We start from the raw sequence: 57,671 nt of genomic DNA on the forward strand, positions 1-57,671 counted from the left end.
TTCAAGATTTAGAAGGTGATTCAAATACCCTTCAAAGTTCCTATAAAACGCTATCTCGTTTGTTTCAGGAAGTTATTGGTATTAGTCCAAAGGAATACGTCCAAATTAAGAGAATCAATCAATCCCTCGCCTTATTTGCGTCATCGAAAGATATAAAAAGCCAAGACTTGGCTGATCAGCTAGGCTACTATGATTCTGCTCATTTTATCAATGAGTTTAAAAAATATACGGGTAAAACACCAAAAAATTTAAAAAATAGTCTGTTTGATATGAAGGAATCTGAATTCATTGATGAGTTCAAACAGTACATTTCTCCTGAGCATTTGCTTCATTATACATCGATTTTTCATAAGAATTCATAATTGTCCTTTTTTTACAATTTATATCCCATAAAATTTTCTAAATTTTGTGTGGAACAAATATCACTATGAATAAACATGTTATTTTCTGGTCTATTACGGTAGGTTTAGGCGGTCTTCTTTTTGGAATGGACGTTGCTGTTATTTCTGGCGCGGAACTTGCCATTCAACAGTTGTGGCAGTTAGACTCATTCACACACGGCTTAGCTATTGCAGCTGCTTTGTATGGTACGGTTATTGGAGCTGCGTTGGGTGGAATTCCTGCGGATTTATTTGGAAGAAAAAAGACGTTATTTTGGATAGGTCTTAGCTTTTTTATCTCTTCTATAGGTGCAGCAATAGCGCCAGACGTTAATTTATTTATGTTATTCCGTTTCTTAGGTGGCCTTGGTATTGGTGCTTCATCTGTAGTAGCCCCTATTTATATTTCAGAAATTGCCCCAGCGAAGCACAGAGGAAAATTAGTTATTTCATTTCAACTCAATATCGTATTAGGTATTTTGATTGCCTATGTGTCTAATTACTTTATCCAGGGAATGGAGAATGATTGGCGCATTATGTTAGGTGTTGTATCACTTCCTTCCCTTTTATTCTCTATTTTAATTTTATTGACTCCTGAAACACCTCAGTTTTTATTATTAAAGCGGAATGATTTAGCAGGTGCTCGTAAGGTTTTAGAATTAGCGGATCCAAACCCAGAAGAAACAATTCAACGTATTCAAAATAATGCCAAACAAAGCACTGATAAAGAACGTTTGTTCTCTGGTAAGTTTTTATGGCCTTTAACGCTAGCTTTTTTGTTTGCGTTCTTCAATCAAATGTCTGGAATTAACGCTATTATCTATTATGCGCCTAGAATCTATGAATTAACGGGTTTAGGAAAAGAAAGTGCCTTATTATCAACTGCAGGAATCGGTATTGCGAATTTGTTATTTACGTTGTTAGGTTGGTATTTAATAGATCGCGTGGGCCGACGAATTTTAATGTTCATAGGTTCTGTAGGCTATATTATAACCCTTAGTTTAATTGCGTACGCCTTTTATACTGAAGTGTATACGTTCGTCCCTATTTATATATTTGCCTTTATTGCCTCTCACGCAATAGGTCAAGGATCTGTTATTTGGGTATTTATTTCTGAGATATTTCCAAATTCAGTTAGAGCTTCAGGTATGGCTTGGGGATCATTAACCCACTGGGTATTTGCAGCATTAGTTGCTAATTTCTTTCCGTTGTTTACGGAAAGTTATGGTGGGACATTAATCTTTGGCTTTTTTGCGGTGATGATGGTGGCACAGTTAGCCTATGTGGCTTTCATGATGCCAGAAACCAAAGGCGCTAATTTAGAAGATATTGAAAAGCAAGTAATTATGCATTAATTGTATTCTTATGATATATTTCGATCCCAACAGTAGCAAACCGAAGTACCAGCAATTAATTGACGGTATCATCGATGGAATTAATTCCGGCTTATTAGAGCATGGTAAGCAATTGCCATCTATTAACAAAGTGGCTAGTGAATTCAACATGGCTCGTATGACCGTGACGAAGGCTTATGATGATTTGCGTGAAAAAGGATTGATTAGTTCCCATCATGGAAAGGGATTTTATGTGTCCAGTACAAACACAAAAAATGCTTTACGCGTTTTTATTCTCATGGATGCTTTGACGCCATACAAAGAGATCTTGTATGAAAGTATTATTCAAAATTTAGGTGAAGATGTTAGTCACAACTTATTTTTCCACTACCACGATATGGAATTATTTGAGGAGCTAATCACCAATAATTTGGGAAAATACAATCATTACATTATTCTCCCCCATTTTAATAAAAGCGTAGCAAGAATTGTTTCTAAAATACCAAAAGACAAATTATTAGTCTTAGATATTAATGTGAAGGAGTTTAGTGATGATTACTCAATTCTCTACCAAAATTTCGAATCCAATATCTATCAGGGGCTTACTACCTCCCTAGAGAAAGTAAAGAAATACCAACAAATCAATCTTGTATTAAGCTCTAAAAGCTTCCAATATACACCTGATGGGATTATCCAGGGTTTTACTCAATTCTGCACGGAGAATGATCTAGAATTTGATATAATTCCGGATTTAGATGATGACTATGAATTGCAGGTCAACCAAGCCTATATCGTCTTTAGAGAGTATGATTTGATCAAGATGATTAACTGGACGACTAAGAACAAACTGAAGGTCGGTAAAGACATTGGTATTATCTCTTACGACGATACACCCTTAAAGGAGATCATTGCGGAAGGCATTTCCGTTATCTCGAATGACTTCAAGAAAATGGGTGAACGCGCAGCCGAAATGATTATTAAAAGAGAAAAAGGCCGCGAATCGAATGAGTTCTATTTTATCGACAGAGGTTCCTTATAGATCTAAATGCACATTTAACCAGCCTGCATCCATCTTAACACCTAAGGTATTGTAGAAATCAATGGCTGGTTGATTCCAATCTAACACTTGCCACATCATTCCGGTGCATTTTGTGCGTTTTGCTTCTTCAATCGCTTCCAAAATTAAGCGCTTGCCTAATCCTTTGCCACGGTAACTCTCCTTAATGTATAAATCCTCTAAGTAGAAGCGTCTCCCCTTCCAAGTAGAGAAACGGTAATACCACAAAGAAAATCCACCTAATTCTCCATTTAGATAAATGAGATTAGCGGAAAATAAAGGATTATCTGAAAAACCTTCACCCACATAATCATCTATGGTGGAACTAACTTCTTCTGGAGCCTTTTCAAAGATGGCTAACTCCATCACTAAATCTCGGACTAAGCCGATATCTTCTTTTGTGGCTCTGCGAATTTCTATCTTATCCATTGATGGCTCTAAGTTTAGTTAAAAGGCTTAAAAAATCTTCGGGAAATTCCTGTTCAAATTGCATAATTTCATTAGTTGTAGGATGAATAAATCCTAATGAATAGGCATGTAGGGCTTGTCTTGGACATATTTTAAATGCATTGTCAATAAAGGCTTTATATCCAGCCATCGATGACATATAGCGTATTTTGTCTCCTCCATAAGTCGAATCTGAAAACAAAGGATGGCCAATCGATTGAAAATGCGCTCTGATTTGATGGGTTCTTCCCGTTTCTAGTTTAAACTTCACAAAAGAGGCAAAACCAAAAGTTTCCATCACCTCATAGTGAGTAATCGCAATTCTGCCATACTCAGAATCCTCTGGAAAAATGGCTTGAATCTTACGGTCCTTTGGACTTCTACCTATCTTACTGCGTATGGTTCCTTTTAATTCCTTAGGAACGCCCCAGCAAATCGCATAATAGGTTCTTTCGATACTATGTTCGAAGAACTGTTGGCCTAGAAAATTAAGGGCAAATTCCGTTTTTCCAATAACCAAAATACCTGATGTATCCTTATCGATTCGGTGTACTAAGCCGGGACGTATGTCTTTTTGTCCGGGGAGATTTTGGCAATGAAATAATAAACCATTCACCAATGTACCGGACCAATTACCTTGTGCAGGATGCACCACCATTCCTGGAGACTTATTGACCAAAATCAATTGTTCGTCTTCGTAAATAATATCGATAGGGATATCTTCTGGATATACTTCTTTATCACGTGGAGGAGTTGCAAATGATACTGAAATCGTATCTAAGGGCTTAACGCGGTAATTCGACTTGATTAATCCTCCATTGACTTTTACTGAACCAGCATCGATACCTACTTGGATCTTATTGCGACTAGTTCCCGCAATTTTAATCATCAAATATTTGTCGATTCTGAGTAATTGCTGACCTTTGTCAACGGTGAAATTAAAATGCTCAAATAAATCATCTTCCTCTTCAGAGTCAGGAGCATTCATTTCTGGATCGATGGACATAGCAAATTTCGAATTTAACGCGTTACACTTACCGTCTCCGATAGAAGAGATTTTTGATGAATGCTGGAATTCAAAAGGAATTCAGGTGTTTGTCAAAAGAGACGACCTCATCCATCCCATCATATCGGGAAATAAGTGGCGCAAATTAAAAAATTATCTCCAAACCTTTTCATTTAGCACCCATTCTGGCCTATTAAGTTTTGGTGGAGCCTATTCGAATCACTTGTATGCGCTCGCCTTTGCTGGTCATTCTCTAGGAATTCCTACGGTGGGTATTATCCGTGGAGAAGAGCTAACAATCAATAGTAATACCTATTTAAGTCAAATGAATGCTTGGGGAATGCAATTGCATTTTATCTCGAGAACGGACTATCGTTCTAAACCCATTCCATCTGCTTATGAAAATTACGCTGTCATTGCGGAGGGTGGATTTGGCGAATTAGCGATACAAGGGATGGAAGACCTAGTGAGTGAGTTACCTGTTTGTGATATGATATATACGGCAATAGGAACGGGAGCTACGGCAATTGGAATAGCCAAGAATATAGATAAGCCCGTAGTGGGTATTTTAACATTAAATAACGGTTCAGAGATAGAGGCTCATTCATTGCCTACCAATATATGTATCGAAGATGCCTATGTATTTGGTAAATATGCTAAACAGAATGATGAATTAGATCTTTTTTGTGCCGAATTTCATCTCAAACACGGTATTTCCATTGAACCAATTTACACAGGTCGTATGTTTTATGCTTTATCGGAACACATAAAAAATGGCCACATAGTTCCGAATACGAAACTAGTGGCCATCCATACAGGAGGAGTTAAATAACACTATCCTACTGAACCTTCTAATGAAATAGCTAACAGCTTTTGCGCTTCCACGGCAAATTCCATCGGTAATTGATTCAATACTTCTTTAGCATATCCATTAACGATTAAAGCAATCGCAGTTTCAGTACTTAAACCACGCTGGTTGCAATAAAAGATTTGATCCTCCCCAATTTTGGAAGTAGTCGCCTCGTGTTCAACAGATGCTGTATTATTCTTTACTTCAAGATAAGGGAATGTATGTGCACCGCACTTATCTCCAAGCAATAATGAATCGCATTGTGAGAAATTCTTAGATCCATCTGCTTTTCTAGCCACTTGAACTAAACCGCGATACGAATTCTGGGAGAATCCGGCTGATATACCTTTGGAAACAATACGAGATTTTGAATGCTTACCTAAGTGAATCATTTTAGTACCAGTATCAGCTTGTTGGTAATTATTCGTAACGGCTACAGAATAGAACTCCCCTATTGAATAATCCCCTTTCAAGATGACAGATGGGTACTTCCATGTTACAGCTGAACCCGTTTCTACCTGAGTCCAAGATAATTTAGAATGAGCACCATCACAAATCCCACGTTTTGTTACGAAATTATAGATACCTCCTTTTCCTTCTTTATCACCTGGATACCAGTTTTGAACCGTTGAATACTTCACTTCGGCACCTGCATGAACATATATTTCTACTACAGCTGCATGCAATTGATTTTCATCACGCATCGGCGCAGTACAACCCTCTAGGTAAGAAACATAGGATTCATCTTCCGCTACGATCAAGGTACGCTCAAATTGACCTGTTCCTGATGCATTGATACGGAAATAGGTTGATAATTCCATCGGGCAACGAACGCCTTTAGGAATATAACAGAACGATCCATCTGAAAATACCGCACTGTTTAACGCAGCAAAGTAATTATCCTTTACAGGGACAACAGACCCTAAGTATTTCTTAATCAATTCTGGGTGCTCTCTAACAGCCTCAGAAATGGAACAAAAGATGACTCCTTTTTCTGCCAAAGTCTCCTTGAACGTTGTAGCTACTGAAACAGAGTCAATGACAGCATCAACAGCCACATTCGAAAGACGCTTTTGTTCATCTAACGAAATTCCTAATTTCTCAAAAGTTCTACGTAATTCGGGATCGATTTCATCCAAAGAATTCAATTGCTTCTTTTGAACAGGAGCTGAATAGTACTTCAACTCATCATATTTTGCGGGAGTATACAGCAAATTAGCCCAATCTGGTTCAGCTAACGTTCTCCAGTAACGGTAGGCGGATAATCGCCATTCCAACATCCAATCTGGTTCATTCTTTTTCTCTGAAATAAAATGAATGATTGATTCACTTAAACCAATAGGCGCTTCGTCTGTCTCGAAATAAGACTCAAAACCATATTTGTAATCGGTTGAAGTTACTTCTTGTAAAATATCGTCTACTTTCTCTGCCATCATTTTGCATTTAAAATACAAAATTACAAAAGGATTTTGGAGAAAAATAGACTTAGTTTAGAATAAATCTAAACAACTAAAATAAAGGCGTATTTCTGATTAAACTTTCTTCTAAAGAAATAAAAGTTTCTGTCCGTTGAATCCCCGTAACACGTTGAATCTTATCATGTAAGACTTCACGTAAATGTTGCGTATCTCGGCAGATTATTTTGGCGAAAATGGAATATATACCGGTCGTATAATGAATATTAACTACTTCAGGGATCTGTTCTAACTGTTTGGCCACATCTTCATATAAACTACTCTTATCTAAATAGATGCCTAAAAATGCGGTAATGTCCCACCCTATTTTCGAATAATCAATGAGCAGTTGAGCTCCTTTTACGATACCCAAAGATTCCATTTTTTTCATCCGTACGTGAACCGTACCACCAGAAACATCTAAGCGAGAACCAATTTCCGTATAAGGTAAATTCGCATCTTTTACTAAAATTTCCAGTATTTTATAATCTAGAGGATCAAGCTCAAACTTCTTTTCCATTGAATTTTCGTAATTATTTCAGGTTCGAATTAAAAATTATGCAAAAAAAGACATTTATTTTTGAAAATTTTTGAAAAATTAAAAATCTCCTTCTATATTTGTCCTACTAATTATTGCAAAGGTAATAATTTTCACTGTAGGGTGATGAAATTGGCAGACGTGCCCTCCTGTCTCGGGGGTGGTGAGTTCAGGATAAACACGGCATAATGGGTTGACCACTAAATCAGTTCTGTGTCGAGGCTAACTGCACCTTGGAGGTTCGAATCCTTCTCCTACAGCATTTTAATTAATTTGGTTTTTAGTTTGTTGATGAAGTGTAATGTTAAAAGCAATCTTATTTTAGGATTGCTTTTTTTATTGTTTATTAATCTATATATTTGGTAGACAAACTAGTTTTTTTAATAAACTTAACCCCTATTATTATGTCATTAAGATTAGGAGATATTGCACCAGACTTTAGTGCAGATACTACATTAGGCCACATTAATTTTCATGAATTCATTGGTGATTCTTGGGTATTATTATTCAGCCACCCAGCAGATTTTACTCCCGTATGTACCACAGAATTAGGCAAAACGGCTCTTTTAGATGGTGAATTCCAAAAACGTCACGTGAAGCCTATCGCTATTTCAGTGGATAGCTTAGATTCACACAATAAATGGGTACCAGATATCGAAGAAGTAAATTCAGTGAAAATGAATTTCCCCATTATCGCAGATCCTGAGAAAAAGGTGGCTTTATTGTACGACATGATTCACCCGAATGCTTCCGAGAAAGCAACGGTACGTTCCGTATTTGTCATTGGACCCGATAAGAAAATCAAATTGACGTTGACCTACCCTGCTTCAACAGGACGCAACTTTACTGAGATTTTGCGTGTCATTGATTCTTTACAATTAACAGCGAATTATCAAGTGGCAACGCCAGCTGATTGGGTTAATGGTGATGATGTAATTATCGTTCCTGCAGTCTCTAATGAAGATGCCGTAGCTAAATTCCCTAAAGGTTTCACTTCGGTTAAACCGTATTTACGTAAAACGCCTCAACCGAATTTATAGTAGGTTGAAACACATCTTAAATGCCAAAATTCATTACAGGTGGATTTTGGCATTTTTTATTTTTAAAACGTATTTTTGTAGCTCATTAATATAATCCGCATGTTATCAACGATTAATTTTACTTCAACTGCTGCCTATAAAGCACTCCTAACTGATCAAACTCGTTTAGCTTCAACCACTATCGCACAGTTATTTGCAGGCGATTCTAATAGACAAGCTAGCTATAGCCAAACATTTAACGGCATTTTCTTCGACTATTCGAAAAATCTAATTGATGAAAAGAGCTTTCAATCTTTACTAAACTTAGCAAAGGAATGTGGCTTAGAAGAGGCAATCAAAGCACAATTTTCAGGGTCTAAGATTAATCAGACAGAAGGCCGTTCGGTTTTACATACGGCATTGAGAGCTAAATCTTCTACTTCCGTATTTGTAGATGGAGAAAATATTATTCCTAAGATTCAAGCTGTAAAAGCTCAAATGAAAGAATTTTCGGAGAAAGTAATTTCAGGAGCTTGGAAGGGATTTTCAGGCAAGGAAATTACAGATGTCGTAAACATCGGTATTGGAGGATCAGATTTAGGTCCCGTGATGGTGACTGAAGCATTGAAACCATACAAAACACGATTAAACGTTCATTTCGTGAGTAATGTTGATGGGACTCACATCGCAGAAACGTTGAAAAAAGTGAATCCAGAAACAACCTTGTTTTTAATTGCTTCTAAAACATTCACTACGCAAGAAACAATGGCAAATGCATTCTCGGCTAGGGATTGGTTCTTATCTGCAGCTAAAGATAATGCAGCAGTTGCTAAGCATTTTGTGGCATTATCTACGAATACAAAGGCAGTTGCTGAATTTGGCATTGATACAGCGAATATGTTTGTGTTTTGGGATTGGGTAGGTGGACGATATTCTTTATGGTCTGCGATTGGATTATCCATCTGTTTATCTGTAGGATATACACACTTCGAAGCCCTTTTAGCGGGAGCAGAAGCAATGGACAGTCATTTTGCCTCGGCATCATTTGAAAGCAATATTCCGGTTATTTTAGGATTGTTAGGTATTTGGTATGTTAATTTCTTTAATGCACCTACACATGCTATTTTGCCATATGACCAATATATGCATCGTTTTGCTGCCTATTTCCAACAAGGAGATATGGAATCAAATGGAAAGACGATTGATCGTACAGGTAAACGAGTGAATTACGCTACGGGTCCTGTTATTTGGGGAGAGCCAGGTACAAATGGCCAACATGCCTTTTATCAATTAATTCACCAAGGAACACAATTAATTCCAGCTGACTTTATCGCACCTGCGGTAACTCACAATAAAATAGGTAACCACCACACTTTGTTAATGTCTAATTTCTTTGCTCAGACAGAGGCATTAATGAATGGTAAGTCGAAAGAAGTGGTAGTGGCGGAATTAAAGAAAGCTGGATTAAATGAGGCTGAGATCGAGAAATTAGCACCATTTAAGGTGTTTGAAGGAAATAAGCCTACAAATTCATTCCTAGTAAAACAGATTGATCCTTCTACTTTAGGTTCATTAATCGCGATGTATGAACACAAAATTTTTGTTCAAGGCGTTATTTGGAACATCTTTAGCTACGATCAGTGGGGTGTAGAATTAGGAAAGCAATTAGCTAATTCGATCTTACCAGAATTAGAGAATGACGAGAAAATTAATTCCCACGATTCTTCTACGAATGGATTGATAAATCAATTCAAGGCTTGGAGGTAATTAGGCTTTCAACAAAGCAATCATTTCAGAGATGGAGAGCAGATTCTGTTCTCCATTTTTCATATCCTTTACATTCGCTTTTCCTTCTTTCAATTCAGACTCCCCTATCACAGCGACATAAGCGATTTTTTTCTTGTCTGCGAATTCGAAAGATTTCTTGATTTTGGCAATATCTGGATAAACTTCCGCTGGAATTCCGGCTTTACGTAATTCATTGGCCATTCCTAAACTGGCTTTTCGTCCAGTCTCATCGAAATAGGTAAATAGAATGGCACTAGCACTAGTTGCCATTTCAGGGAAAAGCGTTAATTCTTCCATGACATCCAAAATACGTTCGATACCAAAAGAGATTCCCACGCCTGACATATTAGGCAATCCAAAAGAACTCGTTAAATCATCGTAACGTCCACCTCCCACAATGGAGCCAAAAGGAAGGTCTACTGCTTTTCCTTCATAAATCAACCCAGTATAATAGCTTAAGCCGCGGGCTAATTTATAATCGAAAACAAGATTATCGGAAGAAAAACCATTGGTATCAGATAAAGACAAAACCTCTTTAATCTCTGCTAAACCTTGTAAACCTATGGTATTCGTATTAAAAAATGCGGATAATTTGGCAATTTTCTCTTCATTAGAACCATCAAATAAAACAAGATCCTTTATGGCTTCTGTTTTATCTTCTGTAAATCCATTCTGAACTAATTCCTTAGCCACATTTTCCCAACCTATCTTATCTAACTTATCCAATGCTACGGCAAAGGCAACAAAACGAGCACTTTCACCTAGGCTATCCACAATTCCTGCTAATATTTTACGGGAATTCAGGTAAAGGTTAACTCTAAGTTTTAAGGAATTGAAAATTGATTGAAATAAGGCTATAAGCTCTGCCTCATTGACTAATGAATCTGAACCAATAATATCAGCATCACATTGATAGAACTCGCGGTAACGACCTCTTTGCGGACGATCTGCTCTCCAAACCGGCTGAATTTGGTAGCGACGGAATGGAAAAGCCAACTCATTACGATTCATGGCAACGAATCGTGCAAAAGGTACTGTTAAATCGTAGCGAAGACCTTTTTCAGAGATTTTAGAAGTCAATGATTTAGAACCAGCATCCATGTCAGAAGGTGAAACCTTGGATAAATAATCACCGCTATTCAAAATTTTAAATAGCAATTGATCGCCTTCCTCACCATATTTTCCCGTCAAGGTAGACAAATTCTCAATAGCTGGAGTTTCAATTGTTTGAAAGCCAAATCCTTGAAAATGAGTCTTTATGATGTCAAATACGTAATTACGTTTTGCCATTTCTGTAGGACCAAAATCCCTTGTACCTCGTGCGTTTGCTGGTTTCTGCATATTTCTAAAAAAACAAATTTAATTAATTATGCTATAATATTTTTGATAATAGTCGATTTTAGCTATTTTTGCAAACCAAATTATCAAAGACATGGCAGTAACTAGACTAAAACGTAAAGACAGAAGAAATAAAGCAGTAGCTAACAACAAGGTTGCAGCTATCAAAATTTTAAAAGCAAGACCTACCATCAAGTTAGTTGATGTAGAAGCTATTAAAGCTAGCTTTGCTAAATAAGAATTATATTCTTTATATTTAAACCGGTTTATGCCGGTTTTTTTATGCTCAATCCAATCCTATTCAACAATGAAAAAGACATTATTTGCAATCTCAGCCCTACTTTTGGGTTCAGCAACGTTAACACTTGCACAAGATCATCGTCACGTAAAAGTGAATCCAACAAACCCAAATGACACGGAATATTGGGAGCCTAGCATTCCTGTGGTTACACCAGGAGCTATTCCATCCGATGCAATCGTCTTATTTGATGGCAAGAATTTAGATAATTGGGAATCAGCAAAAGATGGCTCACCTGCAGCTTGGAAAGTAGCTGATGGAAAGATGACCGTCGTAGGTGGCAAGGGAAATATCTCTACTAAAGAGAAATTCACGAACTATCAATTGCACATCGAATGGCAATCCCCTATCGAGCCAGAAACTTTGAAAAGCCAAGGAAAAGGCAATAGCGGTGTATTTATGCAAGGCATGTATGAAGTTCAAGTGATGAACTCCTATCAAAACCCAACTTACCGCAATGGACAAGCTGGCGCTATTTATAAGCAAACCCCTCCTTTAGTAAATGCAACTTCTAAAATGGGAGATTGGAATACCTACGATATTATTTATACCGCTCCCGTATTTACTACGAATGGCGGAATCGAAACACCAGCTTATGTTACGGTGCTTCACAATGGCATTGTAGTGCAAAACCACACTAAGATTCAAGGGACGACTGAATATATTGGACAGCCTTTAAATCCAGTTCATGGACCTGGCCCTATTAGCTTACAAGACCACGGAAACGCGGTAAGCTTCCGTAATATTTGGTTAAGAAAAATGTAATTAATTTCTTAATTTTGAAGGGAAGGTTTTCAACATAAAAGCCTTCCCTTTTTTTGTTTCTATGAAATACATCATTAGCTGGGTTTTACGATTTATCCCGAGAAAATTCATTCAATTATTTGCCCACAGACTCATCAAAATATACAGTATTTTCTTAACCGGGAATAAGGTTTATTGCCCTGTTTGTGATCATTCTTTTCGTCATTTCTTGCCTTATGGCCGGTTAACGCCGCGTGAAAATGCCCTTTGCCCATCCTGCTTAAGTTTAGAGCGTCATCGTTTAATGTATTTATATCTAAAGAACGAGACGACCTTTTTTACAGATAAGCCTAAATTATTGCATATCGCACCAGAATATTGTTTTATCGAGCGTTTTGAGAAGCATTTAGGTGATCAATACATTACAGCTGACATCGAAAGCCCTTTAGCTAAAGTGAAAATGGATTTACACGATATTCCTTTTGAAGACAATACCTTTGATGCTGTATTTTGTAATCACGTTTTAGAACACGTTAAAGACGATGTTCGTTGTATGCAAGAAATTAGACGTGTATTAAAACCGTCAGGATTTGCTTTATGCCAAAGTCCGCAACGCTACGATCTAGCAACCACTTATGAAGATGCTAGCATCACAGATCCACGGGAACGTGAAATTCATTTCTTGCAAGATGATCACTTACGTATATATGGTCGTGATTACGGGACTCAATTAGAAAAATCTGGATTTACCGTGGAACCAGTCAATTTAATTGAGAAATTAGGTTTGGAAGAAAGCCAACGAATGGCATTACCATTAGAAGAAATTATTTACGTTTGTCGCAAATAAGATGAGATATACTCCATTTTCAGCTGAATTATTCAAGAAGAATAGAGCGAAGTTGTATGAACAATTGCCGCCAAAATCCATTGTCGTTATCAGTTCAAATGACATCATGCCCACGAATGCCGATGGGACGATGGGATTCAGACAAAACAGCGATTTATTTTATCTCTCAGGTTTAGATCAAGAAGAGACCTTTTTAATCCTATATCCAGATGCTCCGGAAGCACAATGGAGAGAAATTGCTTTTGTTCGCGAGACATCTGAATTAATTGAAATTTGGGAAGGACATAAATATACCAAAGAAGAGGCGACTCAAACTTCCGGGATTAAGAACATCCAATGGTCTTCTAATTTTGAATCACTTCTTAAAACCTTGGTTTATTCTGCAAATCATATCTATTTAACGGATAACGAACATTTACGTAAGGCTTCAGTGGTTCAGACGCAGAATGCTCGCTTAGGTATAAACATCAGAAATACGTATCCTAATCACGCCATAGGTCGCCTCGCTCCTATTTTGAGTGATTTAAGAATGCAAAAAGAACCGGAAGAATTACAGGCACTGCAAGTGGCATGTGATATTACGGATAAAGGATTTAGACGCGTTTTGAATTTTACCAAACCGGGTGTAACTGAATACGAAATCGAGGCAGAATTCATTCACGAATTCACACGTAATCGTTCCGAGGGTTTTGCTTACACGCCTATTATTGCTTCTGGCGCTAATGCTTGTGTGCTTCATTACATCGACAATGCACTACCTTGCAAGGATGGAGATCTACTTTTATTAGACGTAGGAGCCTCCTATGCTAATTACAATGCAGATATGACGCGTACGATTCCGGTGAATGGTCGGTTTACAACTCGTCAAAAACAGGTATATCAAGCAGTACATTCCGTATTAAAATATGCAAGCGAAATTATGCAGCCGGGTGTGTTTTGGGTAGATTACCAAAAAGAAGTCGAACGATTCATGGAAGGTCAATTAATCGATCTAGGTTTATTCTCCCGTGCTGATGTAGAAAAACAAAATCCAGCAAGCCCCTTGTTTAAAAAATACTTTATGCACGGAGTTGCGCATCATTTAGGGCTAGATGTACACGATGTTTGGGATAAATACAAACCTTTTCAAGAGGGAATGGTTCTTACCTGTGAGCCTGGTATATATATACAGGAGGAAGGATTAGGGATTAGATTAGAGAACAACCTAGTCATCCAATCAGGTACGAATATCAATCTGATGAAGAATATTCCGTTAGATTGTGAGGAAATTGAAGATTTAATGAATCAATAAAACGGGTTAAATGCCTTGTTTTGGCTATATTTGTAGCTTAGTTTAAGGGGAAGCCCTAAGGAGAAACAATTCTATATGAAACACCTGCGTAATTTTTGCATTATTGCCCATATCGACCACGGTAAAAGTACACTAGCCGATCGATTAATTGAATTCACCAATACCGTTCAAAAGCGCGATATGATGAATCAATTGCTCGATGATATGGATTTAGAGCGTGAACGCGGTATTACCATTAAGTCTCACGCGATTCAAATGCAATACCCTAAAGATGGGGAGTTGTATACGTTTAATTTGATTGACACGCCAGGGCACGTCGATTTCTCTTATGAGGTGTCTCGTTCCATTGCGGCATGCGAAGGTGCTTTGCTAATTGTAGATGCATCCCAAGGTATAGAGGCGCAGACTATTTCCAATTTATACTTGGCTATCAGCCACGATTTAGAAATTATTCCTGTCTTAAATAAAATCGATTTACCAGGAGCAATGCCTGAAGAGGTGTCAGACCAAATTATCGATCTTATTGGATGCAAAAAAGAAGATATTATTCATGCTTCTGGCAAGGAAGGGATCGGTATTCAAGACATTCTTGATGCGGTAGTAGAACGTATTCCTGCCCCCAAAGGTGAACAAGCAGCGCCATTACAAGCCTTAATCTTTGATTCTACCTTTAATTCCTACCGTGGTATCGAAGTAATTTTCCGTGTGTACAATGGGGAAATCAGAAAAGGAGATAAAGTAAAGTTCATCAATACAGGTAAAGAATATTACGCAGATGAAATTGGTACGCTTGGGTTAGAACAAGAACCTAAACAAATCATCAAAACCGGTGACGTAGGTTATCTAATTTCAGGTATTAAAGAGGCTAAAGAAGTAAAAGTGGGTGATACTATCACGCACGTAGCTAATCCTACCCTATCAGCCATCCAAGGTTTCGAAGAAGTAAAGCCGATGGTTTTCGCCGGAATTTATCCCGTAGAAACTTCGGAATTCGAGGATTTACGCGATGCAATGGAGAAGCTACAGTTAAATGATGCTTCTTTAGTGTGGGAACCTGAAACTTCGGCTGCCTTAGGTTTCGGATTCCGTTGTGGTTTCTTAGGCATGTTGCACATGGAAATTGTGCAAGAACGTTTAGAACGTGAGTTTGATATGACGGTAATCACTACGGTACCATCCGTTAAATTCAAGGTGATTACGACCGCAAATGAAGAATTATGGGTATCTGCACCTGCTGATTTACCAGAACCCAATTTGATAAACATCATTGAAGAACCTTATATTAAGGCACAAATTATTACCAAATCCGAGTATACAGGGGTGATTATGAGCCTTTGTATGGATAAGCGTGGTATTTTAGTGAATCAAATCTACCTAACGACAGATCGCGTTGAATTAACGTTTGATATGCCTTTGTCTGAGGTGGTATTTGACTTTTTTGATCGTTTAAAGACGATTTCGAGAGGTTATGCCTCACTAGATTACGAATACAAAGATTACGAGCCAGGTGAAATGGTGAAGCTGGACATCATGTTAAATGGTGATAAAGTGGATGCCTTATCAGCTATTGTACACCGTGACAAGGCGTATGACTGGGGCAAACGCTTGTGTGAAAAATTACGTGAATTGATTCCAAGACAGCAATTTGAAATTGCGATTCAGGCAGCGATTGGACAGAAAATCATTGCACGTGAGACGGTGAAGGCGTTGCGTAAGGATGTTTTGGCCAAATGTTATGGTGGTGACATCTCGCGTAAACGTAAATTATTAGAGAAGCAGAAAAAAGGGAAGAAACGTATGCGCCAAGTGGGTAACGTAGAAATTCCACAAGAGGCATTTATGGCGGTTCTTAAACTAGATTAATAGAGAATAATTATCACATAAAATTTTTAAAAACAGGGTTTAAAGCGTAATTTTAAACTTTCAAACAAAATAAGATGGCTGAAATTATTAGAATGCCCAAGATGAGCGACACGATGTTAGAAGGTGTGATCGCTAATTGGCTTAAAAAAGAAGGTGACGTTATTAAATCTGGTGACATTATTGCGGAAGTCGAGACTGACAAAGCGACAATGGAACTGGAGAATTACGAAGACGGTACTTTATTATATATCGGTGTAAAAGTAGGAGAAGCGGTTCCAGTAGATGGAATTATTGCAATCGTTGGTACACCTGGTGAAGATTATTCAGCTCTTTTAGCTGCACCTGCAGCCGCTACATCTCAAGCTCCAGTAGCAGCTGCTCCTGTATCGCAAGCGCCGGCTGCAACTCCTGCCATTGATTTAAGTGGTGTAAAAGCAGTGGCAGTTCGTATGCCTAAAATGAGTGATACCATGATCGAGGGTGTCATTGCTAAATGGTTAAAAGCCGTAGGCGATGTAATCAAGAATGGAGATATCATTGCGGAAGTAGAAACAGATAAAGCAACGATGGAATTAGAGAACTATGAAGATGGTACTCTATTGTATATTGGTGCAAAAGAAGGACAAGGCGTTATTGTAGATGGTATTATTGCCATTGTAGGTGAACCAGGTACTAATTATCAATTAATTCTGGATGCAGAGGCGACTCCTAAAGCATCCTCTCCTGCACCAGCGCCAGCGGCTCCTGTAGCTGCACCGGTAGCGAGTGCTCCGGCACCTGTAGTAACTAAAGCTCCTGTGGCGGAAGAAAAAACGGCTTCTAAGCCAGGTGCAGAATTGAAGGCTAGTCCTTTAGCTCGTGCTTTGGCAAAAGAAAAAGGATATAACTTAAACTGGATCACAGGAACGGGAGAAGGTGGTCGTATCACGAAAGCTGACGTGGAAGAGTACAATCCTAATTCAGGAGGAGCAAACGCAAACTTCACAGGCGGTGTGGAAAGCTTCGAAGACATTCCGAACAGCCAAATGCGCAAAACCATTGCGCGCCGTTTATCTGAATCTAAATTCAGCGCTCCTGAATTCTATCTTACGATGGAAATCAATATGGACAAAGCGATGGAGGCTCGTGTTAGCATGAATGAAGTTTTACCTGTTAAGATATCATTCAATGACATGGTGATTAAGGCTACTGCCCTATCCTTAGCAAAACATCCTAAAGTGAATTCTTACTGGATGGAAGATCGTATCCGTGTTAACAAACACGTACACATCGGTATGGCGGTTGCGGTTGAAGACGGCTTACTAGTGCCAGTTATCCGTTTTGCTTCAGAAAAATCCATTGCTCAAATCTCTGCTGAGGCAAAAGATTTAGGTGCTAAAGCGAAAGGTAAATTATTGCAACCGAAAGATTGGGAAGGAAACACGTTTACTGTTTCTAACTTAGGTATGTTCGGTATTGATCAGTTTACCTCTATCATTAACTCACCCGAATCTTGTATTCTAGCGGTGGGTGGAATTAAAGAAACGGTAGGTGTTAAGAATGGTCAATTCTATGCAACGAACATTATGAAATTAACGTTGACTTGTGATCATCGCGTGGTAGATGGTGCAACAGGAGCTGCATTCCTGTTAACCCTAAAACAATACCTAGAGGACCCAATCAAAATGTTTTTATAAAATTGATTCTGCAAGCCTCGAATAACCTCGAGGCTTGCTTTTTTTAGATTAAATACGATGAGCACAAACAATATCAGAATTGCGGTACAGAAGTCAGGACGTTTAAGCGATGATTCCTTGAAATTATTCAAGGAGTGTGGCATTAAGTTTGAGTCTGGCGGTTCTAAACTTCGTTCCATTTCAAGCAACTTCCCTATTGAATTTCTTTTCTTACGTGACGACGATATTCCGGGTTATGTAGAAGATGGTGTGGCTGATTTAGGCGTAGTAGGTTTAAATGTTTTAATGGAACACACTCGCAAAGTGGATATCGTTAAAGAATTAGGCTTTTCTAAATGCCGTCTTTCATTAGCTATCCCTCGTGGTGAGAATTATACCGATCTGAAACAGTTTGAAGGGAAAAGTATTGCTACGTCCTATCCTAACTTAACAAGTCAGTTTCTTTTAAAGAATGGAGTTAAGGCAGAAATGCACGAGATTTCGGGATCAGTAGAAATTGCTCCTAGTATTGGTTTAGCTGAAGGTATTTGCGATATCGTATCAACTGGTGGTACCTTGCTGAGCAATGGACTAAAAGAAGTGGCTATAGTTTTCCAAAGCCAAGCGGTTATGATCTCTAACAAAGAGTTATCATCCGAAAAACAAGCAATTCTAGCTAAATTGTTATTTAGAATAGATTCAGTTCAAAGAGGTCAAAATGCCAAATACGTTGTCTTAAACGTTCAAGAGCAAAATATCGAAAAAGTGACAGCCTTATTACCAGGCATGAAATCACCTTCGGTTTTACCATTGGCAACAAAAGGTTGGTTTTCGTTACATTCTGTGATTGAAGAAAATGATTTTTGGAATATCATCGAAAACTTACGTGATGCTGGTGCCGAAGGAATTTTAGTTTTACCTATAGAAAAAATGATTCTTTAATCATGTTTAATCAGATCAATTATCCTTCTCGATCAGAATATGCGGCTATTTGTCAGCGTCCAGCTTTGGAACAAGGACAATTAGATGCCTTGATTTCTGACGTATTTAGCCAGGTTAAATCACACGGTGATCAAGCCCTACGTGAATTAACGGCCACTTACGAAAAGAGAGAGATTATAGATATACTATATTCGGCAGCAGAAATTGAGGATTTAGCCTCAAAAACGGATAAAGAATTACAAAAGGCGATCGACCACGCCTACGCTAATATTTATGCCTTTCATGCTGCACAAATGTTAGTGCCCAATAAAATTGAGGTTAATCCGGGTGTTGTTTGTTGGCAAAAAGCCACTGGAATTGATAAAGTAGGAATATACATTCCTGGTGGTACAGCTCCCCTATTTTCAACGGTATTGATGTTAGCTATTCCAGCTCGAATCGCAGAATGTCAAGAAGTGGTACTATGTACACCAGCAGTTCACCCAGCGATATTTTATGCTGCTAAATTATGTGGTGTTACTAAGATGGCTAAAGTAGGCGGATCTCAAGCTATTGCCGCTTTGAGTTTGGGAACGGAGAGTGTTCCTGCTGTTTATAAGATTTTTGGCCCAGGAAATCAATATGTTACTGCTGCCAAGATGTATGCTAACCGGTTAGGAACATCCATCGATATGCCAGCTGGTCCATCAGAAGTAGCTGTATATGCAGACCAAACAGCTAATCCAGCTTACATTGCCTCAGATTTGCTATCACAAGCTGAACACGGTTCAGATTCACAAGTAATTTTAGTAAGTACATCTTCCTTCATCGTGGAAGAAACGATCGCTGAAATCAATCTTCAGCTAGCCGAATTACCTAGAAAAGAGTTAGCTGAAAAAGCGTTGTCTAATTCAAAATTTGTTTTAGTAAATACTTCAGCAGAGGCCATTGACTTATTAAATGAATACGCAGCAGAACACTTGATTTTAGCTTGTGACAATGCCGAAGGATTTGCAAACCACATTCGCAATGCAGGATCTATCTTTTTAGGACATTATACACCTGAGTCTGCTGGTGATTATGCTTCAGGTACCAATCACACGTTACCAACAAACGGATTTGCGAGAGCTTATTCAGGTGTTAATTTGGATTCATTTACGAAGAAAATTACTTTACAGTCGATCTCTAAGCAAGGGTTGGAGCAATTAGGTAAAACTATTATTGATATGGCTGAGGCTGAATCACTTCAGGCTCACGCAAATGCCGTTAAAATTAGATTAAGTTAAATATGAATTTCGAAAACTTCATATTGCCCCATATTTGGAACCTAAAACCTTATTCATCCGCTAGAGATGAATTTAAGGGAAAAGAAGGCGTGTTTCTGGATGCAAATGAAAATCCGTTAGGTTCAGGAGTATCTGAAAACTGGAATCGCTACCCTGATCCTTTACAGTTATCCATCAAGGATCAATTAGCAGTCATTAAATCCTGCTCGACGGATCAAATATTCCTAGGAAATGGATCGGATGAAGCAATAGATTTAATCATGCGCATGACATGTCAATCAGGTGTCCACAATATTATACTGTGCCCACCTACCTATGGCATGTATGAGGTGAGCGCATCGATTAATCATATCGAACAACGCAAGGTTAGTTTAACTCAGCATTATCAATTAGATGTGGAGGGAATATTACGTACGGTAGATCAAAATACACGTTTGCTATTCCTTTGTTCACCTAATAATCCGACCGGAAATAAATTGAATCGCTCGGATATTTATACCCTAATAGAATCATTTAAATCAGGTTTTATCATTATTGATGAAGCCTATATTGACTTTTCTGATGAACCTAGTTTCATTTTAGAATTAGCTAAATATCCACAGGTTATTGTGATGCAGACACTTTCCAAAGCCTATGGATTAGCTTCGTTACGTTTAGGCATGGCTTTTGCTCATCCGACCATTATTAGCTTGTTGAATAAAATAAAGCCACCCTATAATATTGGCGGTGCAACACAGGAGATTGTTTACAAGGCATTATCTAATACAAGCTTTAAAGAAGAATCCGTTAAAACGATCCTATCAGAACGGATTCGGTTAATTAGTTCTTTACAAAATATCCCAGAAGTAATTCAAATTTATCCTTCTGATGCTAATTTCATATTAGTTCACTTTAAACGAGCGAATGACCTTTTTGCGTTTTTGATAGAGTCCAAATTAATTACTAGAAATCGTAGTTCAGTCACTTTATGTGAAGATTCTATTCGAATTACGATTGGGTTATCAGAAGAAAACGATAAATTAGTTGATCTAATCGCCCAATTCTATTCAGTTTAATATGTTAAAACGCTTAATTTTCATCTTGATTCTACTTTTTAGCCTAACTTCGGTTAAGGCGCAGATGAAAGATTGGGCAGCAGGTTTTAGAGTAGGTGAGCCGGGAGGATTTATGGTGAAACGCTATTTGCCAAATGGTAGAAACGCGGTTGAATTTAATTTTGGGAGTTATGGCGGTTTATGGGGGACTAATCGGTCCTATCAAGATGGAGAATTCAGAAATATCGGTTTTTCGTTAAATGCCTTGTATTTATGGCATCGCCCTACCCTTGTCAATTCAGATTTACATTATTATTACGGTGCTGGGCCTCAATTTGTATCTAGAAGTTTATTTACATCTACTTCACAATTTGCTGAAACTAAAAGAGGTTTAGGTGCTGCAGGTATTGCTGGAATGGAATATTTTCCAATAGATGCGCCAAATTTATCCTTTTTTGCTGAATTAGGCTTGTATTCAGAATTATTACCTAATCCGTTTTTTCTACACATTCAGGGTGGTGTAGGTGTAAAAGTCAATTTTTAATGGGGATGTAGCTCAGTTGGCTAGAGCGCTTGCATGGCATGCAAGAGGTCGTCGGTTCGAGACCGATCTTCTCCACACTTACAAACGGTCTTTGAAGGACTCGTATCCAAACGTTTTCAATAAGTGGAATTGCTCCTTTTTATCTAATTTGCCGATACTAGGTAAGTTAACTCCATTAAAGGTAGTTGTTTTCACCATCGTATAGTGAATCATATCTTCTAAAACGATTTCATCCCCTATTTGCAATTCTTTTTCGAACGAATAATCGCCATAAAAATCGCCAGCAAGGCAAGTCATACCGCCAAAACGATACGTAGGCTTCCCTGTTTCAGGTTCTGAATTCGCTCCTCTTATCCGAGGTTTATATGGCATCTCTAAAGTATCCGGCATATGAGCCGCGAAAGACACATCTAAAATGGCCACCGTTATTCCAGCAGATTCGACAATATCCAACACCGTTGATTTTAAAAAACCTGTCTGCCATCCTACCGCAGATCCCGGTTCGAGGATAATCTGAAGGTTAGGGTATTTTTGACGAAATGCTTTTAACAATCCAATTAAATGCGCTACATCATAATCCGCTCTTGTGATTAAATGGCCACCGCCTAAATTCAACCATTTTAAGCTAGGCAACAAATCGCCAAATTTTTCCTCGATAACTTTTAATGTGCGTTCCAACACAAAAGAATCATTTTCACACAAGGTATGTGAATGTAATCCTTCAATACCTGCCGGCAAATCTCCTAAATCAGCGCGACGAATGCCTAAGCGTGAACCAGCCACACAGGGATTATACATATCAGTCTCCACTTCTGCATATTCAGGATTAATACGTAATCCACAAGATATCCCTGCAGCGTGAGCCCGATCTTTATATTGATTGTATTGATTCAGTGAATTAAACGTGATATGACCCGCATACGAAGCTAACTCTTCCCATTCCGACTCTAAATAGGCAGGAGAATACACATGAGGCCTCACGCCCATTTCCTCAAAAGCTAAACGCGCCTCGTGTAAGGAACTAGCGGTGGCTCCAGCTAAATATTGCTTAACTAATGGGAATTCATGGTAAAATGAAAATCCTTTTAACGCACAAATAATCTCTATACCTGCTTCTTGCTGAACTCGTTTTAACAGTTCAAGATTAGCAATCAGTAAATTTTCCTCCAATACATAACAAGGAGATGGAATCGAAGGATAATACGACATCTTAATATTCGTGAGGTAAAGTGATATTGTGTTGTTCTTCCCAAGGTAAACCGTGAATATTCAACAACTCCATAAAAGGATCTGGATTAAATTCTTCCACGTTAAATACGCCTGGAGCAAACCAAGAACCATCAATCATTAAGGAAGCACCAATCATGGCAGGAACACCTGTGGTATAACTAACCCCTTGTGCCTGCACTTCTTGGTAACAATCTGCATGATGGCAGTTGTTCCAAACATAGTAGGTAGCATCCTTGCCATCTTTCATTCCTTTGATTTGGCATCCTATCGAGGTTTGGCCAGAATAATTTTCTCCTAAAGTTCCAGGCTCTGGTAAAACAGCCTTTAAAAACTCTAGAGGAACGATATCCATTCCATTGAACTTAATCGGTGCAATTGAAGTCATACCTACGTTTTGAAGTACTTCTAAGTGCGTTAAATAGGCTTGTCCAAAGGTCATCCAGAAACGGGCGCGCTTCAAGGTGGGGAAGTTCTTCGTAAGTGACTCTAATTCTTCGTGATAAAGAACATAGGATTCCTTCGGTCCAATGTTAGGATAATCAATCGGCTTGTGAATCGACATCGGCTCGATCTCTATCCATTCGCCATTTTCCCAATATTTACCTTTTTGCGTAATCTCGCGGATATTAATCTCTGGATTAAAGTTTGTTGCAAACGCTTTTCCATGATCACCAGCGTTACAATCGATGATATCTAAATAATGCATCTCATCGAAAAAATGCTTGTTCGCATAAGCCGTATAAACACCTGTTACACCTGGGTCAAAGCCACAGCCTAATAAAGCCATTAAACCGGCTTTCTTAAACTTCTCTTGGTAAGCCCACTGCCACGAATATTCAAACTTAGCTACATCCTTAGGCTCATAATTCGCTGTATCTAAATAGTGGACACCCGCCTCAAGACAAGCATCCATGATCGTTAAATCTTGATAAGGCAATGCTACATTGATAACTAAGAAGGGCTTTTCTTCTTTGAACAAAGCCACTAATTCAGGTACATTATCTGCATCTACCTGGCGTGTTTTCACGGCAGTAGGTAAACCGATAGCAGCACATTCAGCGGCAATGGCATCACATTTAGATAAAGTACGAGAAGCTAGAACGATTTCAGAAAAGGAAGCAGGATTCATCGCGCATTTCTTTACGACTACATTTCCAACGCCCCCAGCACCAATAATTACGATTTTTTTAGACATAGCATTTTAAAAAGAAATGCAAAAATAGAACATCAAAGGCTAAAAACCATATTAATTTTTATACGGACGTATAATTTTGACAATTCGATCTAGCCAAAACTTTTGATACAACAAATCCTCCCGAACACCATACGTAGTACTGGCGTGAATGAAGCTAATGGCTGGACGATCTTTGGTCACTAAACCTACGTGATTAATGAGCCCTACCTTTCCAGTAGCAAAAAATACCCAATCCCCTAGTTGAACATCTTTCAACCTGATTTCCTCTCCAAATTTCGCTTGATCAGACGACACTCTTGGAATCGAAAAATCATTGGAGGCATAAGCTGTAAAAAGCAGGCCGGAGCAATCCATCCCTTTTTTATCCATTCCTCCCGTTTTGTAGGGGACTCCTTTGTATTTTTTAGCCTCCTTGATAATATCCTTCAGCTCTGATGCACTGTAATACGATGATCCCGTGCGGTGAAAAATCCGTTTGACAAAAGTACAGGAGTCTAACAAAACCACTAACAAAGCAAAAAAAAGTAAACGCTTACACATAGACTAATTCTTTGGTTTCTAGATAGATTAAAACTCCCTTCGTCACTTGATGGCCCATATCCACTAAGGTTTGCTTATAGCGATTAATTTGATCGTGGTGTTCTGGCTTTTGTTTACCTGTTTTAAAATCAATGACTTGCAAGGCCTCTCCAATTTTATTCACTCGATCCGGACGAATAATTTTTCCATCTGGACATAATAAATCCACTTCCTTAAAGGCCAATATATCTTTAGCAAAAAAAGCACACACCTCAGCTGATTCAAAAAGAGCATCTAAAGAAGAGACATCTAAGTTAGTTTTGGTCTTTACATGAGACCAAGCATCCATATCAGGCAATTGAGCTAGCAAATCGTGTAATTGATTCCCAATTTCACGCTTCTTGGAAGCCGCAGTATACAAATCAGCTTTGGCAGAATTCACGCGAAGTGATACGGGTGATACCTGGTTTCCTAACGAAATTTGTACGTTTTTCTCTAAATTAGGTAGGTCTGAGTGCTCTAAGGATGGAATAACGAGTGTATTGGAAAAGGCAAAATAAGACGCGTTCCAAGCTGTTGTGGTTTGCAAATAGGCTGGTATTTCAGCTGACTCAGACTTTTCATGAGCATAATCGTACACTAGGCGACCTACTGAATTAGTATAGGTTGAAATCGTCTTAGTATGTAAATCTGGATCGGGAACGCTCAATAATAGATGCAAGGATTGCTTAGGACGCGTTGTGGCTACATATAACATATTGAGTGCATCTAGGAAAATAGCTTCTTGCTCTTTTTGAGTTTGCTCAGCTAAACCGGGGAAAGAAAGTATTTCCGCTGAATTAACCCTCCCATAAATATGTTTCAAATGGGAAGTTTCACTCAATTGCAAATCAGCCGACTCCTCCTCACCTAATTCATACCAAATCTTTTCTGAATCCGCCTGAAAAGTCCAATTAACGAATGGTAGAATCACCACCGGATATTCTAAACCTTTGGACTTATGAATACTCGAAATCGTAACTGCATCTTCTTGATTCGAACTAGAAATACAATACGAGTTTCGGTTCTGGTCAAAATGCTGCAAGAAACCTGCCACTAATTTATCCTTCAAAAGCACATATTCATTTAATACATCTAAGAACTTCCAAAGATATTCTTGCCCACTTACATCATTCAATAAATCAAAAGCTGAAACTAGATCATATACCCAACGCAATAAATCTGAAAAGAGAGGAACTTGGATCTCTTTTGATTGAAAGTAAAGCGCTGCCTTTTCAAAAGCATCACCAGTTAATTGCTCGACAAAGACTAAATCATAGGCAGAAACAACCTGACCCTTTATTTCTGCATATTGATAGATCAATTCATATAAGTAAAGGGATTCTTTGGGATGCTCAGACAAAGCTAAATAGGACAAAATAAATCCAACGACTGGGGAATAATGCACTAATAAGGAATCCGACGAAATAACGGGAATTCCTTCTTCTTTCAATCGCAAGGCCAAATAACGAGAATGTTTATTCTTCCGCGTCAGAATAGCCAAATCTTGGTACCTAAAACCGATACTCCGATTATGCCGAATCAGATTCATTACCTGTTCAAACATAAATTCATTTTCAGGTTCCGTAAAACCATAGGTCTCTTTAGATTTATGGTAGACCAATAAATCAACCTTTCCATTGAAGTCCGAAGAAGTCACCTTTGGATTTTGCTTTAAATTAGTCCCATAAAGTGGCTTTATTAATGGACATAAAGCAAGAAGCGTCTCATTTTCAACTAAGGAATGGTAGAATTGGTTATTAAATTCAACGATTTCCGTCGCACTTCGGTAATTATTATTCAAAGCTTTGGGGCCTATTTGATGCAATAAATAATCAAAGCGCTGTTCATCTAGTGATTCTTCGGCAAAATGATCCGCCACTAAAGAAGGATCCTGAGTGGCTAAAGAAGCAATCAGACTAACTTCCCCTCCCCTAAATTTATAGATCGATTGTTTCGCATCCCCTACTAATAAACTCCGTTTCCCTACTGATGTGGCATTCTCCACCAAAGGCATAAAGTTCTTCCATTGCAAAATGGAGGTATCCTGGAACTCATCGATGAATATGTGGAAATAGCGATCACCCAATTTCTCATAAATAAAGGGTATAGGATCTTGGGAAATCACTTCATAGACTCTTTTGGAAAACTCTGAAATAGGAATCGCTGAATTTTCTTGTTGATATGAACGCATTTCGCGTTGAATCAAATTCAACAAAGCTAACTTTTTCAAATCCTTCAATACCCAATGCAAGAACCGATAGCGCTTCCAATAAAGGGATTGCAATTCGATGAATTGGTTACCTAGCTCACCTAATTCCGCTGCATGTTGCTCAATTATCGCTTTATCCGCTCCAATGGCTTTAGCTGAAGTCCACGTATTGCCACCTATCGCTTTTTTAAAATTTGTATAGGCTTTATCAGCTATTTCCGGATTACGTAAAAAGGAACGAATATTACCCACAGGACCAGTTGCGCCATAATAATAAAAAGCATCTGGTAAACCGAGAGAATCTATTATTTGAATAAAGGAATCAGCCACCGCTTTAACTTCTTGCAACATCTGATTCAGTATGCCGCGTAATTGATCCTCTAAACGGAGAAAATCATTCACTTGAAATAAGGCTAAATGCGGTTCGATTGCTAAAAATTTCTCTTCTAGGGAAATCTTCAAATATCCATGCAAGCTATCTCGCATTCGATTCCAATTCCGTCCTTCGGACACTTCTTGATTCGCAAAAGATAAAATCAACTCGCTTAGTTCGGCATCTCCCGTACGATTTACTTGATCTAACAGTCGATTAATCAGTTCGTGAATCAGTCCATTCGAGTCTAATAACACCTCATATTGACTAGGTAGATTTAATTCATCGACGAAAGAAGCACTCAGTCTTTGGACAAAAGAATCAATCGTCATCACGGAGAACAATCCATAATCTTGAAGAATTTGTTGCAAGGTGTTACCCGCCCGAATGGCTAATTCTTCTTTCGTTACTGAAATGCCTTCTTCCTCTAATTCGCATTGTACCTTATCAATAATGGCTAAGACTTTGGATTGTTCAGGAGGAGATGTATAAGCGAACGAGGGATAATCTGCCATACCCGCTAAAAAATGTAAAATTCTTTGGCGCATTTCTTCCGCCGCTTTGATCGTAAAGGTAACGGCCAAAATACGTCGGAAATATCCCTTCGATTCCAGCTCTGAGAGCGCCATCTTAATATACTCAATGGTCAAGGTATAGGTTTTACCTGATCCGGCTGAGGCTGAAAAGAGGGTGATTTGTTGAGGTTTCATCGAAATTCTATTAAGAATGCAAGATAAAATAAAAATAGGATTAATTCGGTATGCTTTTATTTCCCTATCTTTGTTTCCCGTAACCAAATCAACAATTCTATCAATGTCTGGTAAAGGGAATCCCAAGAAATCCAAGTTCATTTTTGTTACGGGTGGTGTAACAAGCTCGTTAGGAAAAGGCATCATAGCCTCGTCTTTAGCTAAGCTATTGCAAGCACGCGGTCTAACCTGTACAATCCAAAAGTTTGACCCTTACATCAACATCGATCCAGGCACCCTTAATCCATACGAGCACGGCGAATGCTATGTGACAAATGATGGAGCAGAAACGGATCTTGACTTAGGCCATTACGAGCGTTTTTTAAATACCCCTACTAGCCAAGCAAATAACATCACCACAGGTCGTATTTACCATAATGTCATTACCAAAGAGCGTCGTGGCGATTATTTAGGTAAAACGGTACAAGTGGTACCTCACATTACCGATGAAATCAAGCGCAACATTATGCTCTTAGGCGAATCAGGTAAATTTGATATTGTCATAACAGAGATTGGTGGTTGCGTAGGTGACATCGAATCATTGCCTTTCATCGAGGCAGCTCGTCAATTGAAATGGGATTTAGGCGAGAAGAACACCTTGTTTATTCACTTGACTTTAATACCTTATTTAGCGTCTGCTGGAGAATTAAAAACAAAGCCAACCCAACATAGCGTAAAACAACTATCTGAGTCAGGAATTCAACCAGATATCTTAGTTTGCCGTACAGAACATCCACTTCCTCAGGAAATGAAGAAGAAAATTGGTCTATTCTGTAACGTTTCAGAGGCGGATGTAATCGAGGCGCGTGATGCTTCTACGATTTACGAAGTTCCTTTGTTAATGAAGGAAGAGCGTTTAGATAGCCGCGTTTTATACAAGTTGGATATCTATAACGACAAGGAATCTAATTTAAAGAACTGGACTAGTTTCCTTTCCAAACTTCAAAATCCGAAATTCGAGATCAATATCGGCTTAATTGGTAAATACGTTGAATTGAAAGATTCGTATAAATCCATCGCGGAAGCCTTTATTCACGCGGGAGCAGCCAATGATATCAAAGTAAACTTGAATTGGATTTCTTCTGAAACAATGGATACGGAAGATGTATCAGAAACTTTAACTGGACTAGATGGTATTTTAGTTGCCCCAGGTTTTGGAGAACGTGGAATCCAAGGAAAGATTAATGCCGTGAAATATGCACGTGAAAACAAAATACCTTTCCTAGGTATTTGTTTAGGTATGCAATGTGCCGTTATTGAATTTGCACGTAACGTAATGGGTTTATCGGAGGCTCACTCCTTTGAAATGAATCCCGAAAGTCCCGATCCGGTGATTAACTTAATGTTAGAACAAAAGGATATTTCAGAAAAAGGCGGCACAATGCGTTTAGGTGCTTATCCTTGCAAGATTGAAAAAGGGACTTTGGCCTATAAAATCTATGGCAAAACCTCTATTCAAGAACGTCACAGACACCGTTACGAATTCAATAACGACTACTTAGATCAATTCCATAAGGCTGGATTAGTTACTTCCGGTATTAACCCAGATTCGAATTTGGTAGAGATCGTAGAAATTGAAAACCATCCTTTCTTTGTGGGGGTTCAATTTCACCCAGAATATAAATCGACGGTTGAAAGTCCGTCTCCCCTCTTTGTACAATTTGTTAAGGCTGCGCATCAACACGCTGTTCCTTTCATCAAAAATTCTAAATAATTATGGATAGAAATTCCATCACGGGTATTGTATTAATTATGGGTATGCTATTAGGCTACCAATATTTCTTTGCACCTAAAGAGATTCCTGCAGTAAAAGCAAAAGCGGTTACTCAAAAAACCGTAGCTGTAGCACCTACAGATTCAGCTAAAGTTGTAGCCATCGACTCTGCAGCTAAAAAGGAACAAATTTTCACCTTAGAGAATAAGGATATTATCGTTAAGGTATCTTCCAAAGGCGCTAAGCTAGTTTCAGTTCAATTAAAGAACTACAAAAGCTACGCTAACTTTAAAGAGGGTAAAACAGAAGGATTGTATTTGTACAACGCCACTTCAGACGAGTTTAGCATTGAATTACCTACGGCTGCAGGAAAAGTACAGGTTGCTAAACTCGATTTTGCTGGTGTTCAATTAGGTAACAAAGTAAGCTTTACTGGAGCAATAGCGAATGGTCAAGCCATCTCGTCTAGCTATGTATTACCGGAGACGGGTTTTCTTGTAGACTACCAATTAGATGCCAAATCCGTTGCATTAACTGGGGGTGATTATTTCATTCATTGGAAAGAGCAAGTACACCAAACGGAGAAAGACATTACCGAAGAACGCAAAGCAACGATTAACTATTTGCTTTCGGAAGATGATGAATTTGATTATTTATCAGAGAATCCTAGCTCAGTAACAAATGAGAATTTAGACCAAAGCACGAAATGGATTAGCTTTAAAAAGAAGTATTTCTTATCTGGCTTAATCCCTCAAGGCTTTGCTTTCAAATCTGCCTCTTTAACTGCGACACCTAATTTGACAGATTCCGTCAACATTAAAACCTTAGATGCGCAGATCATTGCTTCAGCTCAAGATTTATCGGCAGGAAAATCAAACTTCACCTTCTATTTTGGACCAAACGATTATGCCATCGTTAACAAAGTGGAAGCGCCTAATTTTGGCAAGAACGTTAAGTTGAGTTATGATTTCTTGTTACCCATCACGAAATACATTTTCGTTCCATTATTCGGTTTCTTAGAAAGCTTGTTCACGAATTACGGTTTATTAATCATTGTGTTGGTGTTAATCATTAAGACTGCATTATTGCCATTAACGTATAAATCATACGTTTCCATGGCTAAGACGCGTATTTTGGCACCTGAGATTGCTGCGATTAAAGAAAAAATCGGTGATGATGCAGTGCGCGTTCAACAAGAAACAATGAAGTTATATGGTGAGGTGGGTGTGAATCCATTAAGCGGTTGCATTCCCGTGTTAGCCACTATGCCTGTCCTAATGGCGGTATTTATGTTATTTCCGAACTTGATTAATCTTCGCCAAGAATCATTCTTATGGGCCAACGATTTATCTACGTATGATTCATTTTTAAATCTACCATTCAACATTCCGTTCTATGGTTCACATGTTAGTTTATTCTGTTTGTTAATGACAGTCTCACAACTAGCATACGGTTATTATAACAACCAAATTACACCAGATCAACCAGGTCAACCGATCAACATGAAAATGATGGCTTATGTAACGCCAGTTATCTTCATGTTTGTGATGAACTCCTTCCCTGCCGGTTTAAGTTTTTACTATTTCGTATCTAACTTAGTGACCATTGGTCAGCAACTAGCGATTCGTAAATTTGTGAATGAGGATAAGATCAAAGCCTTGTTAGATGAGAATCGCAAGAAAATTGCTGCGGGTGGTGGTCCTAAAAAATCAAAGTTCTCTCAATACCTTCAAACCCAATTGAAGACGATGGAAGAACAACAAAAAGCAACAACAAAGAATCCGAAGAAGAAATAAGATGAATACCCTAAGCACAGCCTATTTTGAGAAAGCGAAAGAATTAATTCCAGGTGGGGTTAACTCTCCTGTTCGTGCCTTCAAATCAGTAGGTGGAAATCCTGTTTTTATAAAATCGGCTAAAGGTGCTTATTTACACGATGTAGACGGTAATTCGTATATTGATTTAATCGGATCATGGGGTCCTATGCTCTTTGGGCAAGCGCATCCTGTGATTGAAGATGCGGTTCGGGGTGCGTTGAGTAATGGATTTTCCTTTGGCGCTCCTACCTATAATGAGGTATTAATCGCAGAGAAAATCATTTCGATGATTCCTTCCGTAGAAAAGGTTCGTTTAGTGAATTCTGGAACGGAAGCTACCATGGCTGCCATCCGATTAGCTAGAGCCTATACTAAACGCGATAAGATCATTAAAATGGAAGGCTGTTACCACGGTCATGGGGATTCTTTCTTGATTGCGGCTGGGTCTGGCGTTGCTACCTTAGGCACTCCAGATAGTCCAGGAGTAACCGTTTCCACGGCAAGAGATACCTTAACGGCCGTTTACAATGATTTAGAAAGCTTAGAGACTCTTTTCAAAGCAAATTCAACAGAAGTAGCTGCTATCATCATAGAACCCGTTGTAGGCAATATGGGATTAGTTATTCCCAAAGAAGGTTACCTAGAAGGAGTTCAAAAATTGTGTAAACAATACGGCGCCTTACTTATATTCGATGAAGTCATGACGGGATTCCGTCTATCCGCTGCTGGATACCAAGGATTAGCTGGTATACAACCTGACTTAACTACCTTAGGAAAAATTATCGGAGGAGGACTTCCGGTAGGTGCATACGGTGGAAAATCGGAAATTATGGATATGATCGCACCAGCCGGTCCTGTTTACCAGGCTGGAACACTTTCTGGAAATCCATTAGCAACTGCGGCAGGTTTAGCGATGTTAAATCTGATTACTGATAATCCTGGAGTTTATGCTTCCCTAGAACAGAAAGGCTTAGCACTCAAAGAAGCATTAAGCGCGGACTTAAAGTCTTTGGGTCTCAACTATACCATTAACCAAATCGGCTCCATGTTTACTTTGTTCTTCACAGACAAAGCCGTAAACAATTTTAGCGACGCTAAAACATCAGATACAGCTTTATTTGGGAAATATTTCAAAGGAATGCTAGATAAAGGTATTTATTTACCTCCTTCTCAATATGAATCTTGGTTCTTATCAACTGCTCTAGGCGATTCAGAATACGATCAAATCATTTCAGCCAGCAAAGCAACGCTTCGTTCCTTATAAGATGAAAACGCCGGCCTACAGCCTGATTATTCCTGTTTATAACCGTCCACAAGAGTTAGACGAATTGTTAGCTTGTATTCAAACACAGGAATTCAAAGATTTTGAAGTGGTCGTTATTGAAGATGGATCAACAGATGATGCTTCGGCCATCATTGATCAATATAAAGATGCATTCTCCTTAGCCTATTATGTCAAAGAAAATGGAGGTCAAGGTTTCGCCCGAAATTATGCATTTGAACGTGCCAAAGGAGATTATTTCATCATTCTCGATTCAGACGCACTTTTAGAGCACAACTATTTAACGGAAGTAGACAAAGCGGTGAAAGCAGAAGGATTAGATCTTTTTGGAGGACCTGACCAGGATCATCCTAGCTTCACTCCTATCCAAAAAGCGATCAGCTATTCCATGACCTCTTTTTTTACTACAGGAGGAATACGTGGAAAAGAGAAAAATATCGGTGGCCAATTCCATCCTCGCAGTTTCAATATGGGAATCTCCCGGAAAGTTTACGAAGCTACAGGAGGTTTTAAAATCACCCGAATGGGCGAAGATATTGAATTCAGTATTCGGTGTATCTCACTCGGATTTAAGTCCGGCTTAATACCTAAAGCCTACATCTATCACAAACGTAGAACTGACTTCAGACAATTCTATAAACAATTACATTTCTTTGGAAGAGCGCGTATCAACATTAGTCGATTCTTTCCAAAAGAGCTAAAAGCGGTACATTTCTTTCCTTTTCTATTCTTTAGTTATTACATACTAACTGGAATTGCACTATTAGCAATGCCCGTATATGGATTGATCCTATTAGCAGGGATAGTTGCGTACAGTCTTTTGATCTTTATCGCTGCATTAATGAGTACGAAAAGCATCAGAATTGCGACTCTTTCTATTTTTGCGGCGAATATTCAACTATTCGCGTATGGTAAAGGATTCGCGGAAGAAGGGTTGAAGAAAATGTTTAATAGTACAGCTGCTTAGCTAAGTAGTTTTGTACGTAATCCTTCACACCTGCTTCTAGGCTCGTAAATTCCTTCGTATATCCGATTGAACGCAGCTTAGCCATACTAGCTTCCGTAAAATATTGGTATTTATCCCGAATATCAGCTGGTGTATCAATGTATTCAATGGAAGGCTCTAATCCCAAAGCTGCAAAAGTCGCTTTCCCTAAATCATTAAATGACCTAGCTTTACCTGTTCCTAAATTATAGATTCCTGAGTTTTTTCGATGTTCCATTAAGAAAACACAAACATCAATTAGGTCCTTCACATAAATAAAATCGCGCATCTGTTCTCCATCTTTAAAATCACCCCGATGCGATTTAAATAATTTAAGAGATCCATTCGCTTGAATTTGACGATACGCATGCCAAATAACCGAAGCCATACGTCCTTTATGAAATTCATTAGGTCCGTACACATTAAAAAACTTTAAACCAGCAAAGAAGAAAGGCTTCTTCTCTTGTTGAAGAGCCCAAATATCAAAGTCGTTCTTTGAATCACCGTATGGATTCAAAGGTTTCAACGATGGAATCAACGACTCATTATCTTCATACCCTAATTCACCTAAACCATAGGTAGCAGCAGAACTAGCATAAACTAAAGGGATTTGATAGGCAACACAAGCCTGCCAAACCTTCTTAGAATAATCTAAATTTAACTCATCAAAAATAGTTGTATCAAATTCTGTCGTATCTGTTCGTGCACCAATATGGAAAAAGAACTCAACTTCTCGATTATTTTTCTCTAACCAAACGAAAAAATCCTTGCGATCTACTCGCTCCATAATGGCTTTTCCCGCCAAATTTTGGTTTTTTTCTGCGTTTGAGAAATCGTCCACCGCAATAATGTATCGAAATTTCAATTCATTCAGTTTTTGAATCAAACAACTTCCAATAAAGCCTGCGGCACCAGTAACAATGATCATAAGGGTAGGATTTTAAATGCAAATTTACACAGATTCCCGGAAGGTTTATTAACTTTGTACAATTATTGGAACTCTGCTATTGTTTTCCCAGAGTCCCTCCACAAAAACTGAAAACAATGGTACACGTCATCCGAAAGGAACATTTTAACGCAGCGCATCGCTTATTCAATCCAGCTTGGACAGAAGAAAAAAATCACGAAGTATTTGGACCTTGTGCCAATAATAATTGGCATGGACATAACTTTGAACTAATCGTCACAGTGAAAGGAATGCCCGATCCCGATACCGGATTTGTTTATGATCTAAAGCAATTAGGCGATCTCATTAAAGCGGAAATTATCGATAAAGTAGATCATAAAAACCTTAATTTAGATGTAGATTTTATGTTTGGAAAACTGGCTAGTTGTGAAATACTAGTGATGGAATTTTGGAAAATCTTAGCTCCTAAAATAGCAGCTACCTCTTCTTCCGCTAAATTACATAAAATACACTTAATCGAAACGAATAAAAATTCGGTCGAATACTTCGGAGAATAAGTATGAAATACTTTATCCTAGCAGGAGAAAAATCAGGGGATCTTCATGGATCAAATCTTATTCAGGAAATCAAAAAACTGGATAATGATGCTCTAATTCAAGCCTGGGGTGGAGATTCAATGGAAAGCCAAGGAGCTGAAATACTGATACACCATAATCAACTAGCGATTATGGGCATTTTAGGGGTTATACAAAATATTCAACGTCTAAAAGGGCTATTCAAAACCTTTGGCGAACAAATAGAAGCCTTTCAACCGGATGCTGTCATCTTTATTGATTACGGTGGATTCAATTTAAAGGCAGCTAAAATTGCGAAGAAGAAAGGTTTTCAAACCCATTTTTATATTGCCCCTAAAGTCTGGGCTTGGAATAAAGGTCGAGTGGGAGAACTTAAGAAATGGATTGATCATCTTTATGTGATTTTTCCATTTGAATTAAAGTTGTTTAGAGAAGCAGGAATAGCTACTGAATATGTTGGAAATCCGCTACAAGATGCCATTCAAGCCTTTGCCCCCAATGAACAATTCAGCTTAAAGGGTCAAAAATATATTGCCTTGCTAGCCGGAAGCCGAAAGCAAGAAATCAAAACAGCCTTACCCCTATTTGAACAATTAGCTAAAGCTAATCCTGATTTATCATTTGTGATTGCTGGCATATCGGATTGGAAAGAATTATACCAGACTAAGATTCCGGTTTTATTTGATCAGACCTATGATATTGTTCAACAAGCAGAAATGGCTATTGTTACCTCTGGAACGGCAACCTTAGAAACAGCCTTATTAAATACACCCCAAATTGTGGTTTATAAAACGGATTGGGTCTTTTATTCTTTGGCAAAAATCGTCATCCAGATAAAATACATCTCCCTGGTCAACATAATTCTTGATAAAGTAGCTGTACCTGAATTAATCCAAGCTAAATTTTCTGTAGAACATATGACGGCCTGGATGCGTGACCTATTAACAAAGGGAAAAACCTATCAACAACAAAAGGAAGATTATAAAATCTTGCAAGAGCTAGTAGGAAATGCGGGTGCATCGAAAAAAACAGCCGAATTACTCTATTCAGCAGCTTCCGCTAAATAATTCTTAATCCAAGATTTCTGTACACCTGGAATCGTTTGATAATAGCGTGCAATATCCAATTTATCTTTTTGAAAATCACCGGTTGTATAATAGGGTTCTCTGATTTTTATCTCCTTATTCACAAAGTCAAAACCAATCATAATCAATGGAACTTTAGCTCCATCAGCAATATAATAAAACCCTGTTTTTAACTCTTGGACATCTTTACGTGTTCCTTCCGGTGCTAATACCGCATAAAAGGATTCCTTGGAATTGTAAATGTCTACTATCGCGTCTACTAAATTAGATTTTGTACCCCGATTAACTGGATAACCTCCTAACCACGAAAATATTCCTCCAAAAGGTCCTTCAAAAAGCTCCTTCTTTCCCCAGAACAAAATAGGGATTTTAAGCAAAGAACGAGCTCCTAAACCTATAGGAAAATCCTTCCATGTAGCATGAGGACAAACAATCACCAATGCTTTCTTTAAATCACGCGGTACCTCGCCCACTAATTTCCATCCAGCTAACTTAAATAATACATCAAAAATGGGACTACTAACTAACATAAGTATCTAAAATTTCTTGAATTTGATTGTAGGAACGGCTTGGATCAATTAAATAGGACTGAATCCCCATTGATTTAGCGGAATTAATATTAGCGACATTATCATCAAAAAACAATACCTCTTCCGGAACAAATCCTTGTTCGTTCAAAACCTGTTGATAAATAGCTGTATCAGGCTTCACTAAACCCATTTCGAAAGAATAATATACCTGATCAAATAGACTGAAAAGATTTTGCCCTTCAGGCCCTAAAGCGACTTTTGTAAATCGTTCAGCATGTATAGAACTAGTATTGCTTAAAAGAATTAGGTAAAACTGAGATTTAAGTGAAGCTATCCACTCGTATACTCCCGCATGAAAGTCTAATAATAGCGCAGAAAAGGAATTATCAAAGTCAGTATCAGATATCGTTAAATCAAGACGTTCACGCAGAAAATCTCGAAATTCTGCATCATTTTGCTTACCTGCTTCGTAGGGAACCCATAACTGATGTTCCATGATGACAGAAGCTATTTCTGACGAACTTAAAGAAGAATAAGTTGAAAATGCCTCATATGTCAAAGATAAATCGATGGTTAATAAAACATTACCTAAATCAAAAAGGATCGCTTTGGGAGCAGCCATCTTATTCAATCACCTCTCCCATCGCTCCAAACTTATCGATACGCTGTGAAATACGCGTAGCAGGGTCTAAAGCTGATAGAATAGCTAATTCCTTTTTAAGCACTTCTTTCAAGGTCATAGCAGCTTCTTCTGGATTAAGATGTGCCCCACCTAAAGGCTCAGGAATGATACCATCAATTAATTTATTCGCTAACATATCGTTAGCTGTTAATTTCAAGGCTTCAGCCGCTTGTTCTTTATAATTCCAACTTCTCCATAAAATCGAAGAACAAGATTCTGGAGAAATAACCGAATACCACGTATTTTCCATCATTAAGACGCGATCACCTACAGCAATACCTAAAGCACCACCAGAGGCTCCTTCACCAATAATCACGCAAATAACAGGTACCTTAAGCATAAACATATCGCGAATATTACGTGCGATAGCCTCTCCTTGACCTCTTTCCTCCGCTTCTAAACCAGGAAATGCTCCCGGAGTATCAATTAGGCATACAATAGGCTTATTAAACTTCTCCGCCATTTTCATTAAGCGAAGCGCTTTTCTATATCCTTCTGGATTAGGCATTCCAAAATTACGGAACTGACGTTCCTTCGTATTACGCCCTTTTTGTTGTCCAATAAACATGACAGACATTTCTCCATCAATAGTACCAAAACCACCTACCATGGCTTTATCATCACCTACATTACGATCACCGTGGATTTCAATAAATTCCTCACACAAATGTTCAATGTAATCAAAAGTATATGGACGATCTGGATGACGGGAAAGTTGAACACGCTGCCAGCGCGTCAAATTCGAAAATGTTTCCTTTTTCAATTCTAAAATCTTATCAGTCAAAGAGGCTACTGCAGCTGTCACATCGACATTATTCTCTAAAGCAAGCTTACGCATTTCAATCAGTTTATCTTCTAATTCAGCAATTGGCTTTTCAAATTCCAATAATGTTTTCATAAGGCGTAAATTTTAATACAAAAATAAAATTAAAGCTCGAAAGTCTCTTCCTTTTGAGGCAAAATAACGTCACTAAATCCTAATCCATTTAATATGGAAGAAAACTCTAGCATACTTTCTTCTTCCCCATGGGACAGGAATATCTTTTTTAATTTACTAGGCTTCTGCTGTTTAACAAAATTTAAGAGCCCGGTCTGATCTGCATGTCCAGAGAATACGTCAATCTTGCGAATTTGCGCATTCACTTTATACTCGCGATCCTTTACCACTATCCTATCAGTCCCCGCTAAAAGTTGACGTCCTAGAGTTCCTTCAGCTGTATAACCAATCAATAGAATCGTAGCGTAGGTATTTGAAATATTATCAGCGATATGCTGCTCTACACGCCCCCCAGAAATCATACCTGAAGATGAAATAATAATACAAGGCTCTCGGTAATCTTTAATAGCCTTACTCTCTTTCTCTGTTTGAAGGAATATCAAATTATCTACATCAAACAGTTCGTCATTCTCTTTATGGAACTCACGAGCTTCCGGATTTAAATAGGATAAATATTTAGAATAAATCTTTGTGGAACTTCTACCCATCGGGCTATCCGTAAATACCCGAACCGCTGGAAAATTACGTTCTTCTATCAATTTATTAAGCGTATACAAAACCGCTTGCGTTCTACCTACAGAAAAAGCTGGAATAACTAAACGGCCTGGACGATCAATGCAGGTTTCTTGAATGACTTTTCCCAAAGCATCCATCGGACTATCCTTGTCAGCATGGATACGATTGCCATAGGTTGTCTCACAAACTAAGTAATCCACCTCTGGAAAAGGTTGAGGATCGATATGTAAAGGATAATTAGTTCTTCCTATATCACCGCTAAAACCAATGGTTTTCGTCTCCCCATTCTCTTTAACTGATATCAATACATGAGCAGCACCTAATAAATGACCAGCTGGCACAAACGTAATCTCTAAACCAGGAAAAACAACGAACTTCCGATTAAATTGCAAAGTCACAAAGTTATCCATCGCATTCTCCACATCTTTCTGAAGATAAAGATCCCCTTTTCGAAGTAATCGATCCATTTGCTTGTGTTTCTTCCGACTCTCGCCTTGTGCTGCTTTCAATCGACGTAAATGTAAACTAGCAGAATCCATCAATAACAACTCTGCTAAATCAGCCGTTGGAGGTGTACAAAGGATTTGGCCCTCATATCCTTCTCGGTATAACATAGGAATGTTACCAGAGTGATCTATGTGAGCATGCGTAAGAATAACTAAATTAATGAGAGAAGCATCGAAAGGAAAAAAAGACTTTTGCTCTACCGGCTCTTCGAAGTCGATTTTTCGCTCCATGTCCGTTCCACAATCGATTAATATTTGATAGCCGTCTCCTAATTGTAACAAGAACATACTGCCTGTCACTTGTCTAGCGGCTCCTAAAAAGGATAATTGCATAGAATAAAGAAAATAGGGGCTACAAGAGCCCCCTTTACCTTACAAAAATAAGAGTATTTTCTTAAAAATTACTTCACTGAAGCGAATTCCGCTTGAATTTTGTCTAATTCCTCTTTCGAATTAAATCGATCAGAAATCAAAGTACGGTATCTAAACGTAACAGATTCTCCTTTTTTTAAAGTCAAATTACGTTCATCCTTGCCATTACTAAATACTTTGGCGCCTAAGGGGTTAACCGCAAATAACCCATAACCACGTGCATGCCAATAACTTGGATAAGACACATTAGTTGGATGGTCAAAAATAGTGACTGAGATAGCATGATTGTCCATCTCCCCATGCAAATTCATCCATTTAGCACGAGTGCTCCAAACTGCCTCCCCTTTCACTCCCTCAGAGCTCCAATAGTCACCATTTACACCCGCATTATCCATGACAGGCACTTTAGTTTCAACGCCATGTGCATCTGTAAATACATCCGGTTTATTCGATGGAATTTCTAACTGACGTGCCACACGGATAGCAAACATACCATCTTTCACATCTCTAAATAGGACTTTGTCTGCTACAGCGGTTAATGTTGTAATACGATCTACTGTTCTTGAATCAGCCGTACCAGAAAAAACATACGTTGTCTTTTCTTCCAATACCTTTTGACCTTTACCATCATTGTCTATCCAATCAGCTGAGACTACTAACAAGCCTTTCTTTGCATCTTGTTTTACAACCGATGTATGAACAATTGTTCCCATTTTATGATTCTGCAAAGAAGAAATTATGTTAGTGGAGTTGTTCCAATAGTCAAAACCATTGACATCCTCATAATTCAACCACATACCTACGTGATGTGGATGATCTACCCGCTCTCCTGCACGAGGTGCCATCGGATAACCACGAGTAATCGTTGTTCCTTGAGCGGAAATTAACGGAAACAAAACTGCTTTCTTTAAAACATCCTGACCTGGAAAGAAATAGGAAGTAAATGGTTTCCCTCCTACCAAAACATCAATGGAAGTCTTTCCATTCTTGAAAGAAACAGGCAGGTTTTGTGCAAGGGTTGCAAAACTGCAAAGACCTAAAAACAAAGTGAATAACTTTTTCATAGTGCTTATTAAATAAAATTCCGAAGGCCAGAAGACCTTCGGAATCTAAAGTAAGAAATCAAATCAATCTTAGTAACCTGAATTTTGAGGGAAACCTCCATTTTCAGATAAGTCAACTTGCTTTTGTGGAATAGGACGTACATAGTGAATATCCTTAACACCTACAGCACCGTCTGTGTTGTAAAGCTTAACGCGCTCTACTAAGTTATTCCAACGCTTTAAGTCCATCCAACGTGTTTGCTCACCAGCAAGTTCACGAGCACGCTCTTCCATGATTAAGTTCATATCTACAGAAGTAACTTTCATCGCGTCTTCTTTACCCTTAGCTGCTGCACGAACACGTACCATATTAATAGCTGCTACCGACTCAGCTTGCTTGCCTAATTTGAATTGAGCTTCCGCTAACATCAAATAAGTATCCGCTAAACGATGTACAAAATAATCACGAGAACCATTTTCATACGTCATATCAGGACGAAGTGGATCAAAGAATTTCTGTAAGGTAGGAAACAAAGCAAAATTGTACAAACTAGGAACCAATACTTGGTATTTCTTAGTAGCACGCTCAGCTAATGACATTTCATACCCTGGAATAAAGATAGCCGTATCACCTGCCTTATAAGTTAATGTCGCTTTAGAAGCATCGAAACTTGTATTGATAGGTGTAGCAGATGGCTTGTTTGAATACCATGTATCTTTAAATGTTTTCTTGTAACGAGTATCGTTTACACGATCAGCAAATACCGTATTTAACAAATAAGGTGTTGGTTTCAAACGTTTGAATGGACGACCATTCACAACGTCACGTTGCATACCAGGTTGTGTATCATATTGCATACCGAAATACAAGTGAAGCTTGTTACCTTGGTTATCCACAAAACCATTTGTTAATGGATCTTGAGTATACTGTACTGCAAAAATAACCTCATCATTAATTTGATTCGATTGATCAAATACAGAAGCAAAATCAGGTAATAATTTAAAGCCATAGTTAGCAATTACATTATTACATAAAGTAGCCGCATTTGCGTAATCAGTAGATTCCGCAAATTTCGATGAAGCACGTGTTAAATACACTTTTGCTAACAAATTCTCAGCAGCAGCCTTAGTAGCACGACCATAATCTCCTGCTGCTTTCGTTGCAGGTAAAACCGGAATTGCTGCTAATAAATCTGTTTCTATTTGCTTATAAACTGCTTGCTCAGACGCACGAACAGCTGTTTTAGTAGGACCAGTCGTTTCCTTTAAACGTAAATCTAATGGACCAAACTGCTGAACTAAAATAAAGTAATAATGCGCACGCAAGTACTTCATTTCAGCCACACGCGTATTCTTAACTGCATCTGTAATACCAGTTACAGCTGGAGCACGATCAATTACCGCGTTAATGGTGTTGATACCTTTGTAGGTCTCATCCCACAATTGAGCTAAGATATCTACAGAAGAAGTTAATTGAGAATCATAAAAGTGAAAACCTTTGTATGATCCATCAGCACCTGCGCTGTAAATATCCGTACCATACTCTGACATGGTTAAACCACGTTCTGTTGCATAGAACGAACGAAGTGGAGTATAAGCTGCATTTGTTGCAGCTACGAATCCTGGAGTCGTAGCAATATAATCGTTACTGATCTGAGAAACTACTGTCTCTTTCAGTAGATCACTACATGAGGCAGTACCCAACATAATCGCTGAAGCAATACCTAATGATTTTAATGAATTTTTGATATATAAACTTTTCATTATTTCAGGGATTAAAATTTAATATTTAAACCGAACGTAGAAACAGATGTAGCCGGAGTTACGCTGTTTTCTACGTTTCCATTAGATGTTTCTGGATCCACACCATTTTCTTTAGAACGGTAGTTCGAGAAGATAAATGGTTGTTGAATACTAGCATATAAACGTAAAGAAGACAATCCTAATTTCTGAGCTGTTTTAGCTGGGAAAGTATATCCTACGTTAATATTACGCACCTTGATAAATGAACCATCATAGTACATAATTGCTGTATTGTATGCAGGGAACTCTTGGTTAAAGTTCGGACGCGGATATCTAGCACCTGGATTATTTGGAGTCCAGTAATCCACCTTGATTTGGTTGTAACGACCTTGAAGGTAGTTAGAATTTTGGTGGAATTTAGATACAATCATCTGACCTTGACGTGTAAAGATGAAGAATGACAAATCGAATCCTTTATAAGAAAAACGGTTAGTAATACCACCGGTCCAAGATGGAACATCAGAGCCTAATAACACACGGTCATCAGCCGTAATTTTACCATCTCCATTTGCATCTTTTACTTTAATTTGACCTACGGTAAATCCTTTCGCTTTTGCTTCTGCAGCTTCAGCTGTTTGCCAGATACCAGCATATTCATAATCAAAATACGAGTTCAATGGTTTACCAATAAACCAACGGTTACCTACGTCATCTTTTGCTCCATTATAAAGTGAAACAATCTCCTCTTGATTTTTGTAAAATACGAAATCCGTGCTCCATTTAAAACCATTGGCTGCATCGATGTTATTCGTCGTTAATGAAAGTTCAATACCACGGTTCATCGTCTCCCCTACGTTACGAGTAACGGAAGCGAAACCAGTTGAAGTAGGCAATTGATCAGACAATAACAAATCCGTTGTATTTGTTTGGTAGTATTCAGCAGAACCAGAAACGCGACCTCTCCAGATTGAGAAATCCACCCCTACGTTCTGTGACGTTGAAGTTTCCCACTTCAAATCGGCATTACCAATTGTATTTGGACGATACCCGTAAGCAGCTGTGTTATTCCAAGCATAAGAAGTACGACCCTCTAAACCTACTGTTTGGTAAGGAGAAAGACCCTGGTTACCTACTTGCGCATAAGATGCACGAACCTTTAATTCATCTAACCAAGTCAAATCCTTCATGAAGTTTTCTTGATGTAAATTCCAACCTAGAGCCACACCTGGGAAGTTACCCCATTTCGAGTTTTCCCCAAAACGAGATGAGCCATCACGACGCGCAGTAACTGTTAATAAGTACTTTCCTTTGTAATCGTAGTTAATACGAGCCATGTAGGAAGCAATCGTCCATTGGATTAAGTTAGAACCTACCCCTTGAATAGAAGATGCATTACCCACATTGTAAAACTGCTGAGTCTCTACTGGAACACCCAATACACTTTGTGTATATTGCTCAAAGTTATCACGTTGCATTGATTGCAATAAAGTAACCCCTAAATTGTGATCCTTAAATTGCTTATTATACGTTAAGATATTTTCAATCGTATAGTTAAATCCTTGACGGTTATCGGTTGTAGCCGTTGGGTTACCACCTTTAATGTTATTCGTCAAAGCCCCATAAAAACGACCATTACGAGAAATCGTAAAGTCAGGACCAAAATTCACACGGTATTTCAAGCCTTTTGCTAATTCCAATTCAGCATAGATACTATTGAACATACGGTATTTCTTTGTCTCATCGATTACAGCACCTGGAACAATCTCATTCAAAGGATTCGTCAATAAGGCATCATCCGTTTGTTGGAAAATTAAGTTACCACTGTCATCATACGCTCTTGCTAATGGGTTTTGTGATAATAAGAAACCATAAGGGTTAATATTAGCTCCATTAGTTACCGCATACATCAAATAAGAGGATGCACCCACTTTTAAACGCTTGTTCACTTGGTGATCCACACTAGCTCTAAAAGAATAGCGCGTAAAATCTAAACCTTGAATAATACCGTTATCTTGGAAATAACCCGCGTTAATTGAGAACTGAGTCTTATCATTACCACCTTGAACACCAATTGCATGGTTTTGCTGTACGCCTTTTCTGACCATCATATCTTGGTAATCAAGTGAACGTCCTTTAGCGATACCATCTAGTTCAATAGGAGTAAATAACTTAGAATCAGCGAAAGCATCAATAACTCCCGTAGGAACTATATTACCATTCGCATCTTTATAAGTACCAATCGTACGACGAGACTCACGCTTCATTTCTGCATATTCAGCACCTGAGAACAATTGAATCTTATCTAAGGATTGTGTAGAACCTACATATGAATCATAAGAGATAACTGTTTTACCATCCTTAGATCCACGCTTCGTAGTAATCAAAACAACACCATTCGCTCCACGAGCACCGTAGATAGCTGTTGCAGTTGCATCTTTAAGGATTTCCATTGAAGCCACATCATTCGGGTTCATATCTTCATAACCTCCTGAAAGAGGAATACCATCTACTACGTATAATGGATCATTACCCGCATTAAATGAACGACGACCACGAATTAAAACACGTGGCACCGTACCTGGCTTAGAACCAGATTGCGCTACGTCTACCCCAGCTACACGACCTTGCATCGCTTGACCTAAGTTCGTAATAGGCATCTCTGTGATTTGCTTAGCCGTTACAGAAGAAATGGCACCCGTTAATTGGCTTTTCTTTTGAGTACCATAACCTACTACCACTACTTCTTGCAATGATTTAGTATCAGCACTTAAAGCCACATTAATTTGGGTTTTAGAACCTACTGAAACTTCTTGTGAGTTTGTTCCAACAGCTGAAAACACTAAAACTGCTGAATTACCAACAGTAATTTTATAATTTCCATCCATATCTGTCGAAGTTCCTTTAGAGGTACCTTTAACAGCAACACTAGCTCCAGGAATACCAGAACCATCATCAGATGAAGTTACTTTACCTGAGACCGTCCGATCTTGGGCAAAAATTTGAATACTCAATAACAGCATTATACCGCTAAGGAGCACCTTGGAAAGTAATTTTTTTCTCATAGGTTAATTGAAATTAAGTTGTTTGCAAAGTCATTTGGATCCTTTCCCACAAGGCTTTGCATTCTTGTTGGGATAGTCTTAAGGGTTTAATTGGGTACTTATTTACTATTTTTAATCTCTTTATCCAGCTCATTCTTTTCGATAACATGTCAATCTTATTAAGATTTCTTATCCCGAAAAGCACAAAAACTATACGATATACTCAAATATATCTTATAATTATTCAATATTAACAAGCATAGGCTTTCATTGTCATCTGTTCTTTCATCACACGTAAAGCACCAAATAATAAATTATATACAGATTGAGGATTGATATTCATCTGTTCTGAAATTTGATCCGTATCCATATTCTCAAAATACTTTAAGGTAATTGCCTCCCTTTGGCGCTTACTTAACTTATTAAGGCTCTGATACATAGAAATATGAGATATCTTTTCTTCTTCCACCATGACTAATTGTCTTTCAGGGGACGGCATATCCTCCATAAACTGGTATTGATAGGCATCGTGGTGATTCAAATTCTTCAATTGCGTTTCTAAAGAGCGTACAATTTTACGTTTGATCGAAGCCATCAAATAAAATTTTACACTAGTTGTAGGGCCTAGACTAGCATGATTCTTCCAAATTTCAACGAATAGATCATGTAGACAATCTTTGATTAAGTCCTTATCACTTGTAATACCCATACAATAAGTATATAGTGGTTGAACAAAATGCGAATACAACACGGAAAACGCCTGTTGATCCCCTGCTCTGAACTGATCCCAAACTTCAACTTCATTAATGGACTTCTTCATAAATCGATCTAAAATTGTACAATAGTGATATGTATTATCATTTGACATATACTACACAGGGAATATAGAAGATAATTGTATAAAAAATCAAAGAAAATATTTAATTTTTTTCCGTAAACGTTTACGGAAACGTTTACAATCAAAAAAAGTTCATTTGACATCCTTCAAATCAGAAATTTTAATCGTTTCTTTGAATTTCTGATGTAAATCAGGAATTGTATTTAATCAATAAACACCTCTATGAATAAAAAATTAAACACCCTGGATGCCTCGATGTTAGTCATGGGATCGATGATAGGATCAGGTATCTTCCTCGTAAGTTCAGAAGTGGCTAGATCGGTGGGCTCCCCTATTTATTGGATTGGAACCTGGTTATTAACTGCATTTTTAACCATAACTGGTGCTTTTGCTTACGGTAAATTAAGTTCTGTCTTTCCTAAAACGGGTGGACAATACATCTATCTAAAAGAATCCTATAATTCATTAATTGGTTTTCTCTTTGGCTGGACTACCTTCTTAGTGATTCAAACAGGTACTATCGCAGCGGTGGCTGTTGCCTTTGCAAGGTATGCCGGCTTTATCTTCCCTGGAATTCTGAATGATACACCATTAGTAGGTGATTATATTACAACACAACAAATTTTAGCGGCAACACTCATCGCGTTTCTAACCTTTATAAATAGCCGAGGCGTACAATTTGCCTCTTTAGTTCAAAATATCTTTACCATTACCAAAATCGGGGCCATCGTCATCCTTATCATTATTGGTTTGTATGTAGGGGTTCAAAATGATTGGATTCACTTTGAAGGATTCTTTGCGGAGCCATTCACCATTGATACGACGACTAATTCCTCTCATTCCATCGGGGGATGGGAATTAGCTTCATTGTTCGGAGTAGCCATGATTGGGCCCTTATTCTCATCTTCAGCTTGGAATAATGTCACTTTTGCGAGTGCTGATTTTGAAGACCCTAAGAAGACCATTGCGAAAGGTTTAGTCTATGGATCTGCGCTCGTATGTCTATTGTATTTACTAACAAATATGGCCTACCTGAGCATTTTACCTTTACAAGGAGAATCAGATGGTATCAATAGTTATGCACGCGGGATTATGTTTGCTACACAGGATCGTCTTGGAGCAGCCGCTTTAGAGACCGTTTTAGGCGGTATCGGTGCTTTAGTGATGGCGGTGTTTATTATGATCTCTACGTTTGGATGTAACAATGGAATCATCTTAGCAGGAGGACGTTTATTCCAAGCAATGGCAAACGACCGTTTATTCTTTAAGAAAGCGGCAGAAACAAACGATAAAGATGTACCTGTGTATTCTTTAGGAATTCAAGGGATTTGGGCCATCTTGCTATGCTTCTCAGGATCTTATGGGGCGCTATTAGACTTTACGGTATTTGCTATCTTACTATTCTACTTTCTTACGGTAGCGTCTGTTTTCAAAACAAGAATCATGCAGAAAGAACTGCCCCTTTTGCAAAAATTGCTTTTCAGTGGCTACTTACTATTATTAGTAGGAATCGCTGGAAACCTATTGTGGGTGAAAACACTCTCCTCTTCCATTGGTTTAGGAATTGTGCTTTTAGGTATTCCGTTTTACTTTGTGATGAAGAAAACTCAGAGCAATTGATTAGCTTTCAACCAGGTAGTTAAACGATCGAACCACAAGTCCCCACTTGTGGTTTTATTGTTTAGTCCAAAGCCGTGACCACCTTTCGCATATATATGTAAATCGACAGGTACTTTATTAGCAGTTAATTTCTCAGCGTATAGTAATGAGTTTTTCAAAGGAACGGCATTATCGTCTGCAGCATGCACCATAAAGGCTTTAGGCGTTTGTGCTGTTACTTGTTCTTCGTTTGAGAAAAGTGCTAAATCCGCTTCGCTAGGATTCTTTCCTAGGAGATTTTGAGAAGACCCACCGTGTCCAAAGGAACGAACAGAGATGACTGGATATACTAAAATCGAAAAATCAGGTCTAAGATTAGCACCAGCAAGTACACCTGTATAGTCTTTAGTAAAGTGCGTTGATGCCGTAGCGGCTAAATGCCCTCCTGCGGAGAAACCCATGATACCAACTTTGGCAGGATCCACATTCCATTTTACGGCATTCGAACGAACTAAAGCAATAGCTGATTGAGCATCTTGTAAAGGTGCGTATTTTTTCTCTACTTGTGCAGAATCAGTAGGTAAACGATAATACAACACCAAAGCAGAAACCCCTATCTCATTGAATTTAGCGGCAATGTCATATCCCTCGTGAGATGAGGCTAATATTCGATAACCTCCACCTGGGCAAATAACCACGCAACTTGTCGGTTTAGTAGAACCAGGTGCAGGAAAAAAACGATAACTAGGAACAGTCACATCTGAAATTCGCTCGATACCATCTGCGCCTTTTGTTGCTTTTTCTTTATTTGCTACAGGCTTTGAATTAGGAATACTAGCAGGATATAGAGGAAGGAAATCTTGTGCCATAATCGGTGAGGCAAAAAGAAGAAAGAGGACTAACTTTTTCATTTGGATGAGGTCTTTTCAGTAGTAATTAACAAGACAGCTGATAAAATCAAACTACTTGCGAATAACAATATACTACTTAAAGACTCACCAAGAATAATATTACCCAAAAACAACGCAATAATTGGATTTACATAGGTATAAGTGGAGACCAACGTGGCATCAAGGGCTTTGGACAAATAACCAAATAATCCAAAACCTACCATCGAACCAATCAACGCTAAATAGATAAATACATAGATTGCTTTCAAAGGCAATTCCGAAACAATGACAGATTGCGCGTCACCACGAAATAAAGCTATACCAAGCAATATGAGTCCACCAGTCGTCATCTGAATCCCGCAAACCTGGGTAAAATGATAGGTATTGGCTTTCAGAAACTGAATATAAAAGACGCCTAAATTCCACGCAACAACTGCAATGAATAAAAAGCCCATTCCTCGGTAAAAGTCAATTTCTTTTCCAGGAATCGCTAAATTCTTTTGAGAGGCTAACAAGATGATTCCCACAAAACCAATTAAGGTTCCTAACAGTTTACGATTTGTGGGTTTACGACCTGAAATCCAAAAGAAAATAATCAACAAAAGTGGCCCCACAGCCATAAAAACGGAAGATAATCCGGAGGGTATGGTTTGACCAGCTAAAGCCATAAAACCATTACCCAAGGTAATTAATAAAACACCAGCTAAAAGATGAACTCTCCAATGCTGAAGAGACAATTTTTGCCAATGTCCTCCCAGTATTGACCACGCTAAAAAGAGTAAACCAGCAACTAAATTTCTCGAAAAGGAGATAACTAAAGGGGGAAGAAATTCTAATAGGATCCGAACACTCAGAAAAGTGCTCCCCCAAATTAGATATAGGCCTCCAAGCGCTAACATCGTCACCAGCGATATGGATTCCTTTTTGTTCATGTTAATCTAATAAATCAGGTCTTCTAGTCTGCGTTCGCAAAACAGCTTGCTCGTGACGCCACTCTTCAATTTTCTTTTCATGGCCAGACAACAACACTTCAGGTACACCCATCCCATCAAAACTGGCTGGACGTGTATATACAGGGGGGGCTAATAAGCCATCCTGAAATGAATCAGTTAAGGCTGAACTCTCATCCCCTATCGCTCCTGGAATCAAACGAATAATGGCATCAGCGGTAACGGCAGCCGCTAATTCTCCACCAGACAACACATAATCACCAATCGAAATCTCTTTTGTCACATACTTCACCCGTATACGCTCATCGATGCCTTTATAATGACCACAAATAAATAATAGGTTTTCGCCTAGACTTAATTGATTCACTAAACCTTGTTTTAAGACGATACCATCCGGACTAAAATAGATGATCTCATCATATACACGTTGCGACTTTAAAAATTCTATACATTTAGATAAAGGCTCCACGGCCATCACCATACCTGCACCACCGCCAAAAGGATAATCATCCACTTGTTTATGCTTCTTCTCAGAAAAGTCATGTAAATCGTGAAATACCACCTCAACTAGCCCAGCCTTAGCGGCGCGCGCACAGATAGAATGCTCAAAAAAGCTATTCATTAAGGCCGGAACTACTGAAATGATATCAATCCGCATCTTCTTGAGTATAAACTTCTAATAAACCATCAGGCAATATACTGTGTACAATTTGGTTCTTCTTATCCACTTTTGGGATAATCGCATCAATTAAAGGAATAAGCACCTCATGGCTTTGGTAAATCATCACCACCACATCTTGTGCCCCCGTACTGTAAATCTCCTTCACCGTACCTAAGTCTCCTAAATTTTTATCTACTACCTGATAACCGATTACCTCATGGTAATAAAACTGATCATCTTTTAATTTAGGCAAAGCGGAAAGAGGTAAAAATACCTTTAAGCCTACTAAATCCTTCGTAGCATCTAGAGAGTTAATCCCCTCCAAAGTAATCAAATTTAAATTATCTCGAATCTGGATATCCTCCACAAAGTAGGGAACCATCTCGTTTCCTTGCTGTAAAAAGATCGCATCTAAATCCTCATATTCATACGGATCATCTACATCTAAATAAAGGTGAAACGCACCTTTTAAACCATGCGGTTTAGAAAGGGTTCCTAATTCAAAATATTCAGTCTTTGCCATAGGTACAAAAAAAAATCATACAAACTTGAGAACAAATTTGTATGATTTTAAATAAAATCAAAAATTATTCAGCTGCTGGAGCCTCTTCTGCTGCTTCTTCAGCTGCAGGAGCTTCCTCCGCTGCTTCTACTGCAGAAGCTTCTTCTGCTACTGCTTCTTCAACTGCTGGCGCTTCTTCAACTGCTGCAGGAGCCTCAGCTACTACTTCGTCTACTTCTACACCTGTAGCTTCTTCTTCCGCTTCATTGATAGCTTCTACTACGCTAGCTACTAAAGCTTCTTCAGCTACTTTGTTTTTTGCAGCAATATTTTCAGCACGAGCGCTAGATACTTTAGCTTCAGCTTCTAAACGAGCCGCTTTAGACTTCGCTTTAGACTGTTGTAAAGTAGTCGCTTTCGTTTGATTAGATACCTCTTTCTCTGCTTTCCAAGCCTCGAACTTCGCATCAGCTTGTTCTTGCGTGATAGCACCTTTGTTCACACCTACTTGTAAGTGTTTCGCGTACATAATTCCTTTGTGTGAAAGGATCGCACGAACAGTGTCAGTTGGTTGAGCACCGTTCAATACCCATTGGATTGCTTGTTTCTCGTTTAAAACGACAGTTGCTGGGTTGGTGTTAGGATTGTATGTTCCGATTTTTTCAACAAAACGTCCGTCACGTGGTGCACGAGCATCCGCAACTACTACATCGAACATTGCTAACTTTTTGCGTCCGCGACGCGCTAATCTGATTTTAACAGCCATTTGATATGGGTTTGTGAGGGATCTCGTCCCCCGGGTTTATAAATAGTCTGCAAAATTAAACTATTTTGCATTCATTTCAAACAAAGAAATAGAGAAAATAAACCGATAAGCCGAATTCTGTCAATGGTTACCCACCGTCCTATCATTTATCTTCGATAAACATCACTGTTTACCTGTAGCAATCTACCCACTAGCATCGGACGAGCCACCCTTTTGCCTTGCGACAGCTAGCCTATTTGATCTTGCAACGCGTGAGGTTTACCTAAGCCTGTTTTGTCACCAAACCAGCGGTGGGCTCTTACCCCACCTTTTCACCCTTACCCGAAGGCGGTAATTTTCTGTGGCACTTGCTGTTGAATCCGAAGATTCCCCTTCCAGTTAGGAAGCACGCCGCTCTATGTTGTTCGGACTTTCCTCTTTAAAAAGCGATAGGATAGTCTATTTTCTCTGATGCAAAGGTAAGATTTTATTTGGCCAAAGACCAATTCCCCTCAAAAGCACCCTCAAATAACACAGAGCTACTATCGAAATAGATCTTTTGAAAACGAACTCGTCCATTATTTGCCAGAGTAATCGAACTAGGAAGACGATTAAGAATTTGCTTCGACTGAAAATGGAAAGCTGCCGCCTGCGACTGCAATTTCTTTTGAATCCGTCCCCTAAATAAAGAAGCGGGAAAAGATAAACCTTGAAGTTGCGTTTCCTTTACTTGGATTCCGACCGAATTATCAGGATAAATCACAAAATCAAAATTAACAGCTAATTTGGATGATTTACCTTTAAATTGACCTAGTTGAAAGCTTAAACCCTCTTTTTGGAACACAAATGCCCCATTACCCTTCCAAGAAGGATTACTCTCCTTAATGGCTGCCATTAATTCAGGCCCCGATAGTTGAAATTGAAATGGAAGTATCGGCTTTCCAGCACCAGGTAAATCCTTCACTGGAATTAACAAAGTCGTCGGATTGCTTTGACCTGAAACCACCTTAAATCCACCCATATACCGTAATTGACCTTTGATGCTGCTTTGATCAAAACTCAAATCACGCAAATCCAAGGCAGAACTAGCCGCAGGTTCTATTCGGTATCCTGATGGCGAATCCGTAAAAAAAGATTGGAAAGCAAAAGGCTTAGTAGCTATTTTCTTGATTGCAGCATTTAACTGATCTTGCATTTGGGCTAAAATCAATGCCTTCTTTTGATTTAAGAGTTGATCCACCACTCCTGAAACGTTTACCGGAAAACCCATCACTTTCACAGAAGGCTTTTGGATCCACTGATAGTCATAGGCCACTTCTTTCACCTGCAAGGAGTTAATGCTCGCTAGATTCCATTTCAATTGCACTTTCATCGCTAAATCACCCGAAACGGTTCCGGCAGATATTCCTGCAAGTTCCGGTTTCGCCACCATCCTCACTGGCAAAGATAGACTTATGTGATCCTTTTGAATGGCGTGCAATTGAATAGGGGCTAATAAACGAACATCTAAAGGGAAATCAATCGTAGAAGAACCAGCCGAATTTTGGTAAAGTACAGAACCCGGCTTTAATTGACTTAAAGCAAATAAACTATCATAAGAAAGGGAAAAATCAATCGTAGTTAGTCCAGGCTTGATAGCAGGAAAACGATCCACATAAACTGACTTTTCAGCAATGGGAGCGGGAACTAGTGTTTTAGCACAAGAGCTGATAAAGACAAGAAGTAGAAATAGATAAATGCGCATAAAAAAAGAGACCTCAATCTTAAACGAAAAGACTGAGGCCTAATTATGTTTACATAATAAACTAGGTTAATAATCCACCGTTTACTGAAATAACTTGACCTGTTACATAAGAAGACATATCAGAACCTAAGAACAAACAAACATCAGCCACTTCCGTTGCTTGACCTCCCCTTTTCATTGGGATGGATTTTGTCCATTCTTCAATAGCTGCCTCATTTAATTCCTCTGTCATCTCGGTTTCTATAAATCCAGGTGCAATTGCATTGCAACGAATATTACGAGAACCTAATTCCAAGGCGACAGATTTTGTAAAACCAATAATACCCGCTTTCGAAGCTGCATAATTAGATTGACCTGCATTTCCTTTAATCCCTACAATGGAAGTCATATTAATGATAGAACCAGACTTCGCTTTCATCATAGGCTTCGTTACCGCTTTCGTTAAATTGAAAATAGATTTCAAATTCACACGAATCACCTCATCCCATTGGTCTTCTGACATACGCATTAGTAATCCATCACGCGTAATCCCAGCATTATTAATTAATATATCAATCGTCCCAAAATCAGCTAACACATCTTCTACTAATTTCTCAGACTCTGTGTAAGAAGAGGCATCTGAACGATAACCCTTAGCTGTAATTCCAAAAGCAGCTAATTCTTGTTCTAATGCTTGACCCTTCTCTACTGAAGACAAATAAGTGAAAGCAACATTGGCGCCAGATTTGGCAAAAGTTGTCGCAATAGCCCGACCGATACCGCGAGAGGCACCTGTCACTAAAACGACCTTGTTTTGTACTAATGACATATTATTTTTTTTGTTTGGTTAATTCTTTTCTTATTTTTCTGGCCAAAGTCAAGGCATCAGCCCCCTCTTCAAAATCAGCCACAATATATTCACCTTCTGCTAAAGCGCCTTTCAAAATCTCTTCCGCTAAAGCGTCTTCTAAGTATTTCTGAATCGCGCGATTTAACGGTCTCGCACCATATTGGGGATCATAGCCTTTGTCCGCCATGAAGTCTTTTGCTTTCTCCGTTAATTCCACTTCAAATCCAAGGTTAGCTAAACGCGTTTTCAACTTCGTTAACATCAAATCAATGATTTGGTGGATGGCAGGACGCTCTAACGAATTAAATACGATGATATCATCTAAACGGTTAATGAACTCAGGTGCGAAAGCTTTTTTCAACGCATTTTGAATGGTTGTCTTCGCATATTCATCCAAGTTATCCACTTTGGACTTCGTAGAGAATCCGATACCTGATCCAAAATCTTTCAAATCACGTGCCCCAATATTAGAAGTCATAATGATAATCGTATTTCTAAAATCAACACGACGACCTAAACCATCTGTCAAAATACCATCATCTAATACTTGCAATAACAAGTTAAACACATCAGGATGCGCCTTTTCAATCTCATCTAATAAAACTACCGCATAAGGCTTACGACGAATCTTTTCAGTCAACTGACCACCTTCTTCGTAACCCACGTATCCCGGAGGCGCTCCTACTAAACGAGATACACTGAATTTCTCCATGTACTCACTCATATCGATACGCACTAAAGCGTCTTCTTTATCGAATAAATAGGTAGCTAATACTTTAGCCATCTCTGTCTTTCCTACTCCCGTAGGTCCTAGGAAGATAAATGAACCAATAGGCTTCTTAGGATCTTTTAAACCTACGCGTGTACGCTGAATGGCCTTAACTAATTTTTTGATGGCATCCGGCTGACCTATTACTTGCTTCGAAAGTTGTTCCTCCATCTGCAATAATTTCTCGCCTTCTTTCGCCGCTACACGATTGACTGGAATACCTGTCATCTGAGCAATTACCTCCGCCACATTTTCTTCTGTGACCGTAAATTTCTGTTTCTTCGAATCCTCTTCCCAAGCCGCTTTCGATTGTTCCAATTGATCGATTAATTTCTTCTCGCGATCACGCAATTGAGCCGCCTCTTCGTATTTCTGAGACTTCACCACTTGGTTTTTCTCTTTCTTCACGATTTCGATTTGGCCTTCTAATGCCACAATATCTTCTGGTACATTGATATTAGAAATGTGCACTCTCGCGCCTACTTCATCTAACACATCAATCGCCTTATCTGGCAAGAAACGATCTGAAATATAGCGATCTGATAATTTAACCGCAGAAATGATCGATTCATCTGTATAAATCACGTGGTGGTGGTCCTCGTATTTATCTTTGATATTATGTAAGATTTCAATGGTTTCTTCGACTGTCGTAGCATCCACCATTACGGTTTGGAAACGACGAGCTAAAGCACCATCTTTCTCAATGTACTGACGGTATTCATCTAAGGTAGTTGCTCCGATAACTTGTATATCTCCACGCGCTAACGCAGGCTTGAACATATTCGAAGCATCTAAAGAACCCGAAGCACCACCAGCGCCTACAATCGTATGCAACTCATCAATAAACAAAATAACGTCTGTCGATTTCTCTAGTTCATTCATCACCGCTTTCATACGCTCTTCGAACTGACCACGGTATTTCGTACCAGCCACTAAAGACGCGATATCAAGCGTAACAACACGTTTGCCAAAAAGTACACGGGATACTTTCTTCTGCACAATGCGCAAGGCTAAGCCTTCCGCAATAGCTGTTTTACCCACACCGGGTTCACCGATCAAAATAGGGTTATTTTTCTTGCGGCGAGATAAAATCTGAGCCACACGTTCAATCTCTTTCTCGCGACCTACAATCGGATCAAGTTTTCCATTTTCAGCTACCTTAGTCAGATCACGACCGAAATTATCTAAAACAGGTGTTTTACTTTTTTCTCCTGGTTTAGAACCAGTTGCATTACCTGCACCAGCACCACCTGTAGAACCGGATCCAGCACTGTATAAACGAGAATCATCGTCATTATCGTCTGTATCCGAGCTGGCCTTAGGATTAGAACCTTGACCATTTCCTGATTGGAATTCTACCATTTCCTTAATTAAATCGTAATAAACTTGGTATTTTTCCAAAATCTGTGTCGCCACATTATCTTCATCACGTAAAACGGCCATTAATAAATGATCCGTTTCTACGACATTTGTTTTAAAGTATTTAGCCTCTAAATACGTCAAACGCAACACTTTTTCAGCTTGTTTAGTCAACGGAATATTTAACATATTCTCCCGATCAAAAGAAGAACGAGTAGTGGAAGCAGTAGAATGTTCGATGCTTTGGCGTAAAGAATCCAAAGAAACTCCTGAACGCAACAATAAATCAATACCTGGACCCTGTCCATCTCGAATCATCCCTAACATCAAGTGTTCAGTCCCAATATAATCGTGACCTAAACGCAATGCCTCTTCTCGCGCTAACGAGATGACTTCCTTCACTTTATTCGAAAATTTAGCCTCCATATTGTTCTATTTATTTCGTACAACTTACCTGCATCAACCACGTATGCCCCTAAATTGTTCCCTTTTTATTTTAAAAAAGTCAAAGACTCCTTTCCGTGATTCATCAATAAATCCAAAATCGACAAGTTCGGAACAAATTGCGTACCAAAACACTGTCGATAAGATCTATTTTGATAGATTGAACGCGTTGTCCAGTCTTTTTTTGCACTTATAGTATCATATTCACTTGATCCACTAAAAACTCCGAATTCTTCCGTCTTGTCAAATACCAAAGGCTCATCTAAAATACGGTATACAAAGCTCAAGAGATCAATATTTAAATCTACTAAAAAAAACCTTTTTTTTGCAAAGATTTGATGTAAATATGGCTCAAAATATTCGTAATAAGGTGCATTTCCATAGGCAGCTTGAATAGCTCCTTGGTGTTGCTTCATCCAATTTTGGGAATAATTAATCTTGGTATCCTTCGTTTTTGTTTTCACACCAGAAGTATGAATCACCGGAACCGTTAATCGCTCCACACCATTCGCTCCTAAAATCATACAACGATTCC

General features: G+C 38.6%; 50 protein-coding genes, 1 tRNA gene and 1 other RNA gene (2 of these 52 running past the window's edge). 24 read left to right on the forward strand and 28 right to left on the reverse strand.

Annotation, left to right across the window (positions count from 1 at the left end):
• The 3 genes in view from G9X62_RS10615 to G9X62_RS10625 are tightly spaced (at most 59 nt apart) and all read left to right on the forward strand, a layout consistent with a single transcriptional unit that may run on beyond the window.
• Nucleotides 1-362, forward strand: the final stretch of a protein-coding gene (locus G9X62_RS10615) for a helix-turn-helix domain-containing protein (RefSeq protein WP_223130680.1). It extends 487 nt beyond the left edge of the window; the window shows 362 of its 849 coding nt (coding positions 488-849); its start codon lies off the left edge, out of view; its stop codon occupies nucleotides 360-362.
• Between the two features lie 59 nt (nucleotides 363-421).
• Nucleotides 422-1,735: a sugar porter family MFS transporter gene (locus G9X62_RS10620; RefSeq protein WP_390654491.1), complete on the forward strand. Its 1,314-nt coding sequence runs from the start codon at nucleotides 422-424 to the stop codon at nucleotides 1,733-1,735.
• 10 nt (nucleotides 1,736-1,745) lie between these two features.
• Entirely contained in the window at nucleotides 1,746-2,753 is a 1,008-nt protein-coding gene (locus G9X62_RS10625) for a GntR family transcriptional regulator (RefSeq protein ID WP_223130682.1), read from the forward strand.
• On the opposite strand, the gene G9X62_RS10630 is transcribed toward G9X62_RS10625, so the two are convergent.
• Entirely contained in the window at nucleotides 2,748-3,200 is a 453-nt protein-coding gene (locus G9X62_RS10630) for a GNAT family N-acetyltransferase (RefSeq protein ID WP_223130683.1), read from the reverse strand. The genes G9X62_RS10625 and G9X62_RS10630 overlap by 6 nt on opposite strands.
• Nucleotides 3,193-4,224, reverse strand: coding sequence for an RluA family pseudouridine synthase (locus G9X62_RS10635; protein ID WP_223130684.1), 1,032 nt, complete (start codon nucleotides 4,222-4,224; stop codon nucleotides 3,193-3,195). The genes G9X62_RS10630 and G9X62_RS10635 overlap by 8 nt, the downstream gene beginning before the upstream one ends.
• On the opposite strand from G9X62_RS10635, the gene G9X62_RS10640 reads away from it, so the two are divergent.
• The gene (locus tag G9X62_RS10640) at nucleotides 4,217-5,056 is read left to right on the forward strand and encodes a 1-aminocyclopropane-1-carboxylate deaminase/D-cysteine desulfhydrase (RefSeq protein ID WP_223130685.1); all 840 of its coding nucleotides are present in this window, start codon (nucleotides 4,217-4,219) and stop codon (nucleotides 5,054-5,056) included. The two genes, G9X62_RS10635 and G9X62_RS10640, sit on opposite strands and share 8 nt — an antisense overlap.
• 2 nt (nucleotides 5,057-5,058) lie before the next feature.
• On the opposite strand, the gene sufB is transcribed toward G9X62_RS10640, so the two are convergent.
• Nucleotides 5,059-6,507 (reverse strand): Fe-S cluster assembly protein SufB, encoded by a 1,449-nt coding sequence (gene sufB / locus G9X62_RS10645; protein ID WP_223130686.1) that lies wholly within the window; start codon nucleotides 6,505-6,507, stop codon nucleotides 5,059-5,061.
• Between the two features lie 76 nt (nucleotides 6,508-6,583).
• Nucleotides 6,584-7,048 (reverse strand): Lrp/AsnC ligand binding domain-containing protein, encoded by a 465-nt coding sequence (locus G9X62_RS10650; protein WP_130896730.1) that lies wholly within the window; start codon nucleotides 7,046-7,048, stop codon nucleotides 6,584-6,586.
• A 422-nt stretch (nucleotides 7,049-7,470) separates the two neighbouring features.
• On the opposite strand from G9X62_RS10650, the gene G9X62_RS10655 reads away from it, so the two are divergent.
• Both G9X62_RS10655 and pgi read left to right on the forward strand, forming a co-directional pair.
• A complete protein-coding gene (locus G9X62_RS10655; RefSeq protein WP_223130687.1) occupies nucleotides 7,471-8,106 on the forward strand; it encodes a peroxiredoxin in 636 nt (211 codons plus the stop codon).
• Between the two features lie 99 nt (nucleotides 8,107-8,205).
• Nucleotides 8,206-9,852, forward strand: a complete 1,647-nt coding sequence (gene pgi / locus G9X62_RS10660; protein WP_223130688.1) for a glucose-6-phosphate isomerase — start codon at nucleotides 8,206-8,208, stop codon at nucleotides 9,850-9,852.
• Here pgi and hisS read toward each other — a convergent pair whose 3' ends face one another.
• The gene (gene hisS, locus G9X62_RS10665; protein ID WP_223130689.1) at nucleotides 9,853-11,214 is read right to left on the reverse strand and encodes a histidine--tRNA ligase; all 1,362 of its coding nucleotides are present in this window, start codon (nucleotides 11,212-11,214) and stop codon (nucleotides 9,853-9,855) included.
• 91 nt (nucleotides 11,215-11,305) lie between these two features.
• Here hisS and G9X62_RS10670 point away from each other — a divergent pair, with 91 nt between their 5' ends.
• From G9X62_RS10670 to G9X62_RS10720, 11 genes are all read left to right on the forward strand, one after another.
• Nucleotides 11,306-11,449, forward strand: coding sequence for a hypothetical protein (locus G9X62_RS10670; RefSeq protein WP_223130690.1), 144 nt, complete (start codon nucleotides 11,306-11,308; stop codon nucleotides 11,447-11,449).
• Nucleotides 11,450-11,518: 69 nt separating this feature from the next.
• A complete protein-coding gene (locus tag G9X62_RS10675; RefSeq protein ID WP_223130691.1) occupies nucleotides 11,519-12,274 on the forward strand; it encodes a 3-keto-disaccharide hydrolase in 756 nt (251 codons plus the stop codon).
• 61 nt (nucleotides 12,275-12,335) lie between these two features.
• Complete coding sequence (locus G9X62_RS10680; RefSeq protein ID WP_223130692.1) at nucleotides 12,336-13,100, forward strand: class I SAM-dependent methyltransferase; 765 nt, start codon at nucleotides 12,336-12,338, stop codon at nucleotides 13,098-13,100.
• Between the two features lies 1 nt (nucleotide 13,101).
• Nucleotides 13,102-14,391 carry an aminopeptidase P family protein gene (locus G9X62_RS10685; protein ID WP_223130693.1) on the forward strand — a complete coding sequence of 430 codons (1,290 nt, stop codon included), beginning with the start codon at nucleotides 13,102-13,104 and terminating at the stop codon, nucleotides 14,389-14,391.
• A gap of 75 nt (nucleotides 14,392-14,466) precedes the next feature.
• Complete coding sequence (gene lepA / locus G9X62_RS10690; RefSeq protein ID WP_223130694.1) at nucleotides 14,467-16,254, forward strand: translation elongation factor 4; 1,788 nt, start codon at nucleotides 14,467-14,469, stop codon at nucleotides 16,252-16,254.
• Between the two features lie 74 nt (nucleotides 16,255-16,328).
• A complete protein-coding gene (locus G9X62_RS10695; RefSeq protein ID WP_223130695.1) occupies nucleotides 16,329-17,930 on the forward strand; it encodes a pyruvate dehydrogenase complex dihydrolipoamide acetyltransferase in 1,602 nt (533 codons plus the stop codon).
• A gap of 57 nt (nucleotides 17,931-17,987) precedes the next feature.
• Complete coding sequence (hisG, locus tag G9X62_RS10700) at nucleotides 17,988-18,851, forward strand: ATP phosphoribosyltransferase (RefSeq protein ID WP_223130696.1); 864 nt, start codon at nucleotides 17,988-17,990, stop codon at nucleotides 18,849-18,851.
• 2 nt (nucleotides 18,852-18,853) lie between these two features.
• Nucleotides 18,854-20,116, forward strand: coding sequence for a histidinol dehydrogenase (gene hisD / locus G9X62_RS10705; protein WP_223130697.1), 1,263 nt, complete (start codon nucleotides 18,854-18,856; stop codon nucleotides 20,114-20,116).
• Between the two features lie 2 nt (nucleotides 20,117-20,118).
• Entirely contained in the window at nucleotides 20,119-21,171 is a 1,053-nt protein-coding gene (hisC, locus tag G9X62_RS10710) for a histidinol-phosphate transaminase (RefSeq protein ID WP_223130698.1), read from the forward strand.
• Between the two features lies 1 nt (nucleotide 21,172).
• A complete protein-coding gene (locus G9X62_RS10715; protein WP_223130699.1) occupies nucleotides 21,173-21,694 on the forward strand; it encodes a hypothetical protein in 522 nt (173 codons plus the stop codon).
• Nucleotide 21,695: 1 nt separating this feature from the next.
• Nucleotides 21,696-21,769, forward strand: a tRNA-Ala gene (locus tag G9X62_RS10720).
• A gap of 3 nt (nucleotides 21,770-21,772) precedes the next feature.
• On the opposite strand, the gene nspC is transcribed toward G9X62_RS10720, so the two are convergent.
• Genes nspC through G9X62_RS10740 form a run of 4 tightly spaced genes read right to left on the reverse strand, consistent with a single transcriptional unit; the run spans nucleotide 21,773 to nucleotide 27,972 of the window.
• Nucleotides 21,773-22,903 (reverse strand): carboxynorspermidine decarboxylase, encoded by a 1,131-nt coding sequence (nspC, locus tag G9X62_RS10725; protein ID WP_223130700.1) that lies wholly within the window; start codon nucleotides 22,901-22,903, stop codon nucleotides 21,773-21,775.
• 1 nt (nucleotide 22,904) lies between these two features.
• Nucleotides 22,905-24,119, reverse strand: coding sequence for a saccharopine dehydrogenase family protein (locus G9X62_RS10730; protein ID WP_223130701.1), 1,215 nt, complete (start codon nucleotides 24,117-24,119; stop codon nucleotides 22,905-22,907).
• 51 nt (nucleotides 24,120-24,170) lie between these two features.
• The gene (locus tag G9X62_RS10735; protein WP_223130702.1) at nucleotides 24,171-24,659 is read right to left on the reverse strand and encodes a C40 family peptidase; all 489 of its coding nucleotides are present in this window, start codon (nucleotides 24,657-24,659) and stop codon (nucleotides 24,171-24,173) included.
• The gene (locus tag G9X62_RS10740) at nucleotides 24,652-27,972 is read right to left on the reverse strand and encodes a UvrD-helicase domain-containing protein (RefSeq protein ID WP_223130703.1); all 3,321 of its coding nucleotides are present in this window, start codon (nucleotides 27,970-27,972) and stop codon (nucleotides 24,652-24,654) included. The genes G9X62_RS10735 and G9X62_RS10740 overlap by 8 nt, the downstream gene beginning before the upstream one ends.
• Nucleotides 27,973-28,075: 103 nt before the next feature.
• On the opposite strand from G9X62_RS10740, the gene G9X62_RS10745 reads away from it, so the two are divergent.
• Genes G9X62_RS10745 through G9X62_RS10760 form a run of 4 tightly spaced genes read left to right on the forward strand, consistent with a single transcriptional unit; the run spans nucleotide 28,076 to nucleotide 33,791 of the window.
• The gene (locus G9X62_RS10745; RefSeq protein ID WP_223131852.1) at nucleotides 28,076-29,725 is read left to right on the forward strand and encodes a CTP synthase; all 1,650 of its coding nucleotides are present in this window, start codon (nucleotides 28,076-28,078) and stop codon (nucleotides 29,723-29,725) included.
• 2 nt (nucleotides 29,726-29,727) lie between these two features.
• Nucleotides 29,728-31,521 (forward strand): membrane protein insertase YidC, encoded by a 1,794-nt coding sequence (gene yidC, locus G9X62_RS10750; protein ID WP_223130704.1) that lies wholly within the window; start codon nucleotides 29,728-29,730, stop codon nucleotides 31,519-31,521.
• A 1-nt stretch (nucleotide 31,522) separates the two neighbouring features.
• The gene (gene hemL, locus G9X62_RS10755) at nucleotides 31,523-32,806 is read left to right on the forward strand and encodes a glutamate-1-semialdehyde 2,1-aminomutase (RefSeq protein WP_223130705.1); all 1,284 of its coding nucleotides are present in this window, start codon (nucleotides 31,523-31,525) and stop codon (nucleotides 32,804-32,806) included.
• A 1-nt stretch (nucleotide 32,807) separates the two neighbouring features.
• Nucleotides 32,808-33,791 carry a glycosyltransferase gene (locus tag G9X62_RS10760; protein WP_223130706.1) on the forward strand — a complete coding sequence of 328 codons (984 nt, stop codon included), beginning with the start codon at nucleotides 32,808-32,810 and terminating at the stop codon, nucleotides 33,789-33,791.
• On the opposite strand, the gene rfaD is transcribed toward G9X62_RS10760, so the two are convergent.
• On the reverse strand, nucleotides 33,772-34,737 hold the full coding sequence (rfaD, locus tag G9X62_RS10765) for an ADP-glyceromanno-heptose 6-epimerase (protein WP_223130707.1): 966 nt from the start codon (nucleotides 34,735-34,737) through the stop codon (nucleotides 33,772-33,774). The genes G9X62_RS10760 and rfaD overlap by 20 nt on opposite strands.
• A 116-nt stretch (nucleotides 34,738-34,853) precedes the next feature.
• On the opposite strand from rfaD, the gene G9X62_RS10770 reads away from it, so the two are divergent.
• Nucleotides 34,854-35,273, forward strand: coding sequence for a 6-pyruvoyl trahydropterin synthase family protein (locus G9X62_RS10770; RefSeq protein ID WP_223130708.1), 420 nt, complete (start codon nucleotides 34,854-34,856; stop codon nucleotides 35,271-35,273).
• Nucleotides 35,274-35,275: 2 nt separating this feature from the next.
• A complete protein-coding gene (gene lpxB / locus G9X62_RS10775; RefSeq protein WP_223130709.1) occupies nucleotides 35,276-36,358 on the forward strand; it encodes a lipid-A-disaccharide synthase in 1,083 nt (360 codons plus the stop codon).
• Here the strand turns inward: lpxB and G9X62_RS10780 are convergent.
• The 8 genes from G9X62_RS10780 to G9X62_RS10815 form a co-directional block, all read right to left on the reverse strand.
• Nucleotides 36,334-36,906: a 1-acyl-sn-glycerol-3-phosphate acyltransferase gene (locus G9X62_RS10780; RefSeq protein ID WP_223130710.1), complete on the reverse strand. Its 573-nt coding sequence runs from the start codon at nucleotides 36,904-36,906 to the stop codon at nucleotides 36,334-36,336. The genes lpxB and G9X62_RS10780 overlap by 25 nt on opposite strands.
• Entirely contained in the window at nucleotides 36,896-37,528 is a 633-nt protein-coding gene (locus G9X62_RS10785; RefSeq protein ID WP_223130711.1) for an HAD family hydrolase, read from the reverse strand. The genes G9X62_RS10780 and G9X62_RS10785 overlap by 11 nt, the downstream gene beginning before the upstream one ends.
• A gap of 1 nt (nucleotide 37,529) precedes the next feature.
• Nucleotides 37,530-38,486, reverse strand: a complete 957-nt coding sequence (locus G9X62_RS10790; RefSeq protein ID WP_223130712.1) for an acetyl-CoA carboxylase carboxyltransferase subunit alpha — start codon at nucleotides 38,484-38,486, stop codon at nucleotides 37,530-37,532.
• 29 nt (nucleotides 38,487-38,515) lie between these two features.
• Nucleotides 38,516-39,940, reverse strand: coding sequence for an MBL fold metallo-hydrolase RNA specificity domain-containing protein (locus G9X62_RS10795; RefSeq protein ID WP_223130713.1), 1,425 nt, complete (start codon nucleotides 39,938-39,940; stop codon nucleotides 38,516-38,518).
• Between the two features lie 68 nt (nucleotides 39,941-40,008).
• The gene (locus G9X62_RS10800; protein WP_223130714.1) at nucleotides 40,009-41,043 is read right to left on the reverse strand and encodes a DUF6807 domain-containing protein; all 1,035 of its coding nucleotides are present in this window, start codon (nucleotides 41,041-41,043) and stop codon (nucleotides 40,009-40,011) included.
• Between the two features lie 69 nt (nucleotides 41,044-41,112).
• Nucleotides 41,113-42,786, reverse strand: a complete 1,674-nt coding sequence (locus tag G9X62_RS10805; RefSeq protein WP_223130715.1) for a RagB/SusD family nutrient uptake outer membrane protein — start codon at nucleotides 42,784-42,786, stop codon at nucleotides 41,113-41,115.
• A gap of 11 nt (nucleotides 42,787-42,797) precedes the next feature.
• Entirely contained in the window at nucleotides 42,798-45,785 is a 2,988-nt protein-coding gene (locus tag G9X62_RS10810) for a SusC/RagA family TonB-linked outer membrane protein (protein WP_261345575.1), read from the reverse strand.
• Between the two features lie 271 nt (nucleotides 45,786-46,056).
• Complete coding sequence (locus G9X62_RS10815; protein ID WP_223130717.1) at nucleotides 46,057-46,626, reverse strand: RNA polymerase sigma factor; 570 nt, start codon at nucleotides 46,624-46,626, stop codon at nucleotides 46,057-46,059.
• A gap of 240 nt (nucleotides 46,627-46,866) precedes the next feature.
• Between G9X62_RS10815 and G9X62_RS10820 the strand changes: the two genes are divergently transcribed.
• Nucleotides 46,867-48,264 carry an APC family permease gene (locus G9X62_RS10820; RefSeq protein ID WP_223130718.1) on the forward strand — a complete coding sequence of 466 codons (1,398 nt, stop codon included), beginning with the start codon at nucleotides 46,867-46,869 and terminating at the stop codon, nucleotides 48,262-48,264.
• On the opposite strand, the gene G9X62_RS10825 is transcribed toward G9X62_RS10820, so the two are convergent.
• From G9X62_RS10825 to G9X62_RS10870, 10 genes are all read right to left on the reverse strand, one after another.
• On the reverse strand, nucleotides 48,252-49,154 hold the full coding sequence (locus G9X62_RS10825; protein WP_223130719.1) for an alpha/beta hydrolase: 903 nt from the start codon (nucleotides 49,152-49,154) through the stop codon (nucleotides 48,252-48,254). The genes G9X62_RS10820 and G9X62_RS10825 overlap by 13 nt on opposite strands.
• Nucleotides 49,151-50,065 (reverse strand): EamA family transporter, encoded by a 915-nt coding sequence (locus G9X62_RS10830; protein WP_223130720.1) that lies wholly within the window; start codon nucleotides 50,063-50,065, stop codon nucleotides 49,151-49,153. Before G9X62_RS10830 ends, G9X62_RS10825 begins: the two co-directional genes overlap by 4 nt.
• A 1-nt stretch (nucleotide 50,066) precedes the next feature.
• Nucleotides 50,067-50,741 carry a tRNA (guanosine(37)-N1)-methyltransferase TrmD gene (gene trmD / locus G9X62_RS10835; protein ID WP_223130721.1) on the reverse strand — a complete coding sequence of 225 codons (675 nt, stop codon included), beginning with the start codon at nucleotides 50,739-50,741 and terminating at the stop codon, nucleotides 50,067-50,069.
• Nucleotides 50,731-51,267 (reverse strand): ribosome maturation factor RimM, encoded by a 537-nt coding sequence (gene rimM, locus G9X62_RS10840; protein WP_130896766.1) that lies wholly within the window; start codon nucleotides 51,265-51,267, stop codon nucleotides 50,731-50,733. The genes trmD and rimM overlap by 11 nt, the downstream gene beginning before the upstream one ends.
• Nucleotides 51,268-51,331: 64 nt before the next feature.
• Nucleotides 51,332-52,012, reverse strand: coding sequence for a 30S ribosomal protein S16 (locus G9X62_RS10845; protein ID WP_223130722.1), 681 nt, complete (start codon nucleotides 52,010-52,012; stop codon nucleotides 51,332-51,334).
• Nucleotides 52,013-52,102: 90 nt separating this feature from the next.
• An RNA gene (rnpB, locus tag G9X62_RS10850) (RNase P RNA component class A) lies at nucleotides 52,103-52,457 on the reverse strand.
• A gap of 21 nt (nucleotides 52,458-52,478) precedes the next feature.
• Nucleotides 52,479-53,735, reverse strand: a complete 1,257-nt coding sequence (locus tag G9X62_RS10855) for a DUF4403 family protein (RefSeq protein WP_223130723.1) — start codon at nucleotides 53,733-53,735, stop codon at nucleotides 52,479-52,481.
• A gap of 61 nt (nucleotides 53,736-53,796) precedes the next feature.
• Nucleotides 53,797-54,543, reverse strand: a complete 747-nt coding sequence (gene fabG / locus G9X62_RS10860) for a 3-oxoacyl-[acyl-carrier-protein] reductase (protein ID WP_223130724.1) — start codon at nucleotides 54,541-54,543, stop codon at nucleotides 53,797-53,799.
• A 1-nt stretch (nucleotide 54,544) separates the two neighbouring features.
• Nucleotides 54,545-57,118, reverse strand: coding sequence for an ATP-dependent Clp protease ATP-binding subunit (locus G9X62_RS10865; RefSeq protein WP_223130725.1), 2,574 nt, complete (start codon nucleotides 57,116-57,118; stop codon nucleotides 54,545-54,547).
• Between the two features lie 65 nt (nucleotides 57,119-57,183).
• Nucleotides 57,184-57,671, reverse strand: the 3' portion of a protein-coding gene (locus tag G9X62_RS10870) for a WbqC family protein (protein ID WP_223130726.1). It continues 109 nt past the right edge of the window; only the last 488 of its 597 coding nucleotides appear in the window; its start codon lies off the right edge, out of view; its stop codon occupies nucleotides 57,184-57,186.

The organism is Aquirufa lenticrescens (assembly GCF_019916085.1).
Taxonomy (GTDB): domain Bacteria; phylum Bacteroidota; class Bacteroidia; order Cytophagales; family Spirosomataceae; genus Aquirufa; species Aquirufa lenticrescens.

Bases quoted from the DNA above. Each gene is read 5' to 3' on its own strand.
- G9X62_RS10625 (WP_223130682.1), top strand. From the start codon at position 1,746: ATGATATATTTCGATCCCAACAGTAGCAAACCGAAGTACCAGCAATTA.
- G9X62_RS10630 (WP_223130683.1), bottom strand. From the start codon at position 3,200: ATGGATAAGATAGAAATTCGCAGAGCCACAAAAGAAGATATCGGCTTA.
- G9X62_RS10640 (WP_223130685.1), top strand. From the start codon at position 4,217: ATGGACATAGCAAATTTCGAATTTAACGCGTTACACTTACCGTCTCCG.
- G9X62_RS10635 (WP_223130684.1), bottom strand. From the start codon at position 4,224: ATGTCCATCGATCCAGAAATGAATGCTCCTGACTCTGAAGAGGAAGAT.
- sufB (WP_223130686.1), bottom strand. From the start codon at position 6,507: ATGGCAGAGAAAGTAGACGATATTTTACAAGAAGTAACTTCAACCGAT.
- G9X62_RS10650 (WP_130896730.1), bottom strand. From the start codon at position 7,048: ATGGAAAAGAAGTTTGAGCTTGATCCTCTAGATTATAAAATACTGGAA.
- G9X62_RS10655 (WP_223130687.1), top strand. From the start codon at position 7,471: ATGTCATTAAGATTAGGAGATATTGCACCAGACTTTAGTGCAGATACT.
- pgi (WP_223130688.1), top strand. From the start codon at position 8,206: ATGTTATCAACGATTAATTTTACTTCAACTGCTGCCTATAAAGCACTC.
- hisS (WP_223130689.1), bottom strand. From the start codon at position 11,214: ATGCAGAAACCAGCAAACGCACGAGGTACAAGGGATTTTGGTCCTACA.
- G9X62_RS10670 (WP_223130690.1), top strand. From the start codon at position 11,306: ATGGCAGTAACTAGACTAAAACGTAAAGACAGAAGAAATAAAGCAGTA.
- G9X62_RS10675 (WP_223130691.1), top strand. From the start codon at position 11,519: ATGAAAAAGACATTATTTGCAATCTCAGCCCTACTTTTGGGTTCAGCA.
- G9X62_RS10680 (WP_223130692.1), top strand. From the start codon at position 12,336: ATGAAATACATCATTAGCTGGGTTTTACGATTTATCCCGAGAAAATTC.
- G9X62_RS10685 (WP_223130693.1), top strand. From the start codon at position 13,102: ATGAGATATACTCCATTTTCAGCTGAATTATTCAAGAAGAATAGAGCG.
- lepA (WP_223130694.1), top strand. From the start codon at position 14,467: ATGAAACACCTGCGTAATTTTTGCATTATTGCCCATATCGACCACGGT.
- G9X62_RS10695 (WP_223130695.1), top strand. From the start codon at position 16,329: ATGGCTGAAATTATTAGAATGCCCAAGATGAGCGACACGATGTTAGAA.
- hisG (WP_223130696.1), top strand. From the start codon at position 17,988: ATGAGCACAAACAATATCAGAATTGCGGTACAGAAGTCAGGACGTTTA.
- hisD (WP_223130697.1), top strand. From the start codon at position 18,854: ATGTTTAATCAGATCAATTATCCTTCTCGATCAGAATATGCGGCTATT.
- hisC (WP_223130698.1), top strand. From the start codon at position 20,119: ATGAATTTCGAAAACTTCATATTGCCCCATATTTGGAACCTAAAACCT.
- G9X62_RS10715 (WP_223130699.1), top strand. From the start codon at position 21,173: ATGTTAAAACGCTTAATTTTCATCTTGATTCTACTTTTTAGCCTAACT.
- nspC (WP_223130700.1), bottom strand. From the start codon at position 22,903: ATGTCGTATTATCCTTCGATTCCATCTCCTTGTTATGTATTGGAGGAA.
- G9X62_RS10730 (WP_223130701.1), bottom strand. From the start codon at position 24,119: ATGTCTAAAAAAATCGTAATTATTGGTGCTGGGGGCGTTGGAAATGTA.
- G9X62_RS10735 (WP_223130702.1), bottom strand. From the start codon at position 24,659: ATGTGTAAGCGTTTACTTTTTTTTGCTTTGTTAGTGGTTTTGTTAGAC.
- G9X62_RS10740 (WP_223130703.1), bottom strand. From the start codon at position 27,972: ATGAAACCTCAACAAATCACCCTCTTTTCAGCCTCAGCCGGATCAGGT.
- G9X62_RS10745 (WP_223131852.1), top strand. From the start codon at position 28,076: ATGTCTGGTAAAGGGAATCCCAAGAAATCCAAGTTCATTTTTGTTACG.
- yidC (WP_223130704.1), top strand. From the start codon at position 29,728: ATGGATAGAAATTCCATCACGGGTATTGTATTAATTATGGGTATGCTA.
- hemL (WP_223130705.1), top strand. From the start codon at position 31,523: ATGAATACCCTAAGCACAGCCTATTTTGAGAAAGCGAAAGAATTAATT.
- G9X62_RS10760 (WP_223130706.1), top strand. From the start codon at position 32,808: ATGAAAACGCCGGCCTACAGCCTGATTATTCCTGTTTATAACCGTCCA.
- rfaD (WP_223130707.1), bottom strand. From the start codon at position 34,737: ATGATCATTGTTACTGGTGCCGCAGGCTTTATTGGAAGTTGTTTGATT.
- G9X62_RS10770 (WP_223130708.1), top strand. From the start codon at position 34,854: ATGGTACACGTCATCCGAAAGGAACATTTTAACGCAGCGCATCGCTTA.
- lpxB (WP_223130709.1), top strand. From the start codon at position 35,276: ATGAAATACTTTATCCTAGCAGGAGAAAAATCAGGGGATCTTCATGGA.
- G9X62_RS10780 (WP_223130710.1), bottom strand. From the start codon at position 36,906: ATGTTAGTTAGTAGTCCCATTTTTGATGTATTATTTAAGTTAGCTGGA.
- G9X62_RS10785 (WP_223130711.1), bottom strand. From the start codon at position 37,528: ATGGCTGCTCCCAAAGCGATCCTTTTTGATTTAGGTAATGTTTTATTA.
- G9X62_RS10790 (WP_223130712.1), bottom strand. From the start codon at position 38,486: ATGAAAACATTATTGGAATTTGAAAAGCCAATTGCTGAATTAGAAGAT.
- G9X62_RS10795 (WP_223130713.1), bottom strand. From the start codon at position 39,940: ATGCAATTATCCTTTTTAGGAGCCGCTAGACAAGTGACAGGCAGTATG.
- G9X62_RS10800 (WP_223130714.1), bottom strand. From the start codon at position 41,043: ATGAAAAAGTTATTCACTTTGTTTTTAGGTCTTTGCAGTTTTGCAACC.
- G9X62_RS10805 (WP_223130715.1), bottom strand. From the start codon at position 42,786: ATGAAAAGTTTATATATCAAAAATTCATTAAAATCATTAGGTATTGCT.
- G9X62_RS10810 (WP_261345575.1), bottom strand. From the start codon at position 45,785: ATGCTGTTATTGAGTATTCAAATTTTTGCCCAAGATCGGACGGTCTCA.
- G9X62_RS10815 (WP_223130717.1), bottom strand. From the start codon at position 46,626: ATGAAGAAGTCCATTAATGAAGTTGAAGTTTGGGATCAGTTCAGAGCA.
- G9X62_RS10820 (WP_223130718.1), top strand. From the start codon at position 46,867: ATGAATAAAAAATTAAACACCCTGGATGCCTCGATGTTAGTCATGGGA.
- G9X62_RS10825 (WP_223130719.1), bottom strand. From the start codon at position 49,154: ATGAAAAAGTTAGTCCTCTTTCTTCTTTTTGCCTCACCGATTATGGCA.
- G9X62_RS10830 (WP_223130720.1), bottom strand. From the start codon at position 50,065: ATGAACAAAAAGGAATCCATATCGCTGGTGACGATGTTAGCGCTTGGA.
- trmD (WP_223130721.1), bottom strand. From the start codon at position 50,741: ATGCGGATTGATATCATTTCAGTAGTTCCGGCCTTAATGAATAGCTTT.
- rimM (WP_130896766.1), bottom strand. From the start codon at position 51,267: ATGGCAAAGACTGAATATTTTGAATTAGGAACCCTTTCTAAACCGCAT.
- G9X62_RS10845 (WP_223130722.1), bottom strand. From the start codon at position 52,012: ATGGCTGTTAAAATCAGATTAGCGCGTCGCGGACGCAAAAAGTTAGCA.
- G9X62_RS10855 (WP_223130723.1), bottom strand. From the start codon at position 53,735: ATGCGCATTTATCTATTTCTACTTCTTGTCTTTATCAGCTCTTGTGCT.
- fabG (WP_223130724.1), bottom strand. From the start codon at position 54,543: ATGTCATTAGTACAAAACAAGGTCGTTTTAGTGACAGGTGCCTCTCGC.
- G9X62_RS10865 (WP_223130725.1), bottom strand. From the start codon at position 57,118: ATGGAGGCTAAATTTTCGAATAAAGTGAAGGAAGTCATCTCGTTAGCG.